Source organism: Halolamina sp. C58 (assembly GCF_051195095.1).
Taxonomy (GTDB): Archaea; Halobacteriota; Halobacteria; order Halobacteriales; family Haloferacaceae; genus Halolamina.
Map to the genome: position 1 here is coordinate 651224 of NZ_JBNTJY010000002.1, position 56726 is coordinate 707949.

55 protein-coding genes (2 of these 55 running past the window's edge) are annotated in these 56726 nt (G+C 64.7%); 27 read left to right on the top strand and 28 right to left on the bottom strand.

Going from position 1 to position 56726, the window contains the following annotated elements; all coding sequences use genetic code 11:
• Together ACQUSM_RS14000 and ACQUSM_RS14005 are read right to left on the bottom strand one after the other, a co-directional pair.
• On the bottom strand, window positions 1–6 hold the 5' portion of the coding sequence (locus ACQUSM_RS14000; protein WP_435119551.1) for an ABC transporter ATP-binding protein. The gene continues 927 nt to the left of window position 1, outside the view; the window shows 6 of its 933 coding nt (coding positions 1–6); it begins with the start codon at window positions 4–6; its stop codon lies beyond the left edge, outside the window.
• Window positions 3–854 carry an ABC transporter permease gene (locus tag ACQUSM_RS14005; protein ID WP_435119553.1) on the bottom strand — a complete coding sequence of 284 codons (852 nt, stop codon included), beginning with the start codon at window positions 852–854 and terminating at the stop codon, window positions 3–5. Before ACQUSM_RS14005 ends, ACQUSM_RS14000 begins: the two co-directional genes overlap by 4 nt.
• A gap of 94 nt (window positions 855–948) precedes the next feature.
• On the opposite strand from ACQUSM_RS14005, the gene ACQUSM_RS14010 reads away from it, so the two are divergent.
• Window positions 949–1194 (top strand): FAD-dependent monooxygenase, encoded by a 246-nt coding sequence (locus ACQUSM_RS14010; protein WP_435119554.1) that lies wholly within the window; start codon window positions 949–951, stop codon window positions 1192–1194.
• Window positions 1195–1269: 75 nt separating this feature from the next.
• Here ACQUSM_RS14010 and fer read toward each other — a convergent pair whose 3' ends face one another.
• The 3 genes from fer to ACQUSM_RS14025 form a co-directional block, all read right to left on the bottom strand.
• Entirely contained in the window at window positions 1270–1659 is a 390-nt protein-coding gene (fer, locus tag ACQUSM_RS14015; RefSeq protein ID WP_435119556.1) for a ferredoxin Fer, read from the bottom strand.
• 128 nt (window positions 1660–1787) lie between these two features.
• A complete protein-coding gene (locus ACQUSM_RS14020; protein ID WP_435119558.1) occupies window positions 1788–2288 on the bottom strand; it encodes a 2'-5' RNA ligase family protein in 501 nt (166 codons plus the stop codon).
• A gap of 108 nt (window positions 2289–2396) precedes the next feature.
• Window positions 2397–2588, bottom strand: coding sequence for a DUF7554 family protein (locus ACQUSM_RS14025; protein WP_435119560.1), 192 nt, complete (start codon window positions 2586–2588; stop codon window positions 2397–2399).
• 132 nt (window positions 2589–2720) lie between these two features.
• On the opposite strand from ACQUSM_RS14025, the gene ACQUSM_RS14030 reads away from it, so the two are divergent.
• The gene (locus tag ACQUSM_RS14030) at window positions 2721–3815 is read left to right on the top strand and encodes a DUF7345 domain-containing protein (RefSeq protein ID WP_435119561.1); all 1095 of its coding nucleotides are present in this window, start codon (window positions 2721–2723) and stop codon (window positions 3813–3815) included.
• A 94-nt stretch (window positions 3816–3909) separates the two neighbouring features.
• On the top strand, window positions 3910–4911 hold the full coding sequence (locus ACQUSM_RS14035; RefSeq protein ID WP_435119563.1) for a hypothetical protein: 1002 nt from the start codon (window positions 3910–3912) through the stop codon (window positions 4909–4911).
• An 18-nt stretch (window positions 4912–4929) separates the two neighbouring features.
• Here the strand turns inward: ACQUSM_RS14035 and uvrB are convergent, their stop codons facing one another.
• The gene (uvrB, locus tag ACQUSM_RS14040; RefSeq protein ID WP_435119564.1) at window positions 4930–6990 is read right to left on the bottom strand and encodes an excinuclease ABC subunit UvrB; all 2061 of its coding nucleotides are present in this window, start codon (window positions 6988–6990) and stop codon (window positions 4930–4932) included.
• A 103-nt stretch (window positions 6991–7093) separates the two neighbouring features.
• Between uvrB and ACQUSM_RS14045 the strand changes: the two genes are divergently transcribed.
• Entirely contained in the window at window positions 7094–7363 is a 270-nt protein-coding gene (locus ACQUSM_RS14045) for a DUF7553 family protein (protein ID WP_435119566.1), read from the top strand.
• A 63-nt stretch (window positions 7364–7426) separates the two neighbouring features.
• The gene (locus ACQUSM_RS14050; RefSeq protein WP_435119568.1) at window positions 7427–7699 is read left to right on the top strand and encodes a DUF7553 family protein; all 273 of its coding nucleotides are present in this window, start codon (window positions 7427–7429) and stop codon (window positions 7697–7699) included.
• Window positions 7700–7757: 58 nt separating this feature from the next.
• On the opposite strand, the gene ACQUSM_RS14055 is transcribed toward ACQUSM_RS14050, so the two are convergent.
• Both ACQUSM_RS14055 and ACQUSM_RS14060 read right to left on the bottom strand, forming a co-directional pair.
• Window positions 7758–8375 (bottom strand): transcription antitermination protein, encoded by a 618-nt coding sequence (locus ACQUSM_RS14055; protein WP_435119570.1) that lies wholly within the window; start codon window positions 8373–8375, stop codon window positions 7758–7760.
• Window positions 8376–8467: 92 nt separating this feature from the next.
• Entirely contained in the window at window positions 8468–9331 is an 864-nt protein-coding gene (locus ACQUSM_RS14060; RefSeq protein ID WP_435119572.1) for a sulfurtransferase, read from the bottom strand.
• 138 nt (window positions 9332–9469) lie between these two features.
• On the opposite strand from ACQUSM_RS14060, the gene ACQUSM_RS14065 reads away from it, so the two are divergent.
• Window positions 9470–10249 carry a sulfurtransferase gene (locus tag ACQUSM_RS14065; protein ID WP_435119574.1) on the top strand — a complete coding sequence of 260 codons (780 nt, stop codon included), beginning with the start codon at window positions 9470–9472 and terminating at the stop codon, window positions 10247–10249.
• 31 nt (window positions 10250–10280) lie between these two features.
• On the opposite strand, the gene ACQUSM_RS14070 is transcribed toward ACQUSM_RS14065, so the two are convergent.
• Window positions 10281–11339 carry an AI-2E family transporter gene (locus ACQUSM_RS14070; RefSeq protein WP_435119576.1) on the bottom strand — a complete coding sequence of 353 codons (1059 nt, stop codon included), beginning with the start codon at window positions 11337–11339 and terminating at the stop codon, window positions 10281–10283.
• A gap of 107 nt (window positions 11340–11446) precedes the next feature.
• On the opposite strand from ACQUSM_RS14070, the gene ACQUSM_RS14075 reads away from it, so the two are divergent.
• Together ACQUSM_RS14075 and ACQUSM_RS14080 are read left to right on the top strand one after the other, a co-directional pair.
• On the top strand, window positions 11447–12586 hold the full coding sequence (locus ACQUSM_RS14075) for a thiamine ABC transporter substrate-binding protein (RefSeq protein WP_435119728.1): 1140 nt from the start codon (window positions 11447–11449) through the stop codon (window positions 12584–12586).
• A 62-nt stretch (window positions 12587–12648) separates the two neighbouring features.
• Window positions 12649–13671 carry an LLM class flavin-dependent oxidoreductase gene (locus tag ACQUSM_RS14080; protein ID WP_435119578.1) on the top strand — a complete coding sequence of 341 codons (1023 nt, stop codon included), beginning with the start codon at window positions 12649–12651 and terminating at the stop codon, window positions 13669–13671.
• 433 nt (window positions 13672–14104) lie between these two features.
• Here the strand turns inward: ACQUSM_RS14080 and ACQUSM_RS14085 are convergent, their stop codons facing one another.
• Window positions 14105–14782, bottom strand: coding sequence for a class I SAM-dependent methyltransferase (locus tag ACQUSM_RS14085; protein ID WP_435119580.1), 678 nt, complete (start codon window positions 14780–14782; stop codon window positions 14105–14107).
• A 102-nt stretch (window positions 14783–14884) separates the two neighbouring features.
• On the opposite strand from ACQUSM_RS14085, the gene ACQUSM_RS14090 reads away from it, so the two are divergent.
• Window positions 14885–15469, top strand: a complete 585-nt coding sequence (locus ACQUSM_RS14090) for a DUF7090 family protein (protein WP_435119582.1) — start codon at window positions 14885–14887, stop codon at window positions 15467–15469.
• 439 nt (window positions 15470–15908) lie between these two features.
• Here ACQUSM_RS14090 and ACQUSM_RS14095 read toward each other — a convergent pair whose 3' ends face one another.
• From ACQUSM_RS14095 to ACQUSM_RS14115, 5 genes are all read right to left on the bottom strand, one after another.
• A complete protein-coding gene (locus tag ACQUSM_RS14095) occupies window positions 15909–16691 on the bottom strand; it encodes a DUF7089 family protein (protein ID WP_435119584.1) in 783 nt (260 codons plus the stop codon).
• A complete protein-coding gene (locus ACQUSM_RS14100; protein ID WP_435119586.1) occupies window positions 16691–16783 on the bottom strand; it encodes a hypothetical protein in 93 nt (30 codons plus the stop codon). Before ACQUSM_RS14100 ends, ACQUSM_RS14095 begins: the two co-directional genes overlap by 1 nt.
• 88 nt (window positions 16784–16871) lie before the next feature.
• The gene (locus ACQUSM_RS14105) at window positions 16872–17693 is read right to left on the bottom strand and encodes an OapC/ArvC family zinc-ribbon domain-containing protein (protein ID WP_435119588.1); all 822 of its coding nucleotides are present in this window, start codon (window positions 17691–17693) and stop codon (window positions 16872–16874) included.
• Window positions 17694–17697: 4 nt separating this feature from the next.
• Entirely contained in the window at window positions 17698–18120 is a 423-nt protein-coding gene (locus tag ACQUSM_RS14110) for a DUF2073 domain-containing protein (protein WP_435119590.1), read from the bottom strand.
• A 2-nt stretch (window positions 18121–18122) separates the two neighbouring features.
• Window positions 18123–18764: an Era-like GTP-binding protein gene (locus tag ACQUSM_RS14115; protein WP_053946762.1), complete on the bottom strand. Its 642-nt coding sequence runs from the start codon at window positions 18762–18764 to the stop codon at window positions 18123–18125.
• 1226 nt (window positions 18765–19990) lie between these two features.
• Here ACQUSM_RS14115 and ACQUSM_RS14120 point away from each other — a divergent pair.
• Window positions 19991–21670 carry a Cdc6/Cdc18 family protein gene (locus ACQUSM_RS14120; protein ID WP_435119593.1) on the top strand — a complete coding sequence of 560 codons (1680 nt, stop codon included), beginning with the start codon at window positions 19991–19993 and terminating at the stop codon, window positions 21668–21670.
• A 65-nt stretch (window positions 21671–21735) separates the two neighbouring features.
• Here ACQUSM_RS14120 and ACQUSM_RS14125 read toward each other — a convergent pair whose 3' ends face one another.
• On the bottom strand, window positions 21736–22548 hold the full coding sequence (locus tag ACQUSM_RS14125) for a S26 family signal peptidase (protein ID WP_435119595.1): 813 nt from the start codon (window positions 22546–22548) through the stop codon (window positions 21736–21738).
• Window positions 22549–22675: 127 nt separating this feature from the next.
• Between ACQUSM_RS14125 and ACQUSM_RS14130 the strand changes: the two genes are divergently transcribed.
• From ACQUSM_RS14130 to ACQUSM_RS14140, 3 genes are all read left to right on the top strand, one after another.
• Entirely contained in the window at window positions 22676–24778 is a 2103-nt protein-coding gene (locus ACQUSM_RS14130; RefSeq protein ID WP_435119596.1) for a prolyl oligopeptidase family serine peptidase, read from the top strand.
• 292 nt (window positions 24779–25070) lie between these two features.
• Window positions 25071–25238 (top strand): hypothetical protein, encoded by a 168-nt coding sequence (locus ACQUSM_RS14135; protein ID WP_435119598.1) that lies wholly within the window; start codon window positions 25071–25073, stop codon window positions 25236–25238.
• A 43-nt stretch (window positions 25239–25281) separates the two neighbouring features.
• Entirely contained in the window at window positions 25282–26061 is a 780-nt protein-coding gene (locus ACQUSM_RS14140; protein ID WP_435119599.1) for a hypothetical protein, read from the top strand.
• A 22-nt stretch (window positions 26062–26083) separates the two neighbouring features.
• On the opposite strand, the gene upp is transcribed toward ACQUSM_RS14140, so the two are convergent.
• From upp to ACQUSM_RS14155, 3 genes are all read right to left on the bottom strand, one after another.
• Entirely contained in the window at window positions 26084–26764 is a 681-nt protein-coding gene (upp, locus tag ACQUSM_RS14145) for a uracil phosphoribosyltransferase (protein ID WP_435119601.1), read from the bottom strand.
• 54 nt (window positions 26765–26818) lie between these two features.
• Window positions 26819–27247, bottom strand: a complete 429-nt coding sequence (locus ACQUSM_RS14150; protein ID WP_435119603.1) for a hypothetical protein — start codon at window positions 27245–27247, stop codon at window positions 26819–26821.
• A gap of 69 nt (window positions 27248–27316) precedes the next feature.
• The gene (locus ACQUSM_RS14155) at window positions 27317–29038 is read right to left on the bottom strand and encodes a DNA-directed DNA polymerase II small subunit (RefSeq protein WP_435119730.1); all 1722 of its coding nucleotides are present in this window, start codon (window positions 29036–29038) and stop codon (window positions 27317–27319) included.
• A 116-nt stretch (window positions 29039–29154) separates the two neighbouring features.
• Between ACQUSM_RS14155 and hisA the strand changes: the two genes are divergently transcribed.
• Together hisA and hisB are read left to right on the top strand one after the other, a co-directional pair.
• Window positions 29155–29883, top strand: a complete 729-nt coding sequence (gene hisA, locus ACQUSM_RS14160; RefSeq protein ID WP_435119605.1) for a 1-(5-phosphoribosyl)-5-[(5-phosphoribosylamino)methylideneamino]imidazole-4-carboxamide isomerase — start codon at window positions 29155–29157, stop codon at window positions 29881–29883.
• Between the two features lie 653 nt (window positions 29884–30536).
• Window positions 30537–31124, top strand: a complete 588-nt coding sequence (hisB, locus tag ACQUSM_RS14165; RefSeq protein ID WP_435119606.1) for an imidazoleglycerol-phosphate dehydratase HisB — start codon at window positions 30537–30539, stop codon at window positions 31122–31124.
• On the opposite strand, the gene ACQUSM_RS14170 is transcribed toward hisB, so the two are convergent.
• Window positions 31121–31690 (bottom strand): hypothetical protein, encoded by a 570-nt coding sequence (locus ACQUSM_RS14170; RefSeq protein ID WP_435119608.1) that lies wholly within the window; start codon window positions 31688–31690, stop codon window positions 31121–31123. The two genes, hisB and ACQUSM_RS14170, sit on opposite strands and share 4 nt — an antisense overlap.
• A gap of 90 nt (window positions 31691–31780) precedes the next feature.
• On the opposite strand from ACQUSM_RS14170, the gene ACQUSM_RS14175 reads away from it, so the two are divergent.
• From ACQUSM_RS14175 to ACQUSM_RS14195, 5 genes are all read left to right on the top strand, one after another.
• A complete protein-coding gene (locus ACQUSM_RS14175; protein ID WP_435119609.1) occupies window positions 31781–32152 on the top strand; it encodes a hypothetical protein in 372 nt (123 codons plus the stop codon).
• 33 nt (window positions 32153–32185) lie between these two features.
• Entirely contained in the window at window positions 32186–32686 is a 501-nt protein-coding gene (locus ACQUSM_RS14180) for an amino acid-binding protein (RefSeq protein ID WP_435119611.1), read from the top strand.
• Between the two features lie 3 nt (window positions 32687–32689).
• Entirely contained in the window at window positions 32690–33316 is a 627-nt protein-coding gene (locus ACQUSM_RS14185; protein ID WP_435119612.1) for an IMPACT family protein, read from the top strand.
• A gap of 72 nt (window positions 33317–33388) precedes the next feature.
• On the top strand, window positions 33389–34951 hold the full coding sequence (locus ACQUSM_RS14190) for a sulfatase (RefSeq protein ID WP_435119614.1): 1563 nt from the start codon (window positions 33389–33391) through the stop codon (window positions 34949–34951).
• 593 nt (window positions 34952–35544) lie between these two features.
• Window positions 35545–36819 (top strand): tyrosine-type recombinase/integrase, encoded by a 1275-nt coding sequence (locus tag ACQUSM_RS14195; protein WP_435119616.1) that lies wholly within the window; start codon window positions 35545–35547, stop codon window positions 36817–36819.
• Here the strand turns inward: ACQUSM_RS14195 and ACQUSM_RS14200 are convergent.
• The 8 genes from ACQUSM_RS14200 to ACQUSM_RS14235 all read right to left on the bottom strand — a co-directional run bounded on the left by ACQUSM_RS14200 (window position 36813) and on the right by ACQUSM_RS14235 (window position 49486).
• Entirely contained in the window at window positions 36813–37034 is a 222-nt protein-coding gene (locus tag ACQUSM_RS14200; protein WP_435119618.1) for a hypothetical protein, read from the bottom strand. The two genes, ACQUSM_RS14195 and ACQUSM_RS14200, sit on opposite strands and share 7 nt — an antisense overlap.
• Before the next feature lie 1654 nt (window positions 37035–38688).
• Window positions 38689–38865: a hypothetical protein gene (locus tag ACQUSM_RS14205; protein WP_435119620.1), complete on the bottom strand. Its 177-nt coding sequence runs from the start codon at window positions 38863–38865 to the stop codon at window positions 38689–38691.
• A gap of 432 nt (window positions 38866–39297) precedes the next feature.
• The gene (locus ACQUSM_RS14210; RefSeq protein ID WP_435119622.1) at window positions 39298–40605 is read right to left on the bottom strand and encodes a hypothetical protein; all 1308 of its coding nucleotides are present in this window, start codon (window positions 40603–40605) and stop codon (window positions 39298–39300) included.
• Window positions 40606–40808: 203 nt separating this feature from the next.
• A complete protein-coding gene (locus ACQUSM_RS14215) occupies window positions 40809–40997 on the bottom strand; it encodes a hypothetical protein (protein WP_435119624.1) in 189 nt (62 codons plus the stop codon).
• Between the two features lie 2 nt (window positions 40998–40999).
• Window positions 41000–41944 (bottom strand): hypothetical protein, encoded by a 945-nt coding sequence (locus ACQUSM_RS14220; RefSeq protein WP_435119626.1) that lies wholly within the window; start codon window positions 41942–41944, stop codon window positions 41000–41002.
• Between the two features lie 1636 nt (window positions 41945–43580).
• Entirely contained in the window at window positions 43581–48722 is a 5142-nt protein-coding gene (locus ACQUSM_RS14225) for a DNA polymerase II large subunit (protein WP_435119628.1), read from the bottom strand.
• 25 nt (window positions 48723–48747) lie between these two features.
• Window positions 48748–49167 carry a PPC domain-containing DNA-binding protein gene (locus tag ACQUSM_RS14230; RefSeq protein WP_435119629.1) on the bottom strand — a complete coding sequence of 140 codons (420 nt, stop codon included), beginning with the start codon at window positions 49165–49167 and terminating at the stop codon, window positions 48748–48750.
• Between the two features lie 175 nt (window positions 49168–49342).
• Window positions 49343–49486: a DUF7556 family protein gene (locus ACQUSM_RS14235; RefSeq protein ID WP_202594626.1), complete on the bottom strand. Its 144-nt coding sequence runs from the start codon at window positions 49484–49486 to the stop codon at window positions 49343–49345.
• Between the two features lie 219 nt (window positions 49487–49705).
• On the opposite strand from ACQUSM_RS14235, the gene ACQUSM_RS14240 reads away from it, so the two are divergent.
• The 7 genes from ACQUSM_RS14240 to ACQUSM_RS14270 all read left to right on the top strand — a co-directional run.
• Window positions 49706–50563 carry a CBS domain-containing protein gene (locus tag ACQUSM_RS14240; RefSeq protein WP_435119632.1) on the top strand — a complete coding sequence of 286 codons (858 nt, stop codon included), beginning with the start codon at window positions 49706–49708 and terminating at the stop codon, window positions 50561–50563.
• Window positions 50563–52362: a glycine--tRNA ligase gene (glyS, locus tag ACQUSM_RS14245; protein ID WP_435119634.1), complete on the top strand. Its 1800-nt coding sequence runs from the start codon at window positions 50563–50565 to the stop codon at window positions 52360–52362. Before ACQUSM_RS14240 ends, glyS begins: the two co-directional genes overlap by 1 nt.
• On the top strand, window positions 52359–52973 hold the full coding sequence (locus ACQUSM_RS14250; protein ID WP_435119636.1) for a dolichol kinase: 615 nt from the start codon (window positions 52359–52361) through the stop codon (window positions 52971–52973). Before glyS ends, ACQUSM_RS14250 begins: the two co-directional genes overlap by 4 nt.
• 46 nt (window positions 52974–53019) lie before the next feature.
• Entirely contained in the window at window positions 53020–53145 is a 126-nt protein-coding gene (locus ACQUSM_RS14255) for a hypothetical protein (RefSeq protein ID WP_435119638.1), read from the top strand.
• Between the two features lie 292 nt (window positions 53146–53437).
• On the top strand, window positions 53438–53902 hold the full coding sequence (locus ACQUSM_RS14260) for a hypothetical protein (RefSeq protein WP_435119640.1): 465 nt from the start codon (window positions 53438–53440) through the stop codon (window positions 53900–53902).
• 328 nt (window positions 53903–54230) lie between these two features.
• Window positions 54231–56417 carry an ATP-dependent DNA helicase gene (locus ACQUSM_RS14265; protein WP_435119642.1) on the top strand — a complete coding sequence of 729 codons (2187 nt, stop codon included), beginning with the start codon at window positions 54231–54233 and terminating at the stop codon, window positions 56415–56417.
• Between the two features lie 192 nt (window positions 56418–56609).
• Window positions 56610–56726, top strand: partial view of a hypothetical protein gene (locus ACQUSM_RS14270; RefSeq protein ID WP_435119643.1) — the 5' portion only. The gene runs 84 nt beyond the window's last position; only the first 117 of its 201 coding nucleotides appear in the window; the start codon lies at window positions 56610–56612; its stop codon lies off the right edge, out of view.

Sequence of the window (56726 nt, forward strand, 5' to 3'; positions counted from 1 at the left end):
GCTCATCGGATCTCACCCCGGTAGAGCGAGCGACGGGTCGCGAGGACGGCGATCCCGGTGCCGGCGGCGGCGTAGGCGCCGAGCAGCGCGAGATACCGCGGCGCCGTCGGTGCGGCCGGCTCGGCCAGCCCCGCGGCCGCCCAGTCGCCCACGGGGACGAGGTGGTACACCGCGAGCCGGGTCGCCAGCCCGTTCGGGACGTAGTTCACGAACTCCGCCGTCGACGCCACGAGCCCGGGCTGGACGCCGTTGTAGCCGGTGAGGAAGAAGGCGAGCAGCACCAGCGTGATGGTGATGATGCTCGCGAACTTCGGCTCGGGGACCGCGGCGACGAGGACGACCGCGATGCTCGCCGCGAACAGCCCCATCGCGAGCAGTCCGAGGAGGACGACGGGGATCGAGAGGAGCGATCGGAGCTCGAACGTCGCGCCCGTGGCGACGCCGACCGCGAGCACCACGCCGACGGCGACGGCCGCGAACGCGTAGGCGGCGAGGAACCGCCCGAAGAAGTCCGCGCCCGGAGAGACGGGCAGTGCGCGGAACTGCGCGTAGCGACCCCCCTCCACGTCGTCGACGAGCGACTGCGAGAACGTGTTGAGGAACACCACCAGCGCCGCGAACGTCCCGTAGGAGACGGCGTTGGTCGCCTTCACGATCCCCGCGGCCTCCGCGGGCATCGACGCGCTGTCGATCAGCAGGTACACCGTGAGGAGGTAGAACAGCGCCGGGAACGCCACCGCCCAGAAGACGACGGCGCCGTTGCGTCGAAGCGTCCGCAACGCCCGCGTCGCGAACGCGCCAGTCTGTTCGACGAACCGCCCCGGGAGGCGGGAGCGGCGAGTGTCAGCGCTCATGACTGATGCTGGTGTCCGAACTCACAAATAGCTTTGCACTCCAAATCCAGTTTGTAGCACAAAGTATACAGTTAGATAGCGATCATTTTCGACCATGGGCACGAAACGGGACGGCACGAAACCGGGCGACAGCGCCAGCGTGCTGATCGTCGGCGGCGGCCTCGCGGGCCTGACGCTCGCGAACTACCTCGCGCGGCAGGGTCGCGAGCCCCTGATCGTCGTGAACGTGGCCCTCCCGAGCCTGCCGGAGTTCGCACTCGGCGTCCTCGGCGAACTCAGCCAGTTCGTCGGCCTGCTCTGTATCCTCTACGGGCTCTGGACGCCGAATGGAGAGCCGTAGGGGAGCGCCCGCAGGGCGAGCGGGGCGCTGGCGTGCCGTCGTCGAAAAAGACCGTTCGAGAAGCGCCGACCGCGATCAGATGACGCGGTTCTGGAGGTAGTCGAGGTGCTTGGCGTTGTAGACGATCTTGACCTCGTCCGTGGCGGGCGAACCGATGCAGGTCAGGCGGACGTTCTTCTCCTCGACCTCCTCGTCGCTGAGGATCTGCTGCATGTCCATGTCGATCTCGCCCTCCTTGCAGATCGACGCACAGTTCGCACACGCGCCGGCGCGGCAGGAGAACGGCCAGTCGTACCCCTGGGCCTCGGCGGCCTCGAGGATGTACTCGCCCTGGTTCACTTCGAGCGTGCCGTAGTCCTCGGCGTCGAGGTCCGCGTCAGCAGCCTGCTCGAACAGGTCGTCGTCGTCCATCGACCAGCCGTGGTCGTCAAGCACTTCGTAGTTGAGGTATTCGACGGTTGGCATCACCCGGCGTTTCTCCTGCCTCCGTATAGGGTCTTGTGGTTCTCAGCGGAAAATCGGGGGTTTCAGCGCTTTAGGGCGCCCGAAAACGCCCAAATCTCTTTTCACGGTCGCGATCGAATTTCTACGGTTCAGCCCCGGAGGCGGAACCGATCGACCGCTTCGCGGTGTTCGCGGTCCCACGTCAGCGCGCGCTCGGCGGTCCACTCGACGGGTTCGATCTCGGTCGCGGCGACGCGCTCGGCGTCGGCGACGCTCCCCCCGCGGGCGAGCGTGACGTGTGGCACGTAGTTCTCCCCTTCCAGCGCGTCGACGACGGGGAACTCCCGGCAGAGCCGCCGGTGGAGCTGGCGAATCCCCTCGCTCTCGACGGCGAGGTAGACGACCGGCCCGCGGCCGTCCGGCGGGTCGGCGAAGTAGTCGATTTCGTCGATCCGGACCGGGAACGGCTTCGTCTCGTCGAGCACGCGGCGGAGGCGTTCCCGGACGCCGCCGCGGCCAGCGCGCCACGTGTCGGCCTCGATCCGCTTGACGACCAGCGTGTGGCGCTCGCGCACCTGCTCGAAGGGGGTGAGTTTCGGGTGGAGGCGGTCGGCAAGACGTTCGACCGCTGGCGGGACGCGGAGGTTCACCGGAGGACGAGGGCGGGGCTGTGGGTTCGACGGCTCACGAACGGGAGTGGGTCGGCGGCAGTAAAAAGCGCGTCGTCGGAGAGCGTCGGCGGGACGACCGGCGAGGGGTCAGATCCGGTCGAGCAGCCAGAGGATCACCAGCACGACGATCACGATCCCCAGCAGGTCCGGCAGCAGGCCGAGGAGGTTGGCGAACAGGCCGAGCACTTCGTCGAGCACCTCGATGGCCAGCCACACCACGACCAACACCAGTATCACCTTCAGCAGGTCCTCGGCCTCGAGCTTGCCTCGCGTGTTCATACGGGGTAGCTCGTCGGGGGGTGAGTAAAAGGGCTGTGGCCGTTTCGGGGTCGTCGAGCCGCGAGCGGCGGGTTCGTCGGCTGATTGCCGGACGGTAACGCCTTTACTCCGTGCCGTCTCACGTTCGAGCGAATGGATCGACGGACCGTCGTCACGGTCGCGCTAGCGCTCCTGCTCGTCGGCTCGGGAGTGGGTGCCGCTGCGGAGTTCCCCGGGCTCCAGACCGGCGACGTCGAGAGCGACACGGTAGTGCTCGAAGCCGCGATCGAGTCGGACGGCGACGCGCGGTGGACGATCGAGTACCGAGTGGCGCTCGACGACGAGAACACGACGGAGGCGTTCGAGAGCCTCCAGCGCGACATCGAGCAGAACACCAGCGACTACCGCAGCCAGTTCGCCTCGCGGATGCGGTCGACGGTATCGACGGCGGAGAACGCCACGGGGCGGGAGATGGCCGTCGAGAACGTCAGCGTCGGCACCTCGACCAGTCTCAGCGGCGAGTACGGCGTCGTCCGCTACGGGTTCGACTGGGTCGGGTTCGCCGACGTCTCCGACGATCGGCTCGCGACCGGCGAGGTGCTGGCGGGGCTGTTCCTCGACGCCAACACCGAGCTCACGATCAGCTGGCCCGAGGGGTACGTGGTCTCGCTCGTCGAGCCGGAGCCGGACCGCGAGGGCGAGCGCTCGGTGACGTGGACGGGGCCCCGGGAGTTCGACGTCGGCCAACCCCGTGTGGTGCTCCGGACGCGGAACTCGGCGCCGCCGTGGGGGCCGCTGGTCGGCATCGCGCTGTTCGGGGGCGCCGGGGTGCTGTGGTACTACCGCCGGCGACAGGCCGGGCGAACGCCGGTCCCCGGCGTCGGCGACGACGAACCGGCCGTCGGCGCCGAGCCCGATCGAGGAGCCGAGGACGACCGCGAGCCCGAACAGGTGTCTGGTGTCGAGGACGGGACGGCGCCCGGCCCGGAGACGGGATCCGCCGCGAGCGTCGCCGACGCGGGGAACGAGGACGACACGCCCGAGGAGCTGCTGAGTCCGGAGGAGCGCGTTCTCCGCCTGCTCGAAGCGAACGGCGGGCGGATGAAACAGAAGACCATCACCGAGGAGCTCGACTGGAGCGCCGCGCGAACGAGTCAGGTAGTCGGCGACCTGCGCGACGACGGGAAGGTGGAGTCGTTCCGCCTCGGCCGCGAGAACGTGCTGAAGTTCCCCGACGACGAGGAGTGATCGACCGCCCTCGGGGGATTAAACTCGGTTAATCGGGGTGAACCCGGGTGGAGGGAGTTGACGGTTTTTACCGATGCGTCGCTATCGACCGAGTGTGAACCGAACTGCCGCCGTCACCCTCGCGCTGCTCGTGCTCGTCGGGAGCGTCCCGGCAGCCGCTGCGGTCGCCGGCGGCGCCCAGACGACCGACACCGGCGACGGGGCGGCGCCCGGCGCCGTCTTCGCGGGCGTCGTCGGCGTCCAAGGCGCCGAGGTGGACAACGAGATCGACCGTCGGGCGTTCGCCCAGCAGTTCGCGGCGGCGTCCTCGAACGACTCCAAGGCGGCGGTCGTCGCCGACCAGAGCCGCCAGCTCCGGGAGCGACTGGACGAGCTCGAAGCGAAGAAAGCTCGCCTCGTCCGTGCCCACGAGAACGGGAGTATCGGGCAGGGTGAGTACCGCGCCCGGCTCGCCGAACTCGCCGCCCAGATCCGTGCGGTCGAGCGGCAGGCCAACCGCACCGCGACCAACGCGGCGTCGCTCCCCGAGCCGGCGCTCCGGGAGCACGGCGCGAACGTGAGCGAGGTGCGCTCGATCGCCCGGCAGGCCAACCGCACCGGCGGCGGCGAGGTCGCCGAGGCCGCCCGACAGATCGCGGGCGAAGGGGTCGGGAACGGTCTCGGTCCGCCCGAGCACGCCGGCCCGCCGGCGGACGGGGGACCACCTGAAGACGCCGGATCGGGAAACGGAGCTGGCCCGTCAGGGGAGAACGAGACTGGCCCCGGAACGGGTGAGGAGCCCGGGGCGCCCGAGGACGCCGGCCCCGGGAACGGAACCGGAAACGGGTCCAACGCCGGGAACAGCACTGGCGGCCCGCCGAGCGACGGCGGTGCCGAATCGGGATCGAACGGCGGGAACGACACCGGCGGGGACGGTAACGCCCCCGACGGGACGGGCGGCGACGACGCGCGTGACGCTCGCGAACGGGACGACAACAACGGGGAGGACACCGACGACGGAAGCACCGAAACCGACAGCGACGAAACCGACGACGGCGGCGAGAACGATGCCGAGACGGACGGAACCGAGACGGTGACGCCCACGGCGACGGCGTAAGCCGCGCGGATCGACGGCTCAGAACTCCGCGTCCGGTTCCGGCGCGACGCCCTCGTCGCCGCCGTCGAGGTCGAACTCCTGTCTGAGCTCCCTGATCCTGTCGCGGATGTCCGCCGCGAGCTCGAACTCGAGGTTGTCGGCGGCCTCCTCCATCCGTTCCTCCAGCCGTTCGATCTGTCGAGCCGCGTCGTCGGCGTCGCCCACCTCGGCGTTCGCGGCGCCGGCGGCGTCGGTCTTGCTCCCCGGGAGGTTCGTCTCGCCGATCTCCTTCTCGATCGTCGTCGGCTCGAACCCGTGTTCCTCGTTGTAGCGCTGCTGGATCGCCCGACGGCGGCGGGTCTCCTCGATCGCGCTGGTCATCGCGTCCGTGCGTTCGTCGGCGTAGAGGACGACCTCGCCGTTGACGTTCCGCGCCGCGCGGCCCATCGTCTGGACGAGCATCGTCTCCGAGCGGAGGAACCCCTCCTGATCGGCGTCGAGGATCGCGACGAGGCTCACTTCGGGGATGTCCAGCCCCTCGCGGAGCAGGTTGATCCCGACGAGCACGTCGATCTCGCCCAGTCGGAGCGAGCGAATGATCTCGTGGCGCTCCAGCGTGTCCGTCTCGTCGTGCATGTACGCGACGTTCACGCCCGCTTCTTCGAGGTACTCCGTGAGGTCCTCGGCGATGCGCTTGGTGAGCGTGGTGACGAGCGTGCGCTCGTCGCGCTCGATGCGCTCGTCGATGCGGTCCATCAGATCCTCGATCTGCCCCTGCGCGCTCGTGACCTCGACCGCGGGGTCGACGAGGTGGGTCGGGCGGACGATCTGTTCGACGATCTGGTCCGACTGCTCGCGCTCGTAGTCGCCGGGCGTCGCCGAGACGTACAGCGTCTCGTCGGTCTTCGCCTCGAACTCCTCGAACGTGAGCGGGCGGTTGTCGTACGCCGTGGGGAGGCGGAACCCGTTCTCGACCAGCGAGTCCTTGCGTGACTTGTCGCCCTCGAACTGCCCGCGGATCTGCGGCAGCGTCTGGTGGGACTCGTCGACGACGGTGAGGAAGTCGTCGGGGAAGTAGTCCAGCAGCGTATACGGGGCCTCGCCCTGCTCACGATCTGAGAGGTGGACGGAGTAGTTCTCGATGCCCGAGCAGTAGCCCGTCTCCTGCAGCATCTCGAGGTCGAACGTGGTGCGCTCCTCGATGCGCTGGGCGGCGACGAGGTCGCCCTGTCGCTCGAAGTGGCGCACGCGGTCCTCCATCAGGTCCTCGATCTCGGCCATCGCCTCCTGCAGCCGTTCTTCGGGGATCGAGTAGTGCTCCGCCGGGTGGAGCAGGACGGCGGGCTCCTCGCTGACGACCTCGCCCTCTAAGGTGTTCACCTTCCGAATGCGGTCGATCTCGTCGCCCCAGAACTCCACGCGGACGGCGTAGCGGCCGTACATCGGGAAGATCTCGACCGTGTCGCCCCGGACGCGGAACGTGCCCTGCGTGAAGTCCACGTCGTTGCGCTCGTAGTTCAGGTCGACCAGCCGCCCGAGCAGTTCGTCGCGGTCGATCTGCTGGCCCTGTTCGAGCCGCAGGGACATGTCGACGTAGTTCCGCGGGTCGCCGAGCCCGTAGATCGCGGAGACGGAGGCGACGACGATCACGTCGTCGCGGGTCAGCAGCGAGCGCGTCGCGGAGTGGCGCAGCCGGTCGATCTCGTCGTTGATCGAGGCGTCCTTCTCGATGAACGTGTCCGACTGCTCGACGTACGCCTCGGGCTGGTAGTAGTCGTAGTAGGAGACGAAGTACTCGACGGCGTTGTCCGGGAACAGCTCCCGGAACTCCTCGTACAGCTGGGCGGCGAGGGTCTTGTTGTGGGCGATCACCAGCGTCGGTTGCTGGATCTCCTCGATCAGCCACGAGACGGTGTTGGTCTTCCCCGACCCGGTCACCCCGAGTAGCGTCTGCCGGTCCATCCCCTCGCGGAAGCCCGCGGCCAACTGCTCGATGGCCTCGGGCTGGTCGCCCGCGGGGTCGAAGGGGGCGTCGACGCGGAACGGCCGCTCGGCCTCGGGTCGGTCCGGCGACAGCGGACCGCTCTGGGAGTCGCTCATTAGCCGAAAGCAGGTGACGAACGGACTTGAGCGGCCCGGTCGTGGGAACCGTTCGCACCGGCGAGCCGAACCGCTTTCCCGCCCGGGAGCCGACGGGTCGCCCATGTCCGACGACCGACTCCGGAGCGCGAGCGAGACGCTCAGGGACGCCAGCGCGGCCGCCGAGGACGCCGAACTCCAGCGCCGGCTGTACGACCTCTCCGACCGGCTGGCCGCGCTGGCGGCCGGCGAGAACGAGCCGGACGGCGACGAGCTGATGCAGCAGCTCCACGCGCTGGGCGACCTCCGCGAGGCGACGAGCGACGAGGTGAGCGAACGGGTGGACGATGCACTCGAAAGCGTCCGGGAGCGCCGCGAAGAACTGGAGGACTGAGGGCCGGGTTCGTCGGGGGGTGACGGCCGAACGGCTTTGTCGCTTCGCGACGAACTGCCACACATGACCCGAGACCAGCTACGGACCGCGAGCGACGAGCTCCGGGCGGCGGCCGAGCGCGCGACCGACGCCGAACTGGCGGAACGGCTCGTCGAGCAGGCCGAACAGTTCGATCGGCTGGCGACCGCCGACCGGGGGCCGGACCAGGGGCGGCTCGCACGCCACCTGAGGGCGCTGTCGGAGGTTCGCGAGTCGCTGGACGGCGACGCTGCGAGCCACGTCGACGACGCCGAGGAAGCGATCACGGCGTACCGCGAGACCGTCGGCGGCGTCTAACACCCCTCCATTTCGTCTGGAAAGTTTGAGAAGTGTAGTAGCTCCGGGGCTGCCCGACTCAGCAGACGTTCTTCGGTTCGACGCCCATCCCCTCCAGCGTCTCGACGTACCAGTCGTACGCGCCGTCGATCACGTCGGCGCCGACCTCGTTCGCGGTCGTTCGGTCCGCGTCGTCCCCGCAGCGCTCTGCGAGGAGATCAGCCGCGTCGTCGCGGTACTCGGCCAGCTCCGAGCGGAACTCGCGGAACTCGTCGGCGCTCGTGCGGTCGGCGTCGCCGACGAAGAACCCGACGAGCTGGCCCGCGAGCTCTTCGAGCACGAGCAGCGCCGCGGCGGCGCCGGCGAGCCGTTCCACGTCGCTCTCCCGCCCCGCGAGCGCGTCGGCGGTGATACTCGTCGCGGCGTCGCTCGCTGCCTCGGTGTCGAAGTTCCCGGCAGACGTTGCCGCGAACACCGCGGCGTCGGCGAACAGGTCGGCCGCCTCGTCCTCGCTCGTCTCCGGCCATTCGTCGAGGACCGACGTGAGGTCGTGGAGTTCGCGGGCCGTTCCGGTCCGGACGGCGTCGCCAGTCATCTCGCCCCCGGTGAGCGCGTAGACGGCTTTCGAGGAGCTCAGCCGTGAGAGTTCGGTGCCGTGGGCGTCCCGCAACTGTTGGAGAAAGGTGTCGGCGTCCATACCCCGACTGAGGGGTAGGAACGGCTTGTAGCCCACGGTCGGGGCAGTCCAACGGCGTCAGCACAGCCCCGCGGGGCGGTTGACTGCTGGCGTTACTCCGCGTCGCCGGTCTCGACGGGCGCGCCGACGAGGTTGCCCCACTCGGTCCAGGAGCCGTCGTAGTTCACGGTCGACTCGTAGCCGAGCAGTTCGTGGAGCGCGAACCACGCGATCGAGGAGCGCTCGCCGATGCGGCAGTACGCGACGACGGACTCGTCGCCGTCGATCCCCTTCTCCGCGTACAGTTCGCGGAGCTCGTCGGCGGACTTGAACGTCCCGTCGTCGTTGACGGTCGCGGCCCAGGAGATGTTCTGGGCGCCCGGGATGTGGCCGCCGCGCTGGGCGGTCTCGTTGAGTCCCGGCGGGGCGAGCACCTCGCCGCTGAACTCCTCGGGCGAGCGGACGTCGACGAGGGGAACGCCGCGCTCGATGGCGTTCTCCACGTCCTCGCGGTACGCGCGGATGTCCTCGAAGGGGCCTCGGGCGGTGTAGTCCTCCTCGGGGAAGTCGGGCTCCTCCGTCGTGGTCGGGTAGTCGTTCTCGACCCAGTAGTCGCGACCGCCGTCGAGCAGGCGGACGTCCTCGTGGCCGTAGTACTTGAACTGCCAGTAGGCGTAGGCGGCGAACCAGTTGGAGTTGTCGCCGTAGAACACGACCGTCGAGTCGTTGGCGATCCCGTGCTCGCCGAGCAGGTCCTCGAAGTCGTCCTTGCTCAGGATGTCACGGGTGGTCTGATCCTGCAGCTGGCTCTCCCAGTTGAGGCCGATCGCGCCGGGGGCGTGGCCCTCGTCGTAGGCTTCGGTGTCGACGCTGACCTCCACCAGCCGGTAGGCGGGGTCGTCGCTCTGGAACTCGTCCAAGCGCTCCTCCACCCAGTCGGCGGAGACGAGCGCGTCGGTCGCGTACTCTGAAGACATGTTCGCATAGGACTAGGTCCGGAGCACACTTAAACGGCAACCCACCGGCGGCGCTCGCCGGCCTCTGCGACGCCGCGTGAGCGCGTCGTTCGTGTCGCGATCCGGGGGGCTAAGTCCGGCCGCGCCGTCGGATCGGCCATGCAGCCATTCGTCCCTGCGTCGTGGATCGAAGCGGGCGACGCCGCCGTCGTCGACGTGCGCGATCCGTGGGAGTACGACAGCATCGGGCACCTCCCGGGCGCGGTGAACGTTCCGTTCGACAGCTTCCGTTCCGACGAGGGGGAGGCCGGGAAGCTCCCGCCGCGCGAGGAGTGGGAGGAACTGCTCTCCGACGCCGGGATCGGGGCCGACGACGAGATCGTCGCCTACGACGACACACAGGGGGTGTTCGCCGCGCGGTTCGTCGTGACCGCGCTGCTGCTCGGCCACGATCCCGAGAAGCTCCACCTGCTCGACGGCGACTTCAGTTCGTGGCAGCGGGCGTACGAGACGACGACCGACGGCGTCGACCCCGACCCCGCCACGTACGAGAGCGATCCCGAAGCGGAGACGCCGTTGGTCGACTTCGAGACGGTCCGGGAGCTGCTGCCCGCAGCCGAGGCCGGCGACGTGACGCTCGTGGACACCCGCGAGGACTGGGAGTTCGCCGAGGGGCACCTCCCGGGCGCCGTCCAACTCGACTGGCGCGAACTCGTCGACGAGGAGAGCCGGGGGTTGCGGCCCGAGAGCGAACTCCGCGAACTGCTGGCGGACAGGGGGATCGTGCCCGAGACGCGGACGGTGCTGTACTGCAACACCGCCCGGCGAGTGAGCCACACCTACCTCGTGCTCCGGCAGTTGGGGTACGAGAACGTCGACCTGTACGAGGGGAGCCTGACGGAGTGGGAGGATCGAGGCGGGGAGTTGGTGACGGAGTGAGAGGCGGGGCGATCGCGGAGTGAGAGCGCGACTACTCGATACCTGCCTCCCGGTCCGAGCGAGTCGCTTCGTCGGCCAACTCCTCGGGGGTCGGTGCGTCCTCGACCGCCGGCACCGTCGAGAGCAGTTCGACCGTCTCCACGAGGAGGCCCACCGCCAGCGGGCCGAGCACGAACCCCAGCGGGCCGATCGTGAGCACGCCGCCGACGAAGCCCACGAAGTACAGCGTCGTCGGGAGCTCGCCGGTGGCGGCAGCCAGCCGTGGTCGAACCACCGCGTCCGGCAGGAACCCGACGACGACGAGGCCGACGAGTAGCACCGTCGTCGCGCGGGGGACGTTTCCGGCCACGACATCGGTCGCCGCGAGTGCGACGATGACGACGCTGGGGCCGACGACCGGGACGAACTGGAGCACGCCCGCGACGACCGCGAGCGTGAGCGCGGCGTCGTACCCCAGCAGCGAGAAGACGACGTAGGCGACGACCGACGTGGCCGCCGCGGTCGCGGCCTGCACGACGTAGATCCCGACGAGCGTCGCGTGAATCCGCTCGTGGTAGCGCTCCAGCACGTCGTAGAAGTCGGTCGGGGCCAGTCCGACCGCGACTGCCCGGACCGAGCCCGGCCGCGCGAGCAGGCCGTAGACGACGATCGCGAACAGCATCCCCTTGAGCGAGAGCACCGTCGCGGCGCTCGCGATCGACAGCGCGGCGTCCCGGAGCGCGGCGGCAGCGGCCGCGATCAGCGGCGTCGTCTCGACGGTGTAGGAGAACTCGCCGACGACGATCGGGATGCGATCCGGAAGCTCGCGGGCGATATCGAGTAACACGGATCGACGCCGGTAGAGCACGTACACCACCGGGACGACCGCCCCGACCAGCGCCAGCCCCGCGACGCCCGTGACCACGCTCGTCGCGGCCCGGCGGGAGTAGCCGCGATCGACGATCGCCTGCCGGAACGGGAACAGCGTGTACGCCACGGTGATCGCGAACACCACCGTGTACAGCACTTCGGCGAGCACCACCGCCGACAGCGCGGTCAGAACGACCAGCGCGAGCACGAGCAGCCGCGTCTTCCCGAAGTCGCTCTCCATACCTCGGGGGGAACCCGCGGGGGGAAAACCGTTGTCCCGGCGGCTTCGCCGGATCGGTCTACTTAACTACAACCCAGAGAAACAACTGCGTAATGAGCCGAGACCGGATCGACAGACGGCGGTTTCTCGCGGGCGCCGGGGCGGCCGGCGCGGCACTGTTGGCGGGCTGTTCGGCCGAGCAGGCGGACTCGCCGACCGAGTCCGCCACCGACTCGCCCGGAACGACGACGACCGGCACGACCGTCGGGGGGACCGGCGGCGGCACGCTGGTCGTCGCGACGTACAGTTCGTTCATCGACGCAGTGAGCTCCAGCCCGGGCGCGTGGCTCAAACAGCAGTTCGAGTCGGAGTTCGACGCCGATCTGGTGTACCAGACGCCGCCCAACGAGCTTGACCAGTACATCCAGCGGGCCAACGCGGGGGTCGAGATCGACGCCGACGTGTACGTCGGGCTGAACGTCGACGGGCTGATCCGGCTGGACGAGAACCTCGAGAGCGGCTCGCTGTTCGCCGAGGCGCCCGATCTCTCCGGCGAGTCCGGGATCAAGGACGGGCTCGGCTTCGACCCGCAGGGGCGGGCGGTGCCGTACGACACGGGGTACATCAGCCTCGTCTGGAACGCGACCGCCGACAGGGGGGAGTTCACCGCGCCGGAGACGTTCGACGGGCTGCTGGAGTCGCAGTACCGGGGCGACCTGCTCGCGCAGAACCCCTCCTCCTCCGCGACGGGGCGGGCGTTCCTGCTGCACACGATCAAGGCTCGGGGCGAGGAGAACTACCTCGACTACTGGTCGCAGCTGCAGGAGAACGACGTCCGGATTCTCGGGAGTTGGGGCGACGCCTACAGCGCCTACGGCGAGGACGAGGCGCCGATGGTCGTCTCCTACTCCACCGATCAGGTGTACGCCAACCGCTCCGATCAGGATATGGACCGCCACCAGATCCGGTTCCTGAACGATCAGGCGTACGCCAACCCCGAGGGGATGGCCCAGTTCGCGAGCACCGACAGCCCCGACCTCGCGCAGTCGTTCATGGAGTTCGTGCTCCGGCCCGAGGTACAGGCCGAGATCGCGGTCCGGAACGTCCAGTTCCCCGCGATCACCGACGCCGAGTTCGGCGAGGAACACGCCGAGTACGAGCAGTACGCACAGGTCCCGCCGGAGGCAGTCAGCTTCACCTACGACGAGCTCCGCGGGAACCTCCAGGGCTGGATCGAGGAGTGGAGCCGCCAGATCGCGAGCAACTGACAGCGCGGCCGATCGGGGGCCGCTAGCCGAACCGTTTTCTCCCGCAGTCCACCAGTTCCGGTATGGATCTCTCCGCCGTCGACCTCTCGCCGGTTCCCGAGAACGGGAGCGCGGCCGACGCGTATCGCAACACCGTCGACGCCGCACGACAGGCCGAGGAGCTGGGGTTCGAGCGGTTCTGGGTCGCGGAACACCACGGAATGGGGAGCCGGCTCGCCGGCGTCGCGCCCGAGGTGCTGCTGGGCCACCTCGCCGCCGAGACCGAGTCGATCCGGCTGGGCTCGGGTGCGGTGCTACTGAACCACTACAGCCCGCTGAAAGTCGCCGAGCAGTTCGGCGTGCTCGACGGGCTCGCGCCCGGCCGCGTCGACGCCGGACTGGGGCGGGCGAACGGCTCGCCCGCGGTCGACCGCGCGCTCGGGACGAACCGACGGAAACGCAACCCCGACGAGGACCACCGCAAGAAGATCACCGCGGTCGTGAACCACCTCTATGACGACTTCCCGGAGGGCCACGAGTACGCCGACATCGCGGTGCCGAGTTCCGACGGCGACGAGCCCGTCCCGTGGGTGCTGGGGTCGAGCGCGTCGAGCGCGAAGATCGCCGGGCAGCTGGGGCTGCGGTTCTGCTTCGCGGCGTTCATCCGCCCGGATTTCGCGGTACCGGCGTTCGAGGCGTACCGGGAGACGTTCGAGCCGTCGTCGCTCCCCGGCGGCATCGACGAGCCGCAGGGGATGGTCGCGCTCAACGCCGTCGCCGCGGAGACCGACGAAGAGGCCGCGCGCCTGCGCGCGGTCGCGCAGGCGTCGTTCAAGCGAATGCAGCGCGGCGAGGTCGGGTCGACACCCAGCGTCGAGGAAGCGATCGACGAACTCGGCGGCGTTCCCGAGCCGACGCCGGCGACGCTGGACGAGGACGAGTGGCCGCGCGCGATCTCGGGGAGCCCGGAGACGATCGCGGGGCTGTTCGAGCAGCTCGCGGATCGTGTGGGCGTCGACGAGATGATGATCCAGCACGTCGTGCCGGAGCAGGACGCCGCGCTGCGCTCGCACGAACTGATCGCGGAGGGCGTGAACGGTCGGTGAGGTTCTCGGTCAGAGTGGGGGCTGTGAGAGCTTTTGGGAAGACGACGACGCTACTACAACAGCGAACAGCAACAGCAACTCGTTCGTTGACTACTTGCGACCGCAGGGTGCCGAGCACGAGGCTCGGCACAGCGCCGAGTCCCCACCCCTCCCCCGCCGGCGCCGAAATTGGCGCCGGCGAGGCGTCCACCGCCACCGCACCGCGGCGGCGGTGGCGCGAAGCGCACGCGGCCTCGTGCCGCGTGTCAGCGCGAGGGATGAGCGAGTGAGCAGCGCGGACGAGCGAATCGGTTGGGGAGGCCCGTGGGCTGTGTGGGGCGGTTGCGGTCACAAGGTGCCAACGATCGAGTTGCTGTTGCGGTCGAAGTCGCCGTCGATACCGAACAGGAGAAAGATCGCAGCTAGCGCAGTACCTCCGCAAAAATCCCGCCAATCAGGGCGCGACACCGACCGTCAGCAGCGTCCCCCACGTCCGGTAGCGTTCGACCATCGCCTCGCGGCTCCCGAACCCCTCGTACGGGAATTCGGACTCGTCGGGGATCTCCGTCTCCCGATCCGGGACGTTGTCCTGCTCGGCGACGTGGAGGCCGGCATCGCGGAACGCCTCGCGGTACTGCTCGCGGTCCCAGCGGGTCATCTCGACCGCGATGTTCTCCTGCCACTCGTGGGAGGCGGTGTTCTCCTCGTAGTAGTTCACCGCGCAGTAGAACGTCCCGCCGGGTTTCAGCACGCGGCGGATCTCCTCCAGCGTCCGGTGGGGGTCGTTCGCGTAGTAGAACGCCTCCATCGAGAACACGTGGTCGATCGAGTCCGTCGCGAACGGCAGGTGGTCGAAGTCGCCGACGAGGAAGCCGACCGCGTCGTCGTCGGTGTAGCTGTCGGCCTTCCGCGCCATCTCCGGCGAGCCGTCGAGCCCGTAGGCGGCGCCGATCCCGCGCTCCCGGAGCGCTCGCAGCGCGTAGCCGCTCCCCGTCCCGAGATCGAGTACGGTGTCACCCTCCTCGACCGGGATCCGTGCGAGAATGGGTCGCGCGGTGTGCCAGTGTCGCTCCTCCATCCCCTGTTCGCGGCCCTCCGCAGCCCAGGTGTCGAACTCCTCGCGAACGCTCATGGTCGTGCGTGGAGCGTGGCGGGCAAAACGGGTTCGGCTCCGGGCCGAGGTCGACGGGGGTAGCGCCGCGAGGTTGAAGTCGCCGCCGCGCTACTACCGGATATGGAGTACGACCTCGCCATCGACGGCGCGCCCGAGAGCGTTCCGGCCGGGACCGCGCTACTGCTGCTACACCCCAGTATCGGGGAGACGGATCGCGTCGACACGGACTTTCTCAGCGTCGATACCGACCGCTTCCTGGTCGTCTCGACCCGAACCACCGCTCGCGAGGTCGAACAGAAGCTCGAGTACTACGAGGTCGACGAGTCGCAGGCGGAGATCCTCGACACGCTCTCGATCGAACGCGGCTACTCTCGGCGCTCGGCGCCGAACGTCCACTACGCCGCCGGACCGGACGACGTGGAGGGGATCGTCGAGCAGGCCGAGGCGTTCCTGACCGAGAACGACGGGAAACTCCGGATCACGCTCGACTCCCTGAGCGAACTGGCCTACTACGGCGACGAGGACGCCGCACTCGAGGCCGCCGAACGGCTGATCGAACTCGTCCGGGAGCACGACGCCGTCTGCCTGTTCCATCTCTCCAGCGAGGTGCACGACGACGAGACGGTCGCCGCGTTCGCGGATCTGTTCGACGCGACGGTCCGGCTCCACGACGACGGGACCGTGAGCTACGAACCCCGAGAGTAGCCTGCCGGCGTCGGTTTCTGTCCCTCAGTCCGTCGTTTTCGACTCGAGAACCGCGAGACAGCGAGGTGGTTCCCGTTCCAGTCGAAACGTACGGCGGAGTCGAAGGGGCCGAAACGGTTCGCGGAGACGAAGGAGTCGAAACGGTGGGCGCAGTCGAAGCAGTGGGTGTAGTCGAAACCGTAGATGGAGTCGAAGCGGTGAGCGCAGTCGAAGCAGTGGGTGTAGTCAAAACCGTAGATGGAGTCGAAGCGGTGAGCGCAGTCGAAGCAGTGGGTGTAGTCAAAACCGTAGATGGAGTCGAAGCGGTGAGCGCAGTCGAAGCAGTGGGTGTAGTCAAAACCGTAGATGGAGTCGAAGCGGTAGATGGAGTCGAAACGGCGAGTACAGGCGAAACGGAGGCGGCAGTCGAAGGAGTGGAACGGGTCGAAACGCCGCGCGGCTACTCGGTCAGCGAGTCGATCGTCTTCTCCGCCCACCGGACCGCGTACTCGGCGCCGTGGTCGCGGTAGGCCAGCGTGTCCAGCGCGGCGAACGGCGCCGGGAGATCGAGCCCGTGTTTCAGCGCCGCGCACGCAAGCTCCGTCGCCGCCGGGAACTCCGTCTCCCCGCGGGCCACCTCGCCCGGAAGGTCGTCGATCCGGCCGACGAGGCGGTCGCCGGCGTCCGCCCACGCGGCGTGGAGTTCGGGATGGTCGTTCTCCCACGCGCGGAACCGCTCGCGGGTGTGCAGGCCGACCCACGCGTCGAACAGCGCGGCCGCGATCTGGTACGTCGCGGTGCCGCCGAGCCCGAGTGCGTCGTCGAGATCGGCGTACTGCTCGCCGAAGAAGGGGAGGAAGCTCTCCGAAACCCCTTCGTCGATCTCGACCAGCGCCTCCGCGACGAGGAAATCACGGAACGCTGCCGGGGTTGTCTCGGCGCGGGCCTTGACGAGCACCGTCGGCGGTACCGTCTGGTGAGTCCGGACGACCGTGCCGTCGCCCGGGAGGCCGATCGTGAACTGGTCGGAGGCGTACGCCTCGAGCTGTTCGGGGGCGTTCTCGGGGAGCCACGCATCGGGGTAGCTGGCGGGGTCGAGCGAGTCGACGAGGAGGCCGAGCTCCTCCGCGACCGCCGGCGGGAGCGTCTCGAAATCCCGCTCGGTGTCGAGGACGAGCACCTCGGGCGTGATCTCGCTGTGCAGTCGCTCGACCGCCGGCGAGAGCGTCCGCTCGGCGAACATCAGGCCGAGAGGACGATCTGGAAGACGAACGCGAACGCCAGAAGCGCGGACAGGCCGACTGTGCTGGTGACGATCTTCGTCGCCGTGCTCATACCGCCACCTGCGACCGCGTGGCTGTTAACGGTTGCTGAAGCGGTCGGGATCGGGGAGAGGTAGAAACGGAGCGGAGGGACGGACGAGTCACTCGTCGATCCCGTAGTCGTCGGCCATCTCGATCACGTACCGGCCGTCCTCCTGCAGCGAGATGATGTACTCCTTCCGGTCGTACAGCTCCATGAGGTTGAGCTCGTACTGCCCGGGGGCGGTGATCTTGATGCTCTCGAACTGATCGTTCAGCTCCTCGCGCAGCGTACCCAGATCGGTGTCGTCGGCGTCCGGCTCCTCGTGCTCCGGCGCCGAGCCCGCGACGGGCTGTTTCTCGACGTCGTCGTCCTCGGGGCCGACCGCGCCCGAGATGTCGAACTCGTCGGCCGAGACGTCCGAGGGAGTGTCCCTCGGGGGACCCTGCGGCGTGCCGCGGGCGGGTGACTCGGCGTCGGAGGACTTCTCCGCCTCACTCATCGTCCGCCGGGCGTCGTCGATCTCGTCGACGCTGGCCGACGAGGAGCGGGCGTCCGTCTGTGCGCGGTCCTCCGCACGTGCGCGGTCCTCCCCAGCCCCGGCGTCGATCTCGCCCCCGGCATCGACCTCAGCGGCTGGCTCGGGAGTTCGGTCCGGCGACTGCTCCCCGAGGTCGGTCGGTTCGGCGTCGACCGACTCGGGATCGACGCGATCAGGGCCTGTGGACTCCGGTTCGGCTGCTCCCGCCGGCTCGGGAGGCTCGGAGTCGGGAGCTTCGGGCTCGGCCGGAGTGGCGTCGCTGCTCGTCGACGACGCCTCGGCGGTGTCGCGGCCGGGCGGCTGGAACTGGAACTTGTTCCCGCCGCAGTTCGGACAGCCCGACAGCATCTCCTTCGAGCCGTCGTCGAACTGCCGGCCGCAGGTGGTACACTCGTGGGGCACGGGACTACTTGCGCGAGACGAGCGCGCTGATCAGGTTCTCGTCCTTGTGGAGCGTCTCGATCTGGTTCGCCGGACCGATCACGGTGAGCTTCTGGGTCTGCTCCTCCTTCCCCATCAGCCGGTCGAACAGGCCGGTGTTGCTCGAACTCGACTTGGGGTAGGTCTCGATCTCGATGCCGCTGAACTCGTCCGGGCTGATCTCCGTCATCGTGACCTCGATCAGCTTCGACTCCTCGTCGGGGGTGAGCCCCTCCTCGAGGATCACGATGTTGCCGTCGCGGACGCCGTCGAGGATGAGGCGGATCTTCTCCATGCTGGTGAGCCCCTCCATCCGAGCGCCGCTGATCATGTCGACCCGGACCCCGTCGTCGAGGCCGTCCTCTTCGGGGGGCGTCCCGTCGCCGTCGCCGCTGGTAACTTCGGGCATTGTTAGGAGAAGTACTCCGCGATTTTCTCGTACACTTCGTCCATGTTCTGTCCCTCCAGCGCCGACAGCGGGATCGTCTCGTGCTGGGGGAACGCGTTCGCGATGCGCTGGATGTCCGACTCCTCCTTGTCGATCTTGTTCGCGAGGATCAGCACCGGGAGCTCCTGGCTCTCGATGATGCCGATCAGCATCGTGTTCACCTGCGTGAACGGGTCCTCGGTGCTGTCGAGCACGTAGATCACGCCGTCGACGTCCTCCCGGAGCCAGTGCATGGCCTCGGCGACGCCCTCGGTGGCCTCGCGGGAGCGCCGGACGGCGTCCTCCTTCTCCATGTCGTGGTCGAGGAACTCCTCGTAGTCGACCTTCGTCGCGACGCCGGGGGTGTCGACGATGTCGATCGTGACCTCCCGGCCGTCGCGTTCGATCGTCACGTCCTCCTTCCGGCGCGCACGCCGGGTCTCGTGGGGGATGTGACTCTCCGGGCCCACCGCGTCGCCGGTCCAGTCGCGGGCGATGCGGTTCGCCAGCGTGGTCTTCCCGGCGTTCGGCGGGCCGTATATCCCGATCCGTTTCGGCTCCTCCGATGCGAACAGGCCGTCCGTGACCCGCGTAATACTTTGTTTCAGATTCGTGAGCAGACCCATCCTTGTCTCCTGCCCCCGTGACGGAAGGGGCCGTTACACCGAGTTCCGCCGGCGATATACTTAAGAATGGCGTCGAGCGGGGTGGGCTCTTCCGAACGCGGTCGACGCCCTCGGCGATCGAGAACTGCGTTCTGGACCGTCGAGACGAAACGGCGGGGAGTAGCGAAACGAGGATCGGGGAGAGCGTGAGAAGTAGGAAGAGAGCTGGAAGAGGAGAGCGGGAAGGACGTAGAGGAAACGAACCGAACAGATAGCTAACGAACTGAACAGATATCTGACTAGTCGGTGACTCGAAGCGACGAGGAGCTCCGACGCTGAGTGGTTCCAGTCGAAACGCTGGTGTGGGTGGCGGGGTTCGGGAAGCGATCGGGAGTGCTATCGGGGGAGATGGACTGAACCGTTCGTTCCGCCGGGTTTCGTTTTCTGCCCCGGAACCGAACAACCCCCTCCCCTCCGTTTCCCGTGGAACGCCGAGAGTCCGAGGGGTGGGGGTGACGAGCTACTGGCGAGAAACACAACTAACCACACAACTCCACGGCTAAATAAAGAAGATAGATTGCAGTACGGACTAATCTATCGTCTCGTGATGTAAAACTACCGCTCGATAGCAGGCGACTTCTGCCGATTCTCACACCCCACCCCCGCTGTTTCCGCGTTCCACCCGAAACGATGGGGTGGGGGGGTCAACACCCGCCCTCGTTTCCCGTCGACCGGCGTTCGACCCCACATGACGACCGACGCCCTCACTCAGTATCGACCGCCGACAACTCCCTCCAGCCGAAGCGATGGGTACATGCCACCCGAACCGGACGACCCCCTGTTTCACCTCCGCCGACGAACCGAGAGATCGCCGGGTCACCCTCGCCGTACTCGACACCCATCTCGGTGGACTCCCAACGCCATCTCGGTGAGCTCTTCCATCAGCTCCCGTGAACCCACCGCTACTTGACCGACGGCGGTCCCCCTCCCCCCATCGGTCCAGTCGAAACAGTGGGGTACGGGGCACACCGACCGTGGACGGCCCGAGCCACCGATCGTCAACGCGACTCTCCCAGCAGGTCGCGCCGACAGGGACAGGTTTTTGGTACCCCTATTCATTTGGTTCGAGTGCATCAACTGGACGGCGCTCCGGAACGACTCGCGTGGAATCACGCCTTGCAGCGGGTCACGTCCCGGATATACCGGTCCCGAGTGCCGTTCTCCACACGAAACGTAGGGGTATCCAAATGAACGACACCGACGACGATACGGACGGAGAGGGCGATCCGAACGACGGCTGGCCGATCACGGACGACGGCGCGTTCGAGGAAGCGGACAGTACCGAGGCTGCCGATCCGGACGACACTGAGGAGACAGCCGATCCCGAGGGAACCGAACCGACCGACGGCGAGGGGACTGATCCGACCGACGATCTCCCCGAGGGGATCGACTCCTCGCTGGACACGGAGGGGATCGACTCCTCCGTCGACCTCGACACTGGCGGCGTCGACATCGACCGGATGCTGGAGGACGACGGCGACAGTCAGGGGCTGTTCGACGACCTGATGGCCGGCGAACCGATCTTCAGCAACAAGGAGGTGCTCAGACCCTCCTACACGCCTCACGAGCTCCCCCACCGGACCGACCAGATCAACCAGATGGCCACCATTCTGGTGTCGGCGCTGCGCGGGGACACGCCGTCGAACATCCTGATCTACGGGAAGACGGGGACGGGGAAGACCGCGAGCGCGAAGTTCGTGAGCCAGGAGTTGGAGTCCACCTCCGAGAAGTACGACGTCCCGTGTGAGGTGGAGTACATCAACTGCGAGATCACGGACACGCAGTACCGCGTGCTCGCCCAGCTCGCGAACAAGTTCATCGAGAAGAACCGCGAGATCGTCTCCGACCGTCTCGACGAGCTCCGCGAACTGCGGTCGGCCGCGACCGACGGCGACGAGGACGCACTCACGGAGACGGAGTTCGAGAGCGTCGGCGAGATCGACGAGCAGATCGCCGAACTCGAGGACGACCGCGAGGAGATGGAGGAGGTCCCCATGACCGGGTGGCCGACCGACCGCGTGTACACCAAGTTCTTCGACGCGATCGACTACCACGAGCGCGTGGTCGTGATCATGCTCGACGAGATCGACAAGCTCGTCGAGAAGTCCGGGGACGACACGCTGTACAACCTCTCCCGGATGAACTCCGAACTGGAGACCTCCCGGATCTCGATCATGGGAATCTCGAACGACCTGAAGTTCACCGACTTCCTCGACCCCCGCGTCAAGTCGAGTCTCGGCGAGGAGGAGATCGTGTTCCCGCCGTACGACGCGAACCAGCTCCGGGACATCCTCCAGCACCGCTCGGACGTGGCGTTCAAAGACGACGCGCTGACCGACGACGTGATCCCGCTGTGTGCCGCCTTCGCCGCACAGGAGCACGGCGACGCCCGCCGCGCGCTTGACCTCCTCCGGACCGCCGGCGAGCTCGCCGAACGGAGTCAGGCCGAGACCGTCGAGGAACAACACGTCAGGCAGGCCCAGGACAAGATCGAACTCGACCGCGTCGTCGAGGTCGTCCGCACCCTCCCGACCCAGAGCAAGATCGTCCTGTTCGCGACGATCCTGCTGGAGAAAAACGGGGTCCACAACATCAACACCGGCGAGGTGTTCAACATCTACAAGCGACTCTGTGAGGAGATCGACGCCGACGTGCTCACCCAGCGCCGCGTCACGGACCTGATCAGCGAACTCGACATGCTGGGGATCGTCAACGCCGTCGTCGTCTCGAAAGGTCGCTACGGCCGCACCAAGGAGATCTCGCTGTCGGTCCCGATCGAGGAGACCGAACACGTCCTCCTCTCCGACTCCCGGCTCGGCGACATCGAGAACGCCCAGCCGTTCGTCCAGGCTCGCTTCGACAACTGATCGACTCCCCGACTTTTTGCGACGTTCTCTTCGAACCTCACGGACTCACCCCGACAACTGCCGTATCACGCCGCGGCGATCTGGTTCGACGAGAGGCCCGGATTCGACCCACCCTCGACCCACCCCGGCGTCTCGACTCCACTCGAAGCGGTGGCGTTCACCGCCACGCTGCCGTCTGTCGTCGCGCTCGCGACGCCGGGATCGACGGGGCCGGTCGTCGCCGCACCCGAGAACCCCAGCCGGACCCACCCGAGGTAGGGAATCCGGAGCCGCGCGGTGCCGATCAGCCACTCCGGTTTCACGGGCTCGCGGATGTTCCTCGTCTGGTCGTAGTACGCGTTGTTGTCGCCTTTGGTGATGAAGCCGGCGTGGGGGGCCGGACAGTTGTCCATCTCGGCGCAGTTGTCGGCGCCCTCGATCCACGCCTTGTTGGCCTCGTCGTACCAGTTCTCGCCGTCCTCCACCCAGAACCGGGCGCGGTGGATCACCGGCGGACCGCTCCGCCGCTCGTAGATCACGACCGTCCCGAAGTCGTTGAACGTCTTGTAGCCGACCTCTTCCCCGACTCGGTGGGTGACGACGCCGGTGTCGCCCCGGGCGGCGTCAGGGGCGAATCGCCCGGGCTCGGTAACGAAGATCAGGTCGCCCTTCTGCATGTTGGGGTTCATGCTCCCGCTCTCGACGGCCACCATCGGCGGCCAGACGCCGCTGATCGCGAACAGCAACAGCCCGACGAGGGCGACGGTCGCCATGCTGGTCACCATCTCGCGAGCGAACATCAGCGGGCCGCTCTCGGCGTGGAGGAACTGCTGGATCAGCCCGTCCGGTTCGTCGTCCCCGGCAGACGGCTTCGGCGGGGGCCCCTCGCCAGCACTCATCTGTCCCTCGCTTGACGGGGGGCCGTGATAGGCCTTCTGACTACTCCGCCGCTCGGCGCGTCGCCGCTCTCGCTCGTTTTTGTCCGCAATCGACATCCTTTCGGTCCGCAGGACCGCGCGTCACTCCATGGCACGAATCGAGGCCGCGGATTTCCACGAGCTCACCAAACCCGGCGAGGTTCGGCTCTCCCCGGACGGCGAGCAGGTCGCGTTCGTCCGGCAGACCCCCGACGACGACGAGAGCTACGAGTCGACGGTGTATCTCGTCCCCAGCGACGGGAGCGACGACCCCCGCCAGTTCACCGTCAGTGAGGGCGGCGACAGCCAGCCGCGCTGGTCGCCGTCGGGCGACCGCCTCGCGTTCGTCTCGAACCGCGGGAAGGACGACGATCGCCCACAGCTCTGGCTGATCCCCGTCGACGGCGGCGAAGCCCGGCAGGTCACGGCGGTCCCCGCGGGCGTCCAAGGGATCAGTTGGTCGCCCGACGGCACGCGGATCGCGTTCACCGAGTCCACGACCGAGGCGGAACGCGAGGAGGGGCTCGACACCGATATCTCCGACGAGGAGGAGTACGAGCGCGAGGAGCCGGACCCCCGCGTCATCGACCGCACCGTCTACCGAACGGGCCAGTCGTACTTCGACGGCACGCGCTCGCACGTGTACGTCGCCCACGTCGGCGACGGCCTCGCGAGCGCAGAGGACGTCGAGGTCGAGCGGATCACGGACGGCGACGTCGACTTCGGCGGCCCAGAGTGGGGCGACCCGTCGACGCTGTACTACACCGCACAGGACGTGGGCGAGGACCCCGACGACTCCCACCGCTACTCGATCCACGCCTACGACACCGACGACGAGGAAGCGGAGACGCTCCACGAAACGAGCGGCTGGGGCGCCGGCCTCGCCGCCAACGCTGAGGGCGAGATCGTCTTCCTCTACAGTGAGGAGGAGCAGGCCAGCATCCAGCCGACCGAGCTCAAACTGCTCGACGAGGACGGCGACGTGGCGTGGCTCACCGAGAATCTCGACCGGGGGCTAGGGTACGAGTCCGCGCCGGAGTGGGGGCCCGACGGCGAACGCGTCTACTTCTCGACGCCCGACGAGGGGAAGACGAGCGTCTGGTCTGTACCGAGCGACGCGAGCGAGCCGCCGAGCCGCGTGATCCGTCCCGGGGCGGTCAGCACGGGCCACGTCGGCGAGGACCGGTTCGCGTTTGCGATGAGCGAGTGGGACCACCCCGGCGACGTGTTCGTCGCCCCGATCGAGCACGCCGACGAGCCCGGCCTCGACGGCGACCCGGGCGTCGAGCGCGAGGACTGCGTCCGGCTCACCGAACTCAACGCCGACTACCTCGACGACGTGTCGGTACAGGAACCCGAGGAGCTCCACTTCGACTCCGAGCAGGGCGAGGTCCACGGCTGGACGATCACGCCGCCGGAGTTCGACCCCGACGAGGCGTACCCCCTCGCGGTCGAGGTCCACGGCGGCCCGCACGCGATGTGGACCACCGCCGGGACGATGTGGCACGAGTTCCAGACCCTCGCCGCCCGCGGCTACGTCGTGTTCTGGTCGAACCCCCGCGGCTCGACGGGCTACGGGAAGGAGTACATGCAGGCCATCGAGCGCGACTGGGGCGACGTGACGCTGACCGACGTGATGGCCGGCGTCGACCTACTGATCGACCGCGAGTACGTCGACGGCGACGACGTCCACCTCACGGGCGGCTCCTTCGGCGGCTTCATGACCTCGTGGACGGTCGGGCAGACCGACTTCTTCACTTCCGCCGTCTCCCAACGCGGCGTCTACGACCTCACGAGCTTCTACGGCTCGACCGACGGCGCCTACAGCCTCGTCGAGGGTGACTTCGACACGACGCCCTGGGAGGAGCCCGAGTTCCTCTGGGAGCAGTCGCCCGCGGGCCACGCCCACGAGGTGGAGACGCCGACGCTGGTGATCCACTCCGACGACGACTACCGCACCCCCGCCTGCACGGCCGAACTCTGGTACCGCATGGTCCGCAAGCAGGGCACCGACACGCGGTTCGTCCGCTACCCGCGCGAGGGGCACGAGCTCTCCCGCTCCGGCGAACCAGGCCACATCGTCGACCGCATCGAACGGATCGCCCGGTGGTTCGACGGCTACAGCGATCACCACGACGTGCCGCGCGCGCTCGACCGCGAGCCCGACGACGGCCTCTCGGCGGGCGACGACGAAGAACAGAACGACGAGTAGCGCTCCCGAGCCCTCCGGAGCGATACCGGGGTGGTTTTCTCTTGACCGCTGGACCCGACGCAGCCGTCCGGTTTCGAACTGAAGCGAGGGGGTTGCCGACCGCCACTGCTCGGGAGTCGCTACACGATCCGGGACCACCGAAAACGGAGCCGTCCGTGCCACTCCGGACCGCTCCGGAGCCCTCCGAGGGAGGCTTTCACGTGGTCGTCAGACGCCGCCCAGTGGGTCGGTTTCGAACCGAAGCGAGGGGGTCAGCCGAAACACCCACCCCGGTCCGGCGGCAACGACGGGTATGGACTGCGAGTACTGCGACTCGACCGTCGAGGAGCACGACCCCGTCTACGTCGCGGAGGGTGCCGTGGACGCCGAGCCGATGGGGTTCTGCAACTACGCCTGTCTCACCACCTACGTCGACGAGCGCGGGCTGGCCGACGGCGCCGCCTGTAACTGGTCGCCCTGAGGCCCCAGAAGGCACTTACCCGAAACGCCGCGATTTTCGGCCGATGGATTCCCGCCGCGTCGCCCTCCTGCTCGCCGTCGTCGGGCTCCTCTGTCTCCCGGCGCCGTACTACCTCGGCTGGGCAGCGGAGGCCACGTCCCCGCCAGCACAGAGCTCCCAGATATACGTCGCCGAGCCGATCGACCTCGACAACGTCTCCGACCAGAAGCGCCTCGTCGACGCCCACGATCACGAGGTCGCGATCCCGGACTACCGGATCACGGCTCCGTACAGCGACGACTACCGCGCCCCGAACGCCACGCTCGACGCGCTGGTGACCGCGATGCGCGAGGGCTCGGCGACCGTCGACGACCCGGACGCCCGCGCGGATCTGCGCGGGATCGACGCCGAGTACGCGTTCGTCCGCGACACCAACGAGAACACCGAACCGGACGGCTACTACCGCCTCACGGTCGAAGAGAACGGCTCGCTCGTCCGCGCCGAGAACGTCTCGATCCGGGTAGTCGCCGACGCGATCGCCGAGCAGGCGCCGCGCTACGCGAACCTCTCGGCGGGCGAGCAGGCCACGATCGACGCCGTGATCGACAACTCCACGGGCGACGATCTGGGCTACCGCCCGTACGTGAACGACCCCTACGTCGACCAGTTGCCGACGGCCATCTGGAAGGGTGACACGCTGTACACCGTCTCCGTCTACGGTCACGTCGACGACTTCGGCCCCGGGTTCGGCGGGTTCGTCGTCGGCCTCGGCGTGGCGGCGCTGGGCGTCGTGCTACTGCTGGCCGCCGGGGGGATCTACGCCTACGACCGGTGGGGTTCGTAGTCAGTTCACGACGGTCGACTGCTCACGTCGTCCGGAACGATCGATCCCCCGCGTCGCCCAGCCCGGGGACGATGAACCCCTCCTCGTTGAGTTCGTCGTCGATCGACACCGTCAGCAGGTCGGCCTCGGGGAACGCCTCGTTCACGCGAACGAGCCCTTCCGGCGCCGACACCGCCGACAGCACGAACAGGTCCTCGGGCTCTTCGACGGCGGCGTCGAGCACGTGCTCCAGCACGGTGCACATCGTCGACCCCGTCGCGAGCATCGGGTCGGCGACGACCACCGTGTCGTCTTCGGTGATCTCGGGCAGCTTCTTGTAGTCGACGCTGATGGGGAACGTCCCGTCGTCGCCCATCCCGGCCTCCTCGTCGCGGCCGGCGGAGATGACCCCCTGCTTCGCGCGGGGGAACGCCTTCAGCAGCCCCTCGACAAAGGGCGTCGCCGCCCGGAGGACGTTGATGATCACCACGTCGTCGAGCCCCTTGACGCGCTCGCCGGTGGTCTCCGTCAGCGGCGTCTCGACCGGGACGTACTCGGTCTCCATCGCGCCGTCGATGATCTCGTAGCCGCAGATCCGGCCGAGCTTCACGAGCCCCTTGCGGAAGCCGACCTGCTCGGTCTCCCGGTCCCGGATCTGGGAGAGCGTGTCCTTCGCCAGCGCGTGCGTGACCAGCTTGGCCTGGTCGCGGTCCTCGATGGGCATTGTCGGCTGTGGGGTCGGGAGCGGCATAAACGCGGGCGGTTCAGTTCGACTCGTTCAGTTCGCCAACCACCACCCGAACAACAGCGGCGCGAAAAGCAGCGTCAGCGGGACGGCGATCCAGACCTGTCCGGCGAACACGTCGTACTGCCCGATCGTGACCGAGACGGGCGTCCCCTCGGCGTAGCCGACGAGGAACTCGAATCCGACCGTGAGGAGGGTCCAGACCGCGCCGATCAACAGCAGTTCCGCCCGCGTGAACGCAGTCTCGCTCCACCCGAAGTAGGCCGCGGAGACGGCGAGAATCGCGAGAACGAGCATCGCGGTGCTCAGCACGTGGGCGGTGTACTCGTCCATCCGCGGGATCAGGACGGTTTCGCGGAACACCCCGTTCCCGACGGCGACGACGGCCATCACGAGCCAGACCGCGAGAGGTTGGAGCATCACCGCCGGACGGACCGTCTGGAGGGTCGTCGTAGCGTTCATGCCCTCTCTTCGGCTCGAAGCGCGATAAAGATCGACTGCGGTTCTCGCGGCCGGAGAAGACCCTCCGGCCTACACGAACTTCCGCACCGTCATGTCCAGCGTGTCCAGATCGAGGATCGGCGCGTGGCCGTAGTCGGGGTCGATGTTGACGGACTTCTGGAACGCCGTCTGCTCCTGCCAGCAGCCCGAGTTCACCGCGAGGACGTTGTGGTACTTCCCCCAGCCGAGCTTGTGGACGTGGCCAGTGTGGAACACGTCCGGCACCTCGTCGATCACCAGATAATCCTTCTCCTCCGGCGCGACGCGGGTGTGGCCGCCGTACTGCGGCGCGACGTGGCGCTTCTTCAGTAGCTGGTACATCGCCTTGTGCGGCTCCTCGTAGCTGGCTTTCTCCTCGGGGAGTTCGGCGATCACCTCGTCCAGCGAGACGCCGTGGTACATCAGCACCGACACCCCCTCGACGGTGACGGTGGAGGGGTTGCCCGTGAACCGGGCGTCGTGGGCGCTCATGATGTCCCGCAGCTCCTCGGTGAACGCGGGCTGGGGCTCGGCGAGGCGGACGGCGTCGTGGTTCCCGGGGATCATCACGATCTCCATGTCGCCGGGCACCTTCTTGAGCTCCTCCGCGAACGTCTCGTACTGCTCGTAGATGTCCACCACATCCAGCTCCTCGTCCTGATCCGGGTAGACGCCGACGCCCTCCACCATGTCGCCGCCGATCAGGAGGTACTCCACCGCCTCGGCTTCGGGCGTGTGGAGCCAGTCGGCGAAGCGATCCCACGCCTCCTGTGCGAACTCCTGACTGCCGACGTGTACGTCGGAGATCAGCGCGGCTTGGACGTGTCTGTCGGCGGTGTTGGGCTTGTGCGTCCGCGGCACGTCGGGGAAGTGGAGCGAGTCGACGAACAGAATCCCGCCGTCGTCGGCCAGCGTCCCCTGCACCGCGAGACACTCGTCGAGCAGCAGGTCGTCGACGAGCGGCGCGAACGCGCGATCCTTCATGATCAGGCAGGGGAACGTCCCGGTGGTGTCCTCCAGTTCGACGATCCAGTGGCCCGAGGCGGTCGACCGGATGTCGTCGACGAGTCCGATCATCTCGGCGTCGCTCCCGCCGGGCATCGACTGGATCGCCTCCGCGGGCCGGTGGTTCACGCGCCCGCGGAGCAGCCCCGAGAGCCGCTCGTAGCGGTCCTGAAACGTCCCGACGAACTCGTCGTACTCCCCGGTCCCCGTCGATCGCCCGGTCACGTCGTTGCGGATCTCCGGGGCAGGGGGCGAGCGGTCGCCCACGGCGTCGGCGGCTGTCGGTGAGTCACCTCCAGCCTCAGCGGCCGTTCCGCCGTCGTCTCCCGCTCCCGCGTCGCCCGCACTCGCGCCCGCGTGTGACCCCTCTGTTTCGACTCCACGTCCCGGCTCTATCTGCCGATTTTCTGATTCGCCGTCTCCAGTCGAAACGTCGGGGCCGTCGCTTCCGTCCTCCCCTGTCAGCAGTTCGTCCGCGGGCGTCGGGTCGTTCCCGGCGTTCATGTCCGTCGGCGCCTGTTCGGCGAGGTCGGGGGCGCCCTCGCTGGCGTCCGGCGGGGTTGGGTCGTCGGGAGTCGCCTCGCTGTCGGGGGCGGGGTCGAGCAGCGCGCTGTCGAGCGCCTCACGGGCGTGCTCGCTGGTGACGACGAACGCGTCGCCGGCGGCTTCGGCGGCTGCCTCGGCGGCGAGTTCGGGTTCGCCGGCGTTCGCGAGCAGCGTCACCGCCTCGCGCTCGGCGTTGTACCCCCGGCTCGTGAGTTCCTCCACGAGCCGTCGATGGGACTCCTGTGGCACGGGGCTCTCTCGGCGAGGGTGGCGGAAAAGGATACCGACCGCCCCCCGGTTCCGGCACGGCTAAGCGAGCGGCGGCCCCAGCCCCGGGCGTGAGCCAGTTCCCGACGTTCGAGGTGATCCCCGCGGTGGACGTACAGGACGGCGAGGCGGTGCAGTTAGTGGCGGGCGAGCGCGACTCGGGGAAACGCTACGGCGACCCCGTCGCCGCCGCGGAGCGCTGGCTGGACGAGGGCGCCGAAACCCTCCACCTCGTCGATCTCGACGGCGCGTTCGAGGGCGAGCGGGGGAACGCCGACGCGATCGAGGCGATCGTCGACGCCACCGGCCCCGACGTGGACGTACAGGTCGGCGGTGGGATCCGGACTGTGGAGGACGCCACCAGCCTGCTCGACGCCGGCGTCGATCGTGTGATCCTCGGCACCGCCGCGGTCGAGAACCCCGAGATCGTCGAGGAGATCTCCGAGACGCATCCGGGGAGCGTGATGGTCAGCCTCGACGCGAAGGAGGGGGAGGTCGTCGTTTCGGGCTGGACCGAGGGGACGGGGCTCGATCCCGCCGAGGCGGCGGCGCGCTACGAGGAGCTGGGCGCGGGCTCGGTGCTGTTCACCAACGTCGACGTGGAGGGACAGCTCTCCGGGATCGACCGCGAGGCGGTGGAGCGCGTGGTGGAGGCGGTGGAGATCCCGGTGGTCGCGAGCGGCGGCGTGACGGATTTGGACGACGTGAGTGAGCTTCGCGAGTCGGGGGCGGCGGCGGTCGTGGTGGGGACGGCGCTGTACGAGGGTCGGTTCTCCTTATCGGACGCGATGGGTGTTTGAGGCGAGACGTTTGGAGACCGAAGTTGATTCGCCGACGGCGTTTCGGTCGTCTGTACCTGAGACAGTGACAGCATCTCGCTCGTTGGCTACTGGGACAGCAACCGCGACAGCATCTCGATGCCTGACCACTTGCGACCGCAGTGCGCCGGACACGAGGTCCGTCATCAGAAATCGGAGATTTCTGATTGGCAGACGAGAATCGGAGATTCTCGTCAACGGCGCAGCCCCGAGTCCCCACCCCTCCCCCCGCGCTCGCCGACCGTCGGCGAGCGCGAGGCGTCCACCGCCACCGCACCGCCACGGCTGTCGGCGCGAAGCGGACGCGGCCCTGTGCCGCGTCTCAGCGCGAGGGATGAGCGAGTGAGCAGCGCGAACGAGCGAATCGGTTGGGGAGGCATGTGGGCTGTGCGGGGCGGTTGCGGTCACAAGTGGTCAGGCTCACTCCGCGGTCGTGTTCAGCGCCGGGACAGCGAACTCCGCGGTCGTGTTCACCGTCGGCGCAACGAATTCCGTGGTTGTGCCCACGGTCAGAACGTCGAACTGTCCGACCAGCATACCGACCCTCACAATCTCGGCCGAAACACCCACTCCACAGCACCGAACAACTCCACCCTTCCACAATCGCTTTGCCCCCGCGGAACGCCCTCCCAACCATGACCGACCGGCACGCGACCGTCGCCCGGGAGACGGCCGAGACCGAGATCGACTGCACGCTCACGCTCGACGGGAGCGGCGACAGCGAGGTCGACACCGGGATCGGCTTCCTCGACCACATGCTCGACGCCTTCGCCCGGCACGGCCTGTTCGACCTCGAACTGACCTGCGACGGCGACCTGGAGATCGACGACCACCACACGGTCGAGGACGTGGGGATCGTGCTCGGCCAGGCGTTCGACGAGGCGCTCGCGGACCGCTCCGGCATCCGCCGGTTCGCCGACCGCCGCGTCCCCATGGACGAGGCGCAGGCCGGCGTCGTCGTCGACGTCTCCGGCCGCCCGTACTTCCGGTTCGCCGGCGAGTTCTCACAGGAACGGGTCGGCGAGTTCACCAGCGTGCTCGCCCGCCACTTCGCGCGCTCGCTGGGGCAGCACGCCGGCCTGACACTCCACTGCGAGATCGAGGGCGACAACGCCCACCACGAGATCGAGGCGCTGTTCAAGGGGCTCGCCCGCGCGCTCGACGACGCGACCCGGCTCGACGAGCGCCGCAGCGACACCCCGAGTACGAAGGAGACCCTTTAGGGCTCGCGGATCTGCCCGTCCTCGACGACGAGCCGTCCCTCCGACGCCGCGTGTGAGAGCACCGCGTCGATCTCCTCGCGCTCGAGGTCGTAGGCGTTCGCGAGCATCGACTCCGCCTCCGTCCGCTCGATCGGGAACGGCCGGTTCGAGAGCATCCGCATCGCCCGACGGTAGCTCGGCGGCGTCTCCTCGCCGTCGCCCGGTCTCGATCCGGCACCGCCGCCCCCTTCTCCACCCCCAGCTGCACTGCCACCGCCGTCGTTCGGTTCCGAACTCCCGCCCGCGCTCATCGTGATCCCGTCCGTCGCGGGACCAGGGTCACTGCCGGCGTCCCCCGACGACTCCGCCGCGGTCGAGCCGTCCGTCGCGTCGTCCGCCGCCGCACTCGCTCCGTCCCCGGCCTCGGCCCGCTCGATCAACGGCTCCATCACGCGCAGCAGTTTCGTCTTGCAGTCCGAACAGAGTACCACCGAGCGGTCGCCGCCGCCGAGGCGGGGCGGAACCACCGCGTACTCCCCGAGCTCGTCGGGTGCACCACAGAAGTAACACGACTGGAGGTCGGCCATGGTCTGGTGACGATCCCGCCGGGGAAAAATCTGTGTCGTGTGGACCCACGGCTTAAGGCCGGCGAGCGCCGACGGCGAAACCGAACAGCCGTGGACATCCCACCCACAGAGACCACCGGTCGCTCGATCGTCGTCAAACTGTTCCGCCGTCACAGCATCGAGACGGAGTCGGCCGGCTCGATCGCCGACGCGATCGCGACGGTGAAAGCGGCCGCCGACCTCGACGAGGCGAAGATCCTCCAGGACGACGAGGTGGTCTACCACTCCGAGCGCAACGGCCCGATCGAGGACTGGGAGCGCGCGTGGGAGCGCGAGAAACGCCGGCTCTCCGCGGAGGAGTCGGCGTGGGACTGTCCACACGGCGTCGAGCACTGTTACGAAGACGACCGCTGTATCGACTGTCAGATCGACCGCGCCGCGGGGACGACGCCGGCGGAGTCGTCGGCCGAGCGAGGAGAGTGACTTTAACCCTACCGCGCCCACGTGTCCGGTAACGTGTTCGACGAGATCATGGAGAAGTTCGAGGGGTCGCCCTCCCAGCAGGCGGTGGTGCGCCTGCTGCTGGAGCGCGGCTTCTCGATCAACGACGAGGGGCGGGTCGTCTCCGGCGGCATCGAGATCCCCGACACGCAGATCGCCCGCGAGATCGGCGTCGACCGGCGCGTCGTCGACTCCACGACGGAGGCGTTGCTGGCGGACGACGAGCTCCGGGACATCTTCCAGAACATCTCCGCGGTGCCGAGCCTGATGGATCTCGCGCCCGTGCTCGACCTCTCGGTCGTCACCGTCGAGGTCGGCAACCCCGACGCGTCCGGGCTGGTCGCCGACGTGACGGGGCTCATCGCCGAGGAGGGGCTGACCATCCGACAGGTGCTCTCCGACGATCCGGAGTTCGCCGACGAGCCCAAACTCTACGTCATCCTCGACGAGGCGCCCTCCGGCGACCTGCTGAAGGAGATCCGCGGGCTCTCGTTCGTCCGGAAAGTGGGCTTCTGAGCCGTGCCCGAGAGCTTCCGTACCGTCGCGGGCCGCGGGGAGGCCCGTTTCGAGATCCGCGGCTCGGAGTTCATCGGCCACGTCGACCGCGTCGACACCGTCGAGGCTGCCGAGGCGTTCGTCGACGCGGTCCGCGAGGAGTACGACGACGCCACCCACAACGTCCCGGCCTACCGCGTTCCGGCGGGCGACACCTCGCCGGACCGCGTGAACGAGGTCATGATCCGGGAGTACCAGAGCGACGACGGCGAGCCGACGGGCTCGTCGGGCAAGCCCGCGCTGAACGTGCTCCAGCAGCGCGAGATCCGGAACGTCGTCGCGGTCGTCACGCGCTACTACGGCGGCACCAATCTCGGCGTGGGCGGCCTCGCCCGCGCCTACTCCCGGGCGGTGAAGGAGGCGGTCGACGACGCCGGCGTCGCGGAAGTTCAGCCGCGCCACCGCTTCACCGTCACCGTCGACTACGACGACTCCGGGACGGTTCGGGGGCTGCTCGAAGGTGCCGACTGCGAGTTCGACGCCGACTACGAGGCCGAGGTCAGCTTCGAGGTGTCGGTGCCGGTCACGGAGAGCGACGAGCTGCGCGACCGGATCCAGTCCGCGACGAGCGGACGGGCACGCGTCGAGTAGCCTGACCGCCCTCGGTACGTCGGGTCGGGACGGAACAGGAAACTTATCCGCCCTACAGTCACTACTCGGGGTATGACCAGCGGCTCGCCCGAGAACGTCCTCTTCGTGGTGATGGACACGGTCCGGAAGGACCACCTCGGCCCGTACGGCTACGACCGTGACACGACCCCCGGGCTGGACGCGTTCGCCGAGGAGGCGACCGTGTTCGACAACGCCGTCGCGCCCGCGCCGTGGACGCTCCCGGTCCACGCCTCGATGTTCACGGGGATGTACCCCTCCCGCCACGGCGCCGATCAGGAGAACCCCTACCTCGAAGGGGCGACGACGCTCGCCCAGTCGCTCTCGGCGGCGGGGTACGACACCGCCTGCTACTCCTCGAACGCGTGGATCACTCCCTACACCCACCTCACCGATGGGTTCGACGATCAGGACAATTTCTTCGAGGTGATGCCGGGCGACCTGCTCTCGGGCCCGCTCGCACGCATGTGGCAGGTGCTCAACGACAACCCCCGGCTCCGGAGGCTCGCTGACATGATCGTCAGCGCGGGCAACACCGCCCACGAGTACCTGAGTTCGGGCGAGGGCGCCGACTCGAAGACCCCGCGGGTGATCGACCGCACCAAGCAGTTCGTCGAGGACGCGGAGGCCGGCGAGGGCGACGGGTGGTTCTCCTTCATCAACCTCATGGACGCCCACCTGCCGTACCACCCGCCCGCGGAGTTCCGCGAGGAGTTCGCCCCCGGCGTCGACTCCGGCGAGGTCTGTCAGAACTCGAAGCTGTACAACTCCGGCGCGCAGGATATCGACGACGAGGAGTGGGAGGACATCCGCGGCCTGTACGACGCCGAGATCGCCCACATCGACAGCCAGCTCACCCGACTGTTCGACTGGCTCAAGGAGACCGACCGCTGGGACGACACCGCGGTCGTCGTCTGTGCCGACCACGGCGAACTCCACGGCGAGCACGACCTCTACGGCCACGAGTTCGGGCTGTACGACCCGCTCGTGAACGTCCCGCTGCTGGTGAAACACCCCGAACTCGACGCCGACCGCCGCGAGGACACCGTCGAACTGCTCGACCTCTATCACACCGTGCTCGACACGTTCGACGCGCAGGCGACGCCGACCCCGGGGTCGGACGAGGAGGCGGTCGCGCTCGACCCGACGCGTTCGCTGCTCTCGGACTCCTACCGCGCGTTCGACGGTGTCGACGACCCGGACCCGGCGCAGCAGGCCGCGCCGTCGGGCGAGACTGGCTTCGTCGAGTACTCCCGGCCGGTCGTGGAGCTCAAGCAACTGGAGGAGAAGGCCGCCGACGCCGGGATCGAACTCGACGAGGACTCGCGGTTCTACGCGCGGATGCGCGCCGCGCGCCGGGCGGACGCGAAGTACGTCCGCATCGACCGGATCGAGGACGAAGCGTACCGGCTGGACGAGGATCCCGGCGAGACGGAGAACCTCGCGGACGATCCCGACGAGGAGATCGACGAGGTGGAGAGCGAGCTAGCGATCTTCGAGACCGAGATCGGCGGCGCGTGGACGAGTGCTGCCGCGGGCGAAGTCAGCGACGACTCGGTGGAGGAGATGGACGAGGAGATTCAGGATCGGCTGCAGGATCTGGGGTATATGGAGTAGTTTGGGTTGGTCGAGTCTCTTTAGCTGTTTCTTCGGAGGGAGGAGCGTTTACGCACAGCAACGGCATCTCGAAGCCTGACCACTTGTGACCGCAGTGTGTCGGGCACGAGGCCCGACACAGCGCCGAGTCCCCACCCCTCCCCCCGCGATCGGCGATGGTCGCCGATCGCGAGGCGTCCACCGCCCCCACAGCCGGCGGTGGCGCGAAGCGCACGCGGCCTCGTGCCGCGTGTCAGAGCGGGACCTCCGGTCCCGCAGGCCGTACGGGCGACGCGTGGGTCGCCCGTACGACAGCGCGAGGGACGAGTGAACGACCGAAGGGAGTGAACGAGTCGGCTGGGGAGGTCCGTGAGCTGTGCGGGGCGGTTGCGGTCACAAGGTGCCAGCGATCGAGCTGCTGTTGCCGTCGATGTCGACGGATCGAGCTGCTGTCGCTGTCGCGGAAAGCAGAAACGGGAGCCAAAACGAGGATGCCCCGCCGTCGCCTACATGAAGTCCGCAATCCCCGACTGCTTGTTCTTGTCGGTTAAACTCCCGAGTTGTGCTTATTCCCAGAGCATATAGGGGAGTAGCGGGAAATTGTAGCTGAGCCAATGACTACCCCGAGAGAGAAGCTAGAACGCCGAAAGGAAACGTTCTCTGAATACGTAGAAGCCGGCGAGATTGATCCAGATACAGCAACAGCTGTGAGAGAGTTGCTTGACGCATACGACGGTCATAACGTCATGCAGTCAACTCCCGAAGGGGAAGGAACCCGAGAGCCAAGTACGCTAATGGCTTGGCTATATCGGTTAATGCAATTCGCCCGTGAAACGAACCTTACTGAAGCGACAGCCGAAGAAATGAATCAGGAAGTTCAGAGAATGCATGACGGGAGCCACCCAACGGTCAAAGATAGCGGGATTAAGAAATCAACTCTCCGATCATACCAAGCGGCCCTTCGGAAATTCTACGGCTACCATGATTTCGGGATTGAAGCTTCGGATATTCCGATGTATGAGCAAGAGGATTCCCCGGTCAATCCGGAGGATATGCTTACGAAAGAAGAAATTCAGGAAGCCCGCGAAGCCGCGAGAAACCCCCGAGATAAACTGATTTTCCAACTCTTACTGTATACGGGCCAACGCCGGGAAGCTCTTCGAACCCTCCGGCTGAAAGATGTGAATCCACAGGAAGGGACGTATCGATTGAACCCAGAAGTAGACGGACTGAAAGGGGCTCAAGAGAGAAACGGGAATCGCCCGCTACTAGGAGCAAAGGCGGCTGTTCAAAACTGGTTGGAATATCACCCCGACCCAAGTGATCCGGAGAATTATCTGATTACGGCCCGCCCGAGTTGGAATGCTGTTGACCCTTCGGAGCCAGTAAGTGGTGAAACAATCCGCCGGGTAATGAAGGACATTAAGGAAGATACGGACATTTCCAAGCCAATGAATCCCCACGCCATGCGGCATAATTTCGTTACTATCGCAAAACGGGATTACGGCCTTGCTGAAGATACTATCAAATATCTCATCGGACATGACAAAGCCAGCCAAGTCATGGAAACGACGTATTCCCATTTATCCGGTGACGATCATGTTCAAAGGGCCGAAGAAGCGTTTGGGCTTCGGGAGCCTGAAGAAGAGTCACCACTTACTCCGGAAATCTGTGACGTATGCGGGAATTCGCTAGAACCGAACGCTAAGGCTTGCTCCCGATGTGGTACTGTGTTCACGCCCGATGCAAAATCTACACAGGATAAAATTGAGGAAGATACGTATGAAGCGAAGGGAGAAGTAGAAGGGGAGGAAGAGGATGCACTTGACCAAATGAAGGAACTACTCCGCGAGAATCCCGATTTAATCGAAGAGCTTCAGGATCAATAAGCGAATATACTCCCTTCTGGTTCTGTATCTGTCGGCTCTTGAGAGTCAATGCTTGGCTCTGTGTCGGGTTCCTTGGGTTCGGGAGTAGAACACGATGTATCCCCCTCAATTGACCGAAGAAGTTCCTGTGCTATCCATGAAGCCGAACAATCAGCATTTGCGACAGTCTCCAATGCTTCCCGGTTCTCTTCGATCTTCTTCTTCTTGCTTGTCATTATGTGAACCAACTAGCATGAGCTATTTACGTCTTATGGGGTCCGGTAATATGTCTGAAAACGGAATCCCACCCCGTTATATCCCCACGGGGACGGGTTGCCTTGATATCTCCCTCAAGGAGGGGTCGTTCTAGAACGGCCAAAGGCCGAATGATTCACTTTACCTTTCATCCTCCGGAAACCGAAGGAAGAGAAGGAAGGACGAACTACGTCGCCCCATTCACGTTAGGAGCCGGAGAAATAAAGCACTTTCGGATTGTTGACAGGAATTGCGATTTTCGGGGTTCCCCGAATTCTAACTAATGATATTTAATTAAAGGGGATTTGGCCGACTCACGTCGCTCATTTGAATAGGGACCGGGGTAATCCTGATTCATTCCTTTGTCCTACATACAGACTCTCTTCCTTCTGAATTCCCTCTCAAAAGTACCCTATCAAACCAAATCTGAAGGTTTGACATATCCTAGCCCTTCTAATAATAAACTTTCAGAATATAATTGATAGTAATTATACCCCTATATGGTGGTTTTGATGGATTCTGCTATGTACCACGTAGCCCAATTCCCTCAGTAAATCGGCGCTATTGCCCTTTGAGAGACTTTGATATAGAAAATTCGATTCAGATTTTCGGCAAAGTTCGATTGAGAATGTGTTAGTGACTTAGCGATATTCTTGGTAGTAACCGAAAGATTTCCAACATAAATATGATATACATACTACTGAGAAAACTAGGAGAATATTTTCGGAAAGAAATATCGCTATATCCTCTACCCACCGGATTTCGAATACCGTGAGAATAGAGCCAATGGCTATGAATAGGCCAATAGCTACTGTGGTCCAAAATCTCAGGTTAATGCCTTTGGGTCCGGGAGGTATGTCCATACACTCTGGATAGTGTCGTTGGGGCTTAGGATTTATTGTATGCCAGAATATACTACAGGTATGGACATAGAAGTATCGAACGAAACAGAGCTTTGGGTGGTTTATTCTCTCATACAAGGCCAGAATATGACCCCTGAATCCATCTCAGAAGAATTGGCCTATGATATTTCTCGGGATGAAATCAGACAGTCCTTACAGTCTCTCCAAGATCGGGGTATCGTAGAAAATCAGGATGGGTGGATTCTGGATACCCACTAATTTCATATCCCAATTCCTGAAACAGCCGGTAAGTGGGGTTGCGAATCTACTGAACTGACTCTTTGTAAGCGGGGTAGGCACGCCAAATGAAGACAATTACCGCTCCCACCGGAACCGTACTGGAGACGATGAGATACTCAACGAATGAGGGAAGCTCTACGAAAAGCACGACCATCCCAAAAAGGAACCCCAATAGAAGCCATGCTCCCAATAACTGACGAATCACGCCCGCAGTTTGCGCAAAACGGTCAGCGGGAGTGAGCGATGGTGTGGACACAAGGGTAATTGGTCAACTGCTCATAAATACCTTCCCTCTACCTACCGATCTATGACTAGCCAATCACCCCATACAGAAGCGACAGTCCCACAGTCGAAAATATGAACGAAACTCCCATCGGAATCAGAGGGTTATCAAATGCAGAATCCCCGAAGAAAGTCCGATAGCCGAAGATAATACCGAATGACAAGAGACTAATCCCAAGTCCGAACGCCAGAGCCGAGAGTATGGACAAGATCATAAATATCCCTCTTCCTCAAGGAACTTCCCAATAGCCACTTCTATCAGGATTTTCTCGTTGTAATCCTTGTCGTGAGTGTAGTTCTCTAGAGCATCGATTAGCTCTGGATCTTGAATCGCACATCTAATCAGCTTCAACTCGGTACTTGTGTCGGTGATTTGCTTTACAGACATATTCAGTAATCCCAGATTGAGTCATTACATACTACGCAATAGTATTCTTCTGAAGAAGCATCATACATTGGCTCAGTCCCACAGTTTGAATGAGCAATATCGAAATCCCATAACTCAGTCAAGTTACTATCCTGAGTGACCGTCAAATCTGACTGAAGCTCATTAGAAGCGATACGCTGGAATTGATCGATAATCTCGGGCCATTCCTCTTCCCGAATGTCCGGGGTTACATACTCCAAATTAATGCGGATATTTTGAACCTCAAATCCCTCAGGTACTTGGATATCTATTCGCCGGCATATCTGAATCATGTCTATCATGGATTACCCCTACTTAAATGGTTGTAGAGCCGTCTTGCGAATTTAGGCCCATCGGCAATGTTAACAAAAGGAAGTAAGGATTTATTGTATATATCAAACAAATACTGGTTAGTCATATTTCCACCTTCTGAGAAGTATTATCTGAGAGTGTAATCTTCGGAGAGTCGGGATTGTGCTTCTGATTAGTATTTTCTAATCTGTTTATGTATCCTTCAGTAATCCCGATATTCCGAACGACATTCTTCCTTCCCTGCCTTTCCGTTTCTACTACACCTTCTGCTTTCAGAATATCTATTGTATTTCTCACTTGTCTTACCTTATACTCTGTCCAATCTACAATATCACTAGTTGATGTTTCGCTTTCCATATGTATAATATTTGCTACGTCGCTTTTTGTGTCGAAATTAACTCCCTCACAGAATACCCAATCCTCCCCAGAAGCCCATTCGAGTAGCTGCTTACGGTGACTTGGGTACTTGGCATAGTATGAATCGAACGGCAGAGTAGACATTACAAACTGAATCATACTCTGATTCCTCCCCATGAAGAAGCCGATATAATTTGCTAATTTACATTCGGCCCTTCCTTGAGGGTTAGACCCCGAGAAAGCCGAGAAATCCCCATTCCATAGCCGAGAGAATAGCTCTTGACCGTCCCAATCACCGAAGCGCATATACTCATATCTCTCTTCGAAATTATGGGATACTGAGGGGACATTCTCGGCAAATTCCTTCTGAGGGTTAATCCCCGGATCTACTGGGGGAGCTTCAGTATCTACATTCCCTGAAGGTATGTCACTCTCTCGGGAATCCTGTTCGGGTTCAATCCCTAACAGCTGTCCAAGTCTTTGGACTGAATCAATGTCCATAGCGGGAGCTTCAGGATTGATTGACTGAAGGACATACCTTCCCGTCCCTGATTGGTCACAGTCCTTTGAATCTGAACAGTTAGCATGGTCAATTTCTGAGGGAGGAAGTGGGGTACCTGTATTAGTCAGAAGTTCAATATCCTCAGATTCCCCCTCTGTGATATCGGTTATTGTCGTGGGGAAGGAATCTAACAGATTGTATGCTTCTCGGCTTTCTATCCGAACAATCCGATTCCTACCGTCGTGGGCCGTCCCCTCAGTTAGAAGAGCATATGGATCAATAATCGAACGGAAATCCTCAGGGAGTATGCCAGCCTCTTCAATGTCGAACAATACGTATGTGATTCCATCAAACCACTTCCCAATCACTACCCCGACATTCCCACCTTCCCGAAGGTGTTTCTCGGCTTCTGCTTGGGATATTAGATTCCGTTTCTGATCCCATCCCGTATCGTAACTGTGTTTCTTTCCATCCTCAAGAGGAATAAATACGTCATGGTCAAATAGATCAAAAATATCTTTATTTGCGTCACTATCCGCCTTTTCTTCCAACAGATATTTATTTGAGCAACGACAAGTAGAGAATGTCATAGTCTGCCTCCGGGTCGGCTTGGGACCGGCCCGATTTTAGCGAACAACAAGAGATATCTAAATTCAGACTTACTTGTTACGTAAATTTAGTGGTGTTTATTTAAAAACTTTACTTGAACAGTTTGCCAGTTTATTAGTTTAAACTCGAAAATAGTTTCTTAGTTTTAGTGGAAATATTGAAGGTCGGGCTGTAAATGCGCGAGCGACAGAATCACAGTAATACTATCTTTTGTTTCATTATCTATTACTGCTAAAACGTCGTCATTCTCTTTTACATCTTCCTTCAAATTTTCTAGGTGTTCCTGTGGGAGTGATTTCGCTATTAACCCTTCAGAAAGCTCTTCTACAGTCATATTTAGAATTCCTCCCGGGCGGGTACTTCTGCGATTAAAACGTCCCCGTCCTTCTCTAAGATTTCAGCATCCTCTAGCGATTCAATTTCAGATTTCAATTTGTCATACGACGTTACGATCTGCTTCCTGTCGGGAGCAATTGAGGTAACGTGAGTATTGGGGATCTGAGTGTGATTCTTCATATCCTGTGCGAATTCCTCCCACACTCCCCCACGTTGGGACCATTCAGAAGCCGCTTGTTCCGCCACTTCCTCCGAAATTTCGGGTACGGAAAGCTCTTCTTCCTCTTCCTCAATTTCCGGGTTTCTTTCCATCTCGGCTTCTTCAGTACCACCCATGTTCTTCTGAATGATTTCACCAAATTCCTCCCCCGTCATTTCGCTTACCTGCTTCTCTTCGGGCGATTCCTCAATCCAATCCCGATCTTGAAGTTCAGAACGGATTTTGTCTTGCTTATCTTCAAATTCTTCCTCAGACAGCCCAAATTTACCCTCTTCGCGGGCCGCTTGGGTAAGGAGCCCCTGCCTAGTGTTCGGCATCGATGGGTCGTCCAATGCTTCTTCGACCTTCTGGATGGATTCCTTATCAGAGTCAGAAAGTCGCTCTTCAGCTTCAAGTTCCTCAATAGCATTTTTCTCTGCCTCTGTGAAAAGAGCCGAGCGACCCATACTCGCGGAATCTAAGGATATCGTATCTGGCATATTGTCCGTCGAAAGCGATTCATCCCCTTCGAACTTTCCAAGCTCCACCACTTCTTGTCCGTCTTTCTCCGTGGTCCGTGGTCCCTGAGATAATTCAGCCTCTTCTCCCTGAACTAAAGCGCCGTTACTCTCGGCTTCTTGGATTTGGGAAGTAGTGCTATCTACTCTAATCCTTTCCATGCTCCCGCCAGTTTGTTTGCTACCATTATTCTTCGCGCTATCTTTAAGTAAATCTCTAAGTGCCATAGTAAATCAATCCTCAAATTCCGCATTAATTTCCGTTCTAATCATTTCCTCAAATGAGCTATACCCTTCTCTGTCCCTGTATTCGCTCAGGGTTTCGTGGGTTTGCTCTTTCACACCGACCGTCGTATATTTTGTTCGTCCCATCTGTCTTCATTATTACACTACGCCGTAGGGAGTATAAAAGACTTTATAATTACAATTACTTGTAGGAAAAGAAAGGATTTGGTGGGGGAGAGTGAGACAGTCGAATGTCCCGAATGTGGGAAGGAACATACTGATAAGGATAAACTTCAAAGACACATCGCTGGTCACGGAGCGAACAGCGACTCGCTGCTCGCTTCAGATGGACGTTATCTATTCCCCAAACAGATATTCGATGAACCTAGCATCGACTCGCTTCTAGGTTACGAATACATCAGGAAAAATGAAGTATATGAAGATATAGCAGAGTCTTCATCCTTCGAATGAAACACGAAAGGTCCAGCGAGTCGCTGGACCTTTTCACTTCCCACCACATGACGACTCGTCATATGGTATGGTCGTTTCCCAACGATTCACATGAAGGGGACCTATGACGACTCGTCAGGGGTCTATTTCACTTCCCAACGCCAGATATTCGATGACGACCCCTCTTTAGAGTCTAAACAGGGGTATAGGGGTATGACGACTCGTCACACCCCTTCATTCTGAGCATATTCTGATTTATTTCAAAAATTTCGGGAATTTTGATTTGAATTTTTACTCGGACATAAAAACCCTTCGACTTTAGGGATATATAACGCCAGTTTTCTTATTCGAAAGATAAGGAAATTAAGTATTCTATTCAATACACTACTTCTTGAAAACTTTAACAAACTTCACCCAAACTTTCGTGAAACTTTCTAACCTCTTCGCTTTCCTTCGATTTTCTTTGAGTCTGTCAGCTGTGGCTGATTGATTCCTTCCCGATCTACATTCCTCCCGAAGCTACTCATTTCCTAGCTACTCTTGAGACTGTGTTCTCCGTTAAGCTCCTATATCTTCATACATGGAAACTGTTGACCCCAGAAGGGACTGTAGGGGTTGGGCCATAGGATGAATCGTATGGAAATTGAAGGGCATAGAACAAAGCTCATGGACTTTCTGAAGCAATTCTGAATGAAGACTAGAGTAGAAACCAGAGTATGACCATGTTCGACCCTATCGGACCCCCACCGTTCAGTATCGAAGCTCGGTAACATCGAACTTCAGAATGTGAGTGATTCACATACTAATTCGTGTTCTCATAGGGAACAGAATAGATGGAAATTACTACATATCAGATACGGAGAACAGTTAACAAGAATTCGCTTCTATCTTAGTAATAATGTATTCCCTATTCTGTGTAATATACTCTGGTTTCCTCCTATATCCCTACGCCCTATTGCGATTAGAAGAGTCTGGTACCAGTTACGTAGATTAAAACTCGCATCTACACAATCCGGTACCACAGTCTATCCGGGGGAGTTAGTGACCTTTCCCAAGCAACACGGTATAACATTCTATTAGATTTTCTGGATATCTGAGTTACCTATCTGTATTCCGATACTGGAATTCAGAAAAACGACTAAATCCTATACTGTCGAAATTGGCTGTGTAGTCTGGTCGAAAGTCGGATTCACATAAAATCAGCCAAACTCGCAGGCTTGTTCTTGTCGTTCTCGAAGATCGACTCCAGCGACCGTTCGAGCACTTCTAACCGCTGTTTCGTGTAGTCGCGGCAGCCGTACTCCTCGGCGACCTCGACGGCGATGTCCATGTACTTGTTCACCGAACCGCGGTGGACGGTCAGCGTCATCCGGCCGCCGCACTCCCGGCAGTCGCCGGTCAGCGGCACGCGGCGGTACTTCTCGCCGCAGTCGAGACAGCGCGTCTCCTGCCGCGAGAACGCCCGGAGGTTCCCGATCAGGTCCGGCAGGAAGTGGTTCTCGATCACCCGCTCGGCCACGTCGGTCTCGTCGACGGCCCGCAGCTTGCGGGAGAGTTCGAGTTGGGCGTCCATCTTCGTCTCCATGTCGCCCAGCGTCTTGTACGCCGAGAGGTCCGGCCCGAGCGCGAGGTCCGTGGTGTCGTGGGTGTGGTCGAACCCGTGGTACTCGTCGTCGGTGCCGAGCGTGTCCTCGCCGATCTGGATCAGCTCCTCGACCTCCTCGGGGTCGGCCATTTCGAGGGTAGCCTCGTAGAACTCCTTGGGGTACTGCCGGACGATGTCCATGTTGTGCGCCTCGTCGTCGATCTCGCTGGGGTCGATCCGGGAGGACATCACGAGCGGCGCGTCCATCCGGCCGCCACGCTGGTCGGGCAGGAACTCCTTCGAGAAGTTGAGCAGGCCGTCGAGCAGGAGCATGACGCAGTCCTCGTCACCATCGCACTGCTTTTGAGCGGTATCGTTCGCGATTAGTGAGTGTGTGTCCTCGACAGTGAGGCAGTACGTGTTCTCGGTGTTGCTTTCGACGTACTCCACCGACGCGACGGACTCGACGAGGTAGTCCCCGTCACCGCCGTCGAATACACGTCGCTTTTGCGTGTTCCGTGCCGCTAACTGCGCTTCGAGAGTCTCGGTCTTTCGTGTGAGGTGGAACCCGACTGTTTCCGAGAACGTAACTGCGTCTTCCGAACTAATCGAGAGGACGTATCTCCGTGCGGATTCACGTGGGTCGTCGATATCGTAGTAGTCCGGGAAGTACTCGTGGAGCGGTGACGGCTCGGTCGTCTTGACACTCGAAACGATACCCAGCCGAGTCAACAGGGCGAGCAGGTCTTCTTTCAGTTCTCGGCTGACTGTCGTCGCTGAGACGACGGCGGCGTTCGTCGACGCTGCCCCATCACCGCTGAAGTAGCCGCGGAGGTACGCGGCGACGGTCGCGTCTGGGGCGTCGAAGATCGGTTGCGGGACCGATTTCGTCTCGGCCGTCGTCCCTGCGTCGAGGACCGTATCGAAGAACGTCCGAAGCAGTCGACCGGAAGCCGTCACTTTCGCGTCGTTCTCGCGGTACGGTTCGACGCCGAATTCCTCGCTGAGAACGTCGAGGAAGAACTCCCGCGCTTCCGCTTCCGTCCCACAGATGGTGGTTTGGTGAATCGTCCCTTTCGGTGTCTCCTGCTTGCGCGCGAAGCCCTCCGCTGCGTAGTATCCGAGAAGCGTAGCGACCCGTTCGTTCAGTTCGACGAAGCGGTCCATCGCTGGCCCGTCGCGCTTTACGCCGAGCCGGACCTCGTCGGGGAGCCGTTCGAGGAACGAATCTGTCGTGTCGAACAACTCGAGGAGCAACTCGGCGGGGATACTCTCGCGGTAGATGTAGTTGCTCAAGCCTTTCTTACTCAGCCCGAGAACCTCGGCTGTGCTTTTCAGCGGGTAGAACGTCCCCTCGTAGTCCGCTGCGAGCTGCTCAGTAAACAGGTCGTACAGCCACTCTTTCTCCAGTCCTTTGATAGTCAGTCGGCCGTTGTCGATCTCGTCTACCTGTAGGAACTCTTCGAGAAGGTCGAATCTCGTCGTCTGATCCGGAGAAACCGTATCCAGACCGTCCGGCTTCACGATGCTGTCGTCCTCAGTCAGTTCGGACGCCTTCTTCGACTGGATCTCCCCGTCGAACACCTGCATCTCGTGATCCGGCGTCACCGTGATCTCCCGGCCGCTCCGAGTCTCGACGCGGACCATGTGCTCCGGCGCGGGGTGTTTGCTCACCGCCTCGACGGGCTTGACGACCTCGTTCCCGTCGGCGTCGATGGATGGAACGAACACGTCGCCGTCGAGTTCCTGCACGAGTGTGCCGAAATCGTCCGTCTCGGCAGTCTCCGGATCGAGGCGATCCTCGACGAGCGACTGAATCTCCTCGTGGTGCCACGACTCGGTCTCGTCGCGGAACCACACCTTCGTCTCGGGGTGGAAGCAGTTCCGCCGCTTCGCCGCGTGGAAGTACGGGTGTGCGTACCCCACGGCGGCACTCGTGAATCCGACCACCCTGCCCACCACCGCGGCGGAGGTGTGCGGCGCCATCCCGAACACGAGTTCGCCCACCAGATCGTCGCGGTCCTCGATCTCGTAGAAGGGATCGAGGCCGTAGAACCGTTCGAGCAGGTCGTCGACGAAGTCCGCCGTGCGCATCATGTGCTCGGCGGCGCCGTCGGGGAGCACGATGTCCTGCACCTTCAGTTCGACCAGCTGGTCGTCGTGCTCCAGCGGCTCGCCGTCGATGTCGGTCTCGTACCCCAGCCGGCGGAACTCCGCGGCGGTGGTGTCCAGCTCCTCGGGCCGGACCGAGGTGACCGGCAGGTCGGTCATGTCGTAGCGCACGGTGCCGTCCTTGAACGAGGAGACGCCGTGTTTGGCACGCAGAATGCCTTTCTCCATCGGCTCGGGCGTCTCGTTCGCCGACATCAGTCCCTGTACGCCTTTCAGGATGGAGAAGCTCCCCTCGCGCTCCCCGACGCTCTCGAGCGCGTCGTGGTACACCGAGTTGAGGTCGACCGTGCGCTCCTCGGGGCTCTCGACTTCCCACTCACAGCGCGGGCAGACCACGCGGCCGGACTCGTCCGGCTCGACCTCGACGCCGCAGTCGTCGCACTCGTAGTACGGCTCGGTGTGTGCCTCACACTCCGGACAGCGGTTCTCGTAGGTGTGCTCGCCGCACTCGGGACACTCGCGTTCGCCGAGGCTGACCTCGATCTGTCCGCGGCCGGCGTCGGTGCGCTCCTTGGCTGCCTTCGCCACGTCGCGCTGGCTCCCGCCGGCCTCACCGATCGGGAACATCGTGTGGACCGCCGGCGAGAGGTCTCGGCTCTCGGACTTCTCGGGCCGCCCCATCCGGTTCCCGATCCGGGTGGGGGCCCGCTCTCGAACGGTGAAGGGAGCGATCTCGTTCACCGCCTCGATCGCGTTCGTGCCGGGTAGCGGGGGCCCGTCGGCGTCGACGGACGGTTCGGCAGCGTCGGTGTCGCCGTCCCGGACCGCCATCCCGCCGTCCGCGACCGCCTCGTCCCCCGCATCGGCGCCCCACGTTCGCGCGCGCTCGCTCAGATCCGCGGGGGTCCACTGCCGCTCCAGTTCCGTCGTCACGCCCAGCGATCGCAGCAGCGGGCGGTACTCCGGCACGACTAGCGTCTCCTCGCTCGCGGTGTGTTCGACGAGCAGTCGCTCCAGCGCGCGCTGGACGTCGTCGCTCCGGGGGAGTCGGAGCCCGTCGTCCGTGATCTCGCCGTCGGCCGCCGCGGCCGCGAGCGCGTCGAACTCCGCGACGGAGATGTCGTGCCAGAGGTACGTGTACTCGGGGTGGAGCGGGCAGTCGTAGCGGTCCGCCCAGTCAAGCGCCGTCCGGGGCCCGGGCTCGTCGAGGTCGACGTGGGGGTCGTCCCGGAGCGCCTGCACGTCCGCGCCGGCGTCGTCGAACTCCTGCTCCCACCACTCGACGGCGTAGGACGCCGGCGAGAGCGGGTGGTTGTTCTCGACGTACTCCCCGAAGTTGACGAGGTACTCGCCGAGGTCGAGGATCTCGTCGACGCCGTTGCGGATCTCCAGCGCCTCCTCGGGGTCGTCGATCCGCCGCACGTCGCCGTTCGCGAGGCGGACGGTCGGCCCCTCGATCGAGTCGACGGGGATGATGCCGGCGGCCTTCCCCGGCCGCTCGGTCTTGATCTGGGTCCCCGTCGCGAGAAAGTCGTCGACCAGATGCATCGTCGCGGGGTGGATCCCCGCGGTCGCGAACCCGTGGTTGCGGGCGCGGCCGTACCGGAGCCGGAACCCGCCGGACTCCGAGGGGTGGCTGAACACCGGGCGGCCGGCGATCAGGTCCCGGAGGTACTTCGTCGCGGGCTCGTGCCGAACCGGGCCCTCGGACTCCCTCTCCGCCTCGTCGTCCTCGGCCTCGGCTTCCTCTTCGTCGTCCGCGTCTGCGTCGTCCGCGTCGTCGCCGCCCTCGTCGTAGTACGTCCCGTCGATGAGGTCCTGCAGCCACGGCCAGTCGACCTCGTCGAGCTGGCGGGTGTACCGCTGGATCTTCGGGGCCTTCAGCGCGATCCCCTCCGCCAGAACCAGACACATCCCGCCGCGGGCGGAGTTGGTGTCGACGCGTTCGAGGTCCCGGAACCCCGACACCTCCTCGTCGCCGGTGGCCTCGCCGTCCAGCATGATCGGCATGTGCTCGGCGATGAACTTCGTCTCCTTGTCCTTCGGCGTGTACTGGAGCCCCGTCTCCTTCTCGTACAGCGCGACCTCCTCGGCGTAGCGTTCGATCTCGTCGTCCCGGGCGTGGAACTCCTCGATGCCGAGCAGCGAGCGGGCGTAGTCGGCCACGAGCACCGACAGCGCCTGTGCGGTCCCGCCCGCAGAGCGGATCGGGCCGGCGTAGTAGACGTTGACGAACTCGGTCCCGTCGTCGTTCTGGAGCAGCTCCGCGCGGTCGATCCCCTCGATCGGCGCGGCGACGACGCCCTCGGTCAGGAGGGCGACCGCGGTCCGAACCGCACCCTCGATCTTCCCCTCGCGGCTGTCGTAGTCGCCGACGTTGCCGTCGACGAAGTCCTCCACGAGTTCGAGCGCGGCCTCCTCGCGGCTCATCTGCCCTTCGAGCTCGCGGACGCGCTCGGCGACCCCGGGGATCCCGAGGATGTTCTCGACGCGGTCGGCCATGTCCCGCGCGGTCGGAATCTCGATCTCCGTCTTCGGGTCCCGACCCTGCTCGCGGGCGGCCTCGGCGCGCTCGAACGCGTCGTCGAGTTGGTCTTCGAGGCGCTCGAAGTACCGCTCGTCGTCGTCTCTCACCGCCGTTCACCTCGGGGGGTCGGGGTCACAGCCAGAGGTCCAGATCGGTCTCTTCGTCGTGTTCACGCTCCAGCGGTTCCTCGAACGTCCGCATGTACACTTCGCCCGCGAACACCGTGGCGGCGTCGAGGTGGCCCGCGAGCGCCTGCCCGCTCGGCCGCGAGAGCACGGCGTGCGTGTGCGCGAACCGCTCGCCGTCGAGGTAGGAGACGTTGCCCATGCAGGCCGCGACTTCGAGGGGCTCCTCGAACTCGACGGACTCGTACTCGCCCTCCTGCTGGTCGTAGAACCAGACGACGGCGTCCTGCACCGCGCCCATCGCGTTGAACCACGCCGCGTCGACGTCCTCCTCGACCGCCAGCGACTCGATCTCCTCGCGCCAGTCGGCGCCGGTTTCGAGGCGCGCGAGGAACTCGCGGTCGGGCGAGAGTTCGCGGTAATCCATACGAAAGTACAGCAGCGACGAGGACAAAAACCTCACCCCTGCCGGGTGGGCACGCCCCGCGGCGCCGCCCGCCACCCGGACTGACCGACGGGAGTGGCGTTACGGTCCCGCGACTGCTCGGCGTTCGAAGCGGGCGGAAAAACGGCGGATCGACGGGCGAGGACTGGCGTGTCCGCTACGCCCACTCCTCGACGACCGGCGCGTCGGCCTCGGCTACCGAGATCCAGGCCTCCTCCCGGCCGAGATCCGCGATAACGAACTCGGCGTCGTCCAGCGAGCCCATCACGTCGTCGCCGCCGTGAACCGTGCCCGGTGCCATGGTACACTATCCCACGCACAGCGATATAAACCCGTCGAAACATTGAGGCACATTCACACGGGTGGCGGCGCCACGTTCCCGGGACGGGCCCGCCGCCAACGCCGCGCACACCTTCGGCATACGCGGTTGCCAGTACCGCGCACACCTTCGGCATACGCGCCCGCCAACGCCGCGCACACCTTCGCAGAGTACAAGAGGGGCCCAAGAGAAGGGGATTGCATGAAGGTTGGCGACGCCATGACGCCCGCGGAAGACCTCGTGACTGTCTCGCTCCCGGGCTCGCGCGACGACGCCCTCGAGTACCTGCAGGAACGGAAGTTCTCCTCCGTACCGGTCGTCCGTGAATCGGACGAGGGCGAGCGCTACCGGGGGCTGGTCTCCCGGGACGATCTGATCGAACACCCCGACGAGGACGACCTCGCGCTGCTGATGCGTGAGGTGCCGACGACGACCGCCGACGCGACGCTCCACGAGCTCGCGGCGCTGATGCTCTCGGCGGGCACGCGCCGTGTTCCGGTCGTCGACGCCACCGACGACGGGACGCTCGTGGGCATCGTCACCATCACCGACGTGATCCACGCGCTCGCCCGCGAGGAGGTCGGCACCGAGGCCGACGTGGGCGATCTCTGTAACGGGACGGTCAACACCACCTACGCCGGGACGCCCCTCCCGGTCGCCGAGCGCGAGATCGGCCTCGCGGACGTGCCCTACACGGTCGTGCTCGGCGACGACGCCGAGATGACGGGGATGCTCACCGAGGTCGACATCGTCGCCGTCGCCGAGGTCGTCGAGGGCGAGGAGGACGCCGGCGCCTCGATGGCCGGCGACGACGAGGACTGGAAGTGGGAGAGCGTCCAGTCGGTCGGCAACCGCTACGTCCCCACGCGGAACGTCGAGTTCCCCGACGAGCCGGTCTCGACGTTCATGACCGAGGACGTGGTGACCGTCTCGAAGCGCAAGTCCGCCGTCGAGGCCGCACAGCTCATGATCACGAACGACATCGAACAGATCCCGGTCGTCAGCGGCGGCGAGATCGCGGGCGTGCTCCGGGACGTTCACCTGCTGGAGGCAGTCTGATGAGCGACCACGCCGACGTCACCGAACTCGCCAAGCGCCGGGGCTTCTTTTTCGCCTCGGCGGAAGCGTACGGCGGCGCCGCCGGCTTCTACACGTTCGGCCCCGAGGGCGCGGCGCTCAAGCGCAACGTCGAGGCGGCGTGGCGCGACCGCTTCGCGCTCAAGGAGGACAACGAGGAGATCGCGGCGCCGACGATCATGCCCGAACCCGTCTTCGAGGCGTCGGGCCACCTCGACACGTTCGACGACATGCTCGTCGAGTGTGCCGACTGCGGCGAGTCCCACCGCGCGGACCACCTCGTCGAGGACGCGACCGACCTCGAAGACGCCGAGGCGCTCGAACCCGAGGCAGTCGCCGACCTGATCGCCGAGCACGAGCTCGTCTGCCCGGCCTGTGGCGCCGACCTCGGCGGGCAGGACGTCGAGGAGTTCAACCTCATGTTCCAGACGAGCATCGGCCCCGGCTCGGGCCAGCCTGGCTACCTCCGCCCCGAGACCGCTCAGGGCATCTTCGTGGAGTTCCCGCGGCTGAAGGAGTACGCCCGCGGGAAGCTCCCGTTCGGCGTCACCCAGATCGGCCCGGCGTACCGCAACGAGATCTCGCCCCGGCGGGGTCTGATCCGGGTGCGCGAACTCACGCAGGCCGAACTGGAGACGTTCATCGATCCCGAGACCGACGAGCCCGACCTCGAGAAAGTCGAGGACGTCGAACTCCGGCTCTACCCCGCGACCGAGCAGGCCGAGGACGCGCCCGCCGCGGAGGGGTATCAAGAGCTCACCGTCGCCGAGGCGGTCGAGCAGAACGTGATCTCCTCGGACTGGATCGCCTACTACCTCGGCGTCGCTCAGGAGTGGTACGAGCGCATCGGCGTCGACACCGAGCAGCTGCGCTTCCGTCAGCACCTCCCGGGCGAGCGCGCCCACTACGCCGCGGACTGCTGGGACGCGGAGGCCAAAGTCGAGAGCGCGGGCGGCGACTGGATCGAGATCGCGGGCTTCTCGACCCGGAGCGACTACGACCTCTCGAAACACGCCGAGGCCAGCGACGACAACTTCACCGTGTTCAAGCAGTACGACGAGCCCCGCACCGTCGAGCGCCCCAGTGTCGACCCCGACATGTCGACGCTCGGGCCGGAGTTCGGCGGCGACGCCGGCGCGGTCGCCGCGGCGCTCGAGGAGCTGGCCGAGCGCGATCCCGACGCGTTCCACGACGACGAGGTGACCGTCGCCGTCGACGGCGAGGAGTACACCGTCGACACCGCGGTCGCGAACTTCGAGGTCGTCGAGGAGACCGAGGCGGGCGAGCATATCGTCCCGCACGTGATCGAACCTTCCTTCGGCGTCGACCGCACCGTCTACACGCTGATCGACCACGGGCTCCAGCGCGACGAGCTCGGCGGCGAGCCCCGGGACTACCTCTCGCTCGCGCCCGAGATGGCACCGACGGACGTGGCGGTGTTCCCGCTCGTGAGCAACCACGAGCCGCTGCTCGACACCGCCAGCGACGTGGTCTCGACGCTTCGCTCGGCCGGCTTCGACGCCACCCGTGACGACTCGGGCTCGATCGGCCGGCGCTACCGCCGGCAGGACGAGGTCGGCACGCCGTTCTGTGTCACCGTCGACCGCGACGGGCTGGAGGACGACCCCACGACCGTCACGCTCCGGGACCGCGACACGGGCGCACAGGCCCGCATCCCGGTCGGCGAACTGGTCGGCCAGCTCGAAGCGCTTCGCGACGGCGACGCGGACTTCGAGGCCGTGTTGAGCCGGTACGAAACCGTCGAGACCGCCGACGAATGAGCGAACTCGGGCGCCGCGGCGTCCACGCCTCCGGGGTGGGGATCCCCGCGCTGTACCTGCTCGGCGTGGTCAACTGGCCGGCGGTGCGCCTCCTGCTCGTCGCGCTGTCGGTGGCCGTCTCGGCGCTCGAGTTCGTCCGGCTCGTGCTCGACTACGAGTGGCCGCTGTTCGACACGCTGGCCCGCGAGTACGAACGCGACAACGTCGCGGGCTACGCGCTGTACGCTTACTCCCAGACGCTCGTGGCGTTCGTGTTCGCCCCCGCGGTGGCGCTCCCGGGGATGCTGATGCTGATCGTCGGCGACCCCGTCTCGGGCTATCTGGGCGACAACGACGCGGGCAGCGCCAAACAGGCGGGCGTCCTCGGCGTGATGTTCCTCGTCTGCTTCGCGCTCGCGGCGCCGTTTACGACCGCCGTCACGCCGCTGCCGGTCGGGCTCGCGGCCGCCGTCGCGGGCGCTGCGGGCGCGACGCTGGCCGACGGCGTGAAGCCGGTCGTCGCGGGCTACGTCGTCGACGACAACGCCACCATCCCCCCGGCGGCCGCGATCGGGATCACGCTCGTGTTCGTCGCCGCCGGCCCGGGACTCGCCGGGGCGCTCGGGCTCTGAACCGGCCACCACGCCCTTCAGACTCGACGGCGAACCACGCCCCGCCATGGAGATCGGACTGGTCGAGATACTGATCGCCGCGATCGTGCTGCTCGTGGTGCTCGCGATCCTCTACGCCCTGTTCCAGCGCGAGGGCGAGTCCCTCGAACTCCTGCTGGAGCTGGTGGACTGATCTCCAGTCGAAACGGAGGGGTGTGAGAACCGCGCCCACGGGCAGTTCTCGATCGGGCTTTTTCAAAGTCGAGCGTCGTGAGTGCGTTCCGTAGTCGTGCGTTTTTCGTTTTTCGTCGGCGTCCGAGAGGACTCGTTCCTCACCGCCTTTTCGGGCGGTGTGTCGATTCCTCGGCTATGGTGTCAGGCTCACCGATAGCAGAGAGCGTGGCCGATACTTCCGCTCTACTCTTCATAAATACAACCGAAACTGGGAAATCGCTAGGCGCGTATCGTTCGACAGTGCGCTGAACATGACGCTCCCAAATCGGTCCCGAATCCTCCTCGTCGTCGGGATGATCTGTCTCGTAGCGGGTGTCGGATCGTTCTACCTCGGCTTCCCGTCGTACACGACTACAGTCGTCGAGCAAGCGCCGAGCGAGGAGGCGATGGCGAGCGCTCTGGAATCGTATTCCGCGTCCGAAATCGACCCGATCGAGTTTTCTGCACTGTCGTCCGGAGAGCAGACGGCCGTCACACGCGCCAGTCGACCCCCGGGATCGACGTACTCGGATTGGGGCACGTCCGATAGCGGGAGCCGTTTCGAGTACCGAAACGACGTCGTGAACGAGTACTTCGTCAGCTACGACGACTCTGTTCAGCTAATACGGGTCGTCGTTGCGATGGACCCGCTGTTGATGGCGGCTGGAGTCGTCGGTGGCGTCGTCGGGATCGCGCTAATCATCGGCGGCGTGTGGCGTGAGCGTCGCGCTAACTGACCTTCTGTATCGAACGCCACCGTCGTAGTCGGTTCACACACTATCTTCCGGCTGCCTCACCGGACGCCGAACGGAACAAGCGCGGATCCGACAGGGCCAATCGCGCGATCGCGTTTCCCACCTCCCGGCTCGCGGGTCGCTTCGCTCCCCGCTCGCTTTCGAGGTGGTTTGCCTCCTCACACCGTTCGGAGTTTTCCGGCCTCGCTTCCTGCTCACGGCTCACTCCGTTCACCGCTCGTTTTCGAGGCCGTTTGCCGTCGCGCCTGTGGCGCGACGTTTTCCGGCCTCGCCCCGAGAGTTTTTGACCGAGAACGCCCCACTCCCGGTAGTGGCAGAGACGACGCGACGGTTCTTCCCGTACGAGAGCCCCTACCCCAATCAGGGCGAGGCGATGACTCGCATCGCCGCCGCGCTCGACGACGGCGACGACGTGCTGTTCGAGGGCGCGCCCGGGACTGGCAAGACGCTCTCGGCGCTCGTGCCCGCGCTCGAACACGCCCGCGAGGAGGATCGCACCGTCGTCATCACGACCAACGTCCACCAGCAGATGCGCCAGTTCGTCGAGGAGGCCCGCGCGATCAACGACGAGGAGGAGATCCGCGCGGTGGTGTTCAAGGGGAAATCCTCGATGTGTCACATCGGCGTCGACTATCAGGAGTGTCAGACCCTCCGAGACACGACCCGCGAACTGGTCGAAGACGAGGCCGAGAAGCAGGAGCTCGAACAGCAACAGCGCGAGCTGCTCGACGCCAGCCGCGAGGGCGACGCCGCCGCGGCCCAGCGCCGCGAAGCGGTGATGGAGGAGTTGGAGGAGGTCGAGGACCGCATCGAGGACGTCGAGAGCGCCAACATCTGCGAGCACTACCGGAACAACCTCCTCGGCGACAACGAGGAGTTCTACGAGTGGCTGTACGACGGCGTCCGCACCCCCGAGGAGATCTACGAGTACGCCGACCGCAACGAACTCTGTGGCTACGAACTGCTGAAGGAGGGGATGGAGGCGGTCGATCTGGTGGTCTGTAACTACCACCACCTGCTCGACCCCAACATCCGCGAGCAGTTCTTCCGGTGGCTCGACCGCGAGCCCGAGCGCGTGGTCACGGTGTTCGACGAGGCCCACAACATCGAATCCGCCGCGCGGGACCACGCCAGCCGCAGCCTCACCGAGAACACCCTCGACAGCGCGCTCGACGAGCTCGACGACCGTGACGACTCCCGGGCCGACGCCGCCGAGAACGTGATCGGCGCGTTCCGGGACGCGCTGGTCGACGCCTACGAGGACGGGTTCGCGTTCGGCGAGCGCGAGCAGGTCGACGAGCACTGGTCGGACGTACCGATCGCCAACGACGACGCCCGTGACGACCTCACGCTCGCGTTCCTGCGGAACTACGAGGGGAAGGGGATCGACACCGAGACCGAGCTCGCGATCCAGCTCGGCGAGGCGATCGACGAGGAGTACGAGGAGGCGTACAAGAACGGCGAGGCGACCTCCCGCGCCGAGAGCTCGACGCTCGCCGCCGCGCGCTTCCTCGCGACGTGGATGGAGGAGAACGCCGAACTCGGCCAGTACCCCGTGGTCTCGGTCCGCCGGGACGAGGGCACCGACGAGATCTACGGCCGCGCCGAACTGTACACCTGCATCCCCCGGCGCGTGACCGAAGCGCTGTTCGACGAGGTGTACGCGAGCGTCCTGATGTCCGCGACGCTCCGGCCGTTCGACGTGGCCGCCGACGTGCTCGGCCTCGACGACCCCGTGACGATGGCGTACGGGCTGGAGTACCCCGAGGAGCACCGCCGGACGTACGCCGCCGGGACGCCGGCGCTGTTCGCCAGCGACCGCGGCGACCCCGAGGTCCAGGAGTCGGTGTCGGCGCTCGTCTCGGACGTGGTCGAGTTCACGCCCGGGAACACGCTGCTTTTCTTCCCGTCCTACAGCGAGGCCGAGCGCTACTACGGCCGGCTCGGCGGCACCGGCCAGCCCGTCGGTGACGCCGACGCCGGCGGCGCTGACCTGTTGCTCGACGGCTCGGACGTTGACACCGACGACCTGCGCGAGCGCTTCGTCCACAGCGACGACGCGGCGCTTTTCACCTCGCTGTGGGGGACGCTCGCGGAGGGGGTGAGCTTCGACGGCGACGACGCCCGGGCGGTCGTGGTCGTCGGCGTCCCGTACCCCCACATCGACGACCGGCTGGAGGCCGTACAGGACGCCTACGACCGCGCCTACGGCGACCGGAACGACGCCGGCTGGCGCTACGCGGTCGAGATCCCGACGGTCCGCAAGACACGGCAGGCGCTGGGGCGGGTGATCCGCTCGCCGGAGGATTTCGGCGTCCGCGTGCTCGCGGACAAGCGCTACACCCGTGCGGACATGGGTCGGTTCTCGGTGCGGGACACGTTCCCCGAGGAGGAACGCGACGAACTCATCGACATGAACCCGGAGAAGCTGAAGTTCGGGATGCTGAACTTCTACGCCGACCGCGACGCGTACGACGGCGCGCCGCCCGAGCCCTGACACGGCTGCCGTAACGTATTTACCCACCCTACGGGAACACCCAGCTACAGTCGATCGCCGCGAGGCAGGTACGAGTGGTCGTCGCCCCGTCGAAGGCGGGTCGCGACGGTCGTTCGCTGGCACTCTCGTCGCCGTCCTGTCGAGCACGATCAGCGCCGGCTTTATCTGACTCCTCCCAGTAGTAGGGCGCGCATGGCCACTCAACCCTCCGACCCCGACAGCGTTCAGGAGAACTGTGCTGACTGTGGCGGGGAGACGCTCCACGACGTCCGGGTCGAAATCCGGACCGAGAGCGATCAAGAGGAGAAC

What these genes read in the sequence shown, in the direction of transcription:
- ACQUSM_RS14005 (WP_435119553.1), bottom strand. Translation starts at nt 854, where the DNA reads ATGAGCGCTGACACTCGCCGCTCCCGCCTCCCGGGGCGGTTCGTCGAA.
- ACQUSM_RS14010 (WP_435119554.1), top strand. Translation starts at nt 949, where the DNA reads ATGGGCACGAAACGGGACGGCACGAAACCGGGCGACAGCGCCAGCGTG.
- fer (WP_435119556.1), bottom strand. Translation starts at nt 1,659, where the DNA reads ATGCCAACCGTCGAATACCTCAACTACGAAGTGCTTGACGACCACGGC.
- ACQUSM_RS14025 (WP_435119560.1), bottom strand. Translation starts at nt 2,588, where the DNA reads ATGAACACGCGAGGCAAGCTCGAGGCCGAGGACCTGCTGAAGGTGATA.
- ACQUSM_RS14030 (WP_435119561.1), top strand. Translation starts at nt 2,721, where the DNA reads ATGGATCGACGGACCGTCGTCACGGTCGCGCTAGCGCTCCTGCTCGTC.
- uvrB (WP_435119564.1), bottom strand. Translation starts at nt 6,990, where the DNA reads ATGAGCGACTCCCAGAGCGGTCCGCTGTCGCCGGACCGACCCGAGGCC.
- ACQUSM_RS14045 (WP_435119566.1), top strand. Translation starts at nt 7,094, where the DNA reads ATGTCCGACGACCGACTCCGGAGCGCGAGCGAGACGCTCAGGGACGCC.
- ACQUSM_RS14050 (WP_435119568.1), top strand. Translation starts at nt 7,427, where the DNA reads ATGACCCGAGACCAGCTACGGACCGCGAGCGACGAGCTCCGGGCGGCG.
- ACQUSM_RS14055 (WP_435119570.1), bottom strand. Translation starts at nt 8,375, where the DNA reads ATGGACGCCGACACCTTTCTCCAACAGTTGCGGGACGCCCACGGCACC.
- ACQUSM_RS14060 (WP_435119572.1), bottom strand. Translation starts at nt 9,331, where the DNA reads ATGTCTTCAGAGTACGCGACCGACGCGCTCGTCTCCGCCGACTGGGTG.
- ACQUSM_RS14065 (WP_435119574.1), top strand. Translation starts at nt 9,470, where the DNA reads ATGCAGCCATTCGTCCCTGCGTCGTGGATCGAAGCGGGCGACGCCGCC.
- ACQUSM_RS14070 (WP_435119576.1), bottom strand. Translation starts at nt 11,339, where the DNA reads ATGGAGAGCGACTTCGGGAAGACGCGGCTGCTCGTGCTCGCGCTGGTC.
- ACQUSM_RS14080 (WP_435119578.1), top strand. Translation starts at nt 12,649, where the DNA reads ATGGATCTCTCCGCCGTCGACCTCTCGCCGGTTCCCGAGAACGGGAGC.
- ACQUSM_RS14085 (WP_435119580.1), bottom strand. Translation starts at nt 14,782, where the DNA reads ATGAGCGTTCGCGAGGAGTTCGACACCTGGGCTGCGGAGGGCCGCGAA.
- ACQUSM_RS14090 (WP_435119582.1), top strand. Translation starts at nt 14,885, where the DNA reads ATGGAGTACGACCTCGCCATCGACGGCGCGCCCGAGAGCGTTCCGGCC.
- ACQUSM_RS14095 (WP_435119584.1), bottom strand. Translation starts at nt 16,691, where the DNA reads ATGTTCGCCGAGCGGACGCTCTCGCCGGCGGTCGAGCGACTGCACAGC.
- ACQUSM_RS14100 (WP_435119586.1), bottom strand. Translation starts at nt 16,783, where the DNA reads ATGAGCACGGCGACGAAGATCGTCACCAGCACAGTCGGCCTGTCCGCG.
- ACQUSM_RS14110 (WP_435119590.1), bottom strand. Translation starts at nt 18,120, where the DNA reads ATGCCCGAAGTTACCAGCGGCGACGGCGACGGGACGCCCCCCGAAGAG.
- ACQUSM_RS14115 (WP_053946762.1), bottom strand. Translation starts at nt 18,764, where the DNA reads ATGGGTCTGCTCACGAATCTGAAACAAAGTATTACGCGGGTCACGGAC.
- ACQUSM_RS14120 (WP_435119593.1), top strand. Translation starts at nt 19,991, where the DNA reads ATGAACGACACCGACGACGATACGGACGGAGAGGGCGATCCGAACGAC.
- ACQUSM_RS14125 (WP_435119595.1), bottom strand. Translation starts at nt 22,548, where the DNA reads ATGAGTGCTGGCGAGGGGCCCCCGCCGAAGCCGTCTGCCGGGGACGAC.
- ACQUSM_RS14130 (WP_435119596.1), top strand. Translation starts at nt 22,676, where the DNA reads ATGGCACGAATCGAGGCCGCGGATTTCCACGAGCTCACCAAACCCGGC.
- ACQUSM_RS14135 (WP_435119598.1), top strand. Translation starts at nt 25,071, where the DNA reads ATGGACTGCGAGTACTGCGACTCGACCGTCGAGGAGCACGACCCCGTC.
- ACQUSM_RS14140 (WP_435119599.1), top strand. Translation starts at nt 25,282, where the DNA reads ATGGATTCCCGCCGCGTCGCCCTCCTGCTCGCCGTCGTCGGGCTCCTC.
- upp (WP_435119601.1), bottom strand. Translation starts at nt 26,764, where the DNA reads ATGCCCATCGAGGACCGCGACCAGGCCAAGCTGGTCACGCACGCGCTG.
- ACQUSM_RS14150 (WP_435119603.1), bottom strand. Translation starts at nt 27,247, where the DNA reads ATGAACGCTACGACGACCCTCCAGACGGTCCGTCCGGCGGTGATGCTC.
- hisB (WP_435119606.1), top strand. Translation starts at nt 30,537, where the DNA reads ATGACCGACCGGCACGCGACCGTCGCCCGGGAGACGGCCGAGACCGAG.
- ACQUSM_RS14170 (WP_435119608.1), bottom strand. Translation starts at nt 31,690, where the DNA reads ATGGCCGACCTCCAGTCGTGTTACTTCTGTGGTGCACCCGACGAGCTC.
- ACQUSM_RS14190 (WP_435119614.1), top strand. Translation starts at nt 33,389, where the DNA reads ATGACCAGCGGCTCGCCCGAGAACGTCCTCTTCGTGGTGATGGACACG.
- ACQUSM_RS14195 (WP_435119616.1), top strand. Translation starts at nt 35,545, where the DNA reads ATGACTACCCCGAGAGAGAAGCTAGAACGCCGAAAGGAAACGTTCTCT.
- ACQUSM_RS14200 (WP_435119618.1), bottom strand. Translation starts at nt 37,034, where the DNA reads ATGACAAGCAAGAAGAAGAAGATCGAAGAGAACCGGGAAGCATTGGAG.
- ACQUSM_RS14205 (WP_435119620.1), bottom strand. Translation starts at nt 38,865, where the DNA reads ATGTCTGTAAAGCAAATCACCGACACAAGTACCGAGTTGAAGCTGATT.
- ACQUSM_RS14215 (WP_435119624.1), bottom strand. Translation starts at nt 40,997, where the DNA reads ATGACTGTAGAAGAGCTTTCTGAAGGGTTAATAGCGAAATCACTCCCA.
- ACQUSM_RS14220 (WP_435119626.1), bottom strand. Translation starts at nt 41,944, where the DNA reads ATGGCACTTAGAGATTTACTTAAAGATAGCGCGAAGAATAATGGTAGC.
- ACQUSM_RS14230 (WP_435119629.1), bottom strand. Translation starts at nt 49,167, where the DNA reads ATGGATTACCGCGAACTCTCGCCCGACCGCGAGTTCCTCGCGCGCCTC.
- ACQUSM_RS14235 (WP_202594626.1), bottom strand. Translation starts at nt 49,486, where the DNA reads ATGGCACCGGGCACGGTTCACGGCGGCGACGACGTGATGGGCTCGCTG.
- ACQUSM_RS14240 (WP_435119632.1), top strand. Translation starts at nt 49,706, where the DNA reads ATGAAGGTTGGCGACGCCATGACGCCCGCGGAAGACCTCGTGACTGTC.
- glyS (WP_435119634.1), top strand. Translation starts at nt 50,563, where the DNA reads ATGAGCGACCACGCCGACGTCACCGAACTCGCCAAGCGCCGGGGCTTC.
- ACQUSM_RS14250 (WP_435119636.1), top strand. Translation starts at nt 52,359, where the DNA reads ATGAGCGAACTCGGGCGCCGCGGCGTCCACGCCTCCGGGGTGGGGATC.
- ACQUSM_RS14255 (WP_435119638.1), top strand. Translation starts at nt 53,020, where the DNA reads ATGGAGATCGGACTGGTCGAGATACTGATCGCCGCGATCGTGCTGCTC.
- ACQUSM_RS14260 (WP_435119640.1), top strand. Translation starts at nt 53,438, where the DNA reads ATGACGCTCCCAAATCGGTCCCGAATCCTCCTCGTCGTCGGGATGATC.